Source organism: Agrococcus sp. SGAir0287 (assembly GCF_005484985.1).
Lineage (GTDB): Bacteria > Actinomycetota > Actinomycetes > Actinomycetales > Microbacteriaceae > Agrococcus.
This window is the reverse complement of record NZ_CP027942.1, coordinates 2,021,163-2,078,833: the sequence shown is the minus strand read 5'-3', so window position 1 is coordinate 2,078,833 and position 57,671 is coordinate 2,021,163. Positions and strand designations below refer to the sequence as shown.

At 73.1% G+C, this 57,671-nt stretch carries 50 protein-coding genes (2 of these 50 cut by a window edge); 39 read left to right on the top strand and 11 right to left on the bottom strand.

Annotated features, from left to right (window positions below; translation table 11 throughout):
- Positions 1–460, top strand: the 3' portion of a protein-coding gene (locus C1N71_RS09875; RefSeq protein WP_137756237.1) for an AAA family ATPase. The gene continues 8 nt to the left of window position 1, outside the view; 460 of the gene's 468 nt are visible here — the last part of the coding sequence; its start codon lies off the left edge, out of view; it ends in the stop codon at positions 458–460.
- A gap of 12 nt (positions 461–472) precedes the next feature.
- Here the strand turns inward: C1N71_RS09875 and epsC are convergent, their stop codons facing one another.
- The gene (epsC, locus tag C1N71_RS09870; protein WP_137757297.1) at positions 473–1,009 is read right to left on the bottom strand and encodes a serine O-acetyltransferase EpsC; all 537 of its coding nucleotides are present in this window, start codon (positions 1,007–1,009) and stop codon (positions 473–475) included.
- Positions 1,009–1,938, bottom strand: a complete 930-nt coding sequence (gene cysK, locus C1N71_RS09865) for a cysteine synthase A (protein ID WP_137756236.1) — start codon at positions 1,936–1,938, stop codon at positions 1,009–1,011. The genes epsC and cysK overlap by 1 nt, the downstream gene beginning before the upstream one ends.
- 69 nt (positions 1,939–2,007) lie before the next feature.
- On the opposite strand from cysK, the gene prmC reads away from it, so the two are divergent.
- The 15 genes from prmC (at position 2,008) to C1N71_RS09790 (ending at position 15,053) form a co-directional block, all read left to right on the top strand.
- Positions 2,008–2,892: a peptide chain release factor N(5)-glutamine methyltransferase gene (prmC, locus tag C1N71_RS09860; RefSeq protein ID WP_137756235.1), complete on the top strand. Its 885-nt coding sequence runs from the start codon at positions 2,008–2,010 to the stop codon at positions 2,890–2,892.
- 50 nt (positions 2,893–2,942) lie between these two features.
- Positions 2,943–3,620, top strand: a complete 678-nt coding sequence (locus tag C1N71_RS09855; RefSeq protein ID WP_137756234.1) for an L-threonylcarbamoyladenylate synthase — start codon at positions 2,943–2,945, stop codon at positions 3,618–3,620.
- A complete protein-coding gene (locus C1N71_RS09850) occupies positions 3,617–4,810 on the top strand; it encodes an MraY family glycosyltransferase (protein ID WP_137756233.1) in 1,194 nt (397 codons plus the stop codon). The genes C1N71_RS09855 and C1N71_RS09850 overlap by 4 nt, the downstream gene beginning before the upstream one ends.
- Complete coding sequence (locus tag C1N71_RS09845; protein WP_137756232.1) at positions 4,807–5,259, top strand: hypothetical protein; 453 nt, start codon at positions 4,807–4,809, stop codon at positions 5,257–5,259. Before C1N71_RS09850 ends, C1N71_RS09845 begins: the two co-directional genes overlap by 4 nt.
- A 274-nt stretch (positions 5,260–5,533) precedes the next feature.
- The gene (gene atpB, locus C1N71_RS09840) at positions 5,534–6,271 is read left to right on the top strand and encodes a F0F1 ATP synthase subunit A (protein ID WP_254677971.1); all 738 of its coding nucleotides are present in this window, start codon (positions 5,534–5,536) and stop codon (positions 6,269–6,271) included.
- A 52-nt stretch (positions 6,272–6,323) separates the two neighbouring features.
- Positions 6,324–6,548, top strand: coding sequence for an ATP synthase F0 subunit C (gene atpE / locus C1N71_RS09835; RefSeq protein ID WP_092502204.1), 225 nt, complete (start codon positions 6,324–6,326; stop codon positions 6,546–6,548).
- Between the two features lie 40 nt (positions 6,549–6,588).
- The gene (locus tag C1N71_RS09830) at positions 6,589–7,146 is read left to right on the top strand and encodes a F0F1 ATP synthase subunit B (RefSeq protein ID WP_217495986.1); all 558 of its coding nucleotides are present in this window, start codon (positions 6,589–6,591) and stop codon (positions 7,144–7,146) included.
- Positions 7,143–7,925, top strand: coding sequence for a F0F1 ATP synthase subunit delta (locus C1N71_RS09825; protein ID WP_137756230.1), 783 nt, complete (start codon positions 7,143–7,145; stop codon positions 7,923–7,925). The genes C1N71_RS09830 and C1N71_RS09825 overlap by 4 nt, the downstream gene beginning before the upstream one ends.
- An 18-nt stretch (positions 7,926–7,943) precedes the next feature.
- On the top strand, positions 7,944–9,581 hold the full coding sequence (atpA, locus tag C1N71_RS09820) for a F0F1 ATP synthase subunit alpha (RefSeq protein WP_137756229.1): 1,638 nt from the start codon (positions 7,944–7,946) through the stop codon (positions 9,579–9,581).
- Between the two features lie 5 nt (positions 9,582–9,586).
- Positions 9,587–10,486, top strand: a complete 900-nt coding sequence (locus tag C1N71_RS09815; RefSeq protein WP_137756228.1) for a F0F1 ATP synthase subunit gamma — start codon at positions 9,587–9,589, stop codon at positions 10,484–10,486.
- Between the two features lie 21 nt (positions 10,487–10,507).
- A complete protein-coding gene (gene atpD, locus C1N71_RS09810) occupies positions 10,508–11,962 on the top strand; it encodes a F0F1 ATP synthase subunit beta (RefSeq protein WP_137756227.1) in 1,455 nt (484 codons plus the stop codon).
- Positions 11,962–12,219, top strand: coding sequence for a F0F1 ATP synthase subunit epsilon (locus C1N71_RS09805; RefSeq protein WP_137756226.1), 258 nt, complete (start codon positions 11,962–11,964; stop codon positions 12,217–12,219). The genes atpD and C1N71_RS09805 overlap by 1 nt, the downstream gene beginning before the upstream one ends.
- Positions 12,216–12,929, top strand: a complete 714-nt coding sequence (locus C1N71_RS09800) for a YaaA family protein (RefSeq protein ID WP_137756225.1) — start codon at positions 12,216–12,218, stop codon at positions 12,927–12,929. The genes C1N71_RS09805 and C1N71_RS09800 overlap by 4 nt, the downstream gene beginning before the upstream one ends.
- A 55-nt stretch (positions 12,930–12,984) precedes the next feature.
- Positions 12,985–13,926 carry an aldo/keto reductase gene (locus tag C1N71_RS09795; protein ID WP_137756224.1) on the top strand — a complete coding sequence of 314 codons (942 nt, stop codon included), beginning with the start codon at positions 12,985–12,987 and terminating at the stop codon, positions 13,924–13,926.
- 104 nt (positions 13,927–14,030) lie between these two features.
- Positions 14,031–15,053: a DUF4192 family protein gene (locus C1N71_RS09790; protein ID WP_137756223.1), complete on the top strand. Its 1,023-nt coding sequence runs from the start codon at positions 14,031–14,033 to the stop codon at positions 15,051–15,053.
- A gap of 8 nt (positions 15,054–15,061) precedes the next feature.
- On the opposite strand, the gene C1N71_RS09785 is transcribed toward C1N71_RS09790, so the two are convergent.
- The 3 genes from C1N71_RS09785 to C1N71_RS09775 form a co-directional block, all read right to left on the bottom strand.
- Positions 15,062–16,708, bottom strand: coding sequence for a gamma-glutamyltransferase family protein (locus C1N71_RS09785; protein ID WP_137757295.1), 1,647 nt, complete (start codon positions 16,706–16,708; stop codon positions 15,062–15,064).
- 79 nt (positions 16,709–16,787) lie between these two features.
- The gene (locus C1N71_RS09780; RefSeq protein WP_137756222.1) at positions 16,788–18,164 is read right to left on the bottom strand and encodes an aspartate aminotransferase family protein; all 1,377 of its coding nucleotides are present in this window, start codon (positions 18,162–18,164) and stop codon (positions 16,788–16,790) included.
- Positions 18,165–18,173: 9 nt separating this feature from the next.
- On the bottom strand, positions 18,174–18,638 hold the full coding sequence (locus tag C1N71_RS09775; RefSeq protein ID WP_137756221.1) for an Lrp/AsnC family transcriptional regulator: 465 nt from the start codon (positions 18,636–18,638) through the stop codon (positions 18,174–18,176).
- Between the two features lie 140 nt (positions 18,639–18,778).
- Between C1N71_RS09775 and C1N71_RS09770 the strand changes: the two genes are divergently transcribed.
- The 8 genes from C1N71_RS09770 to C1N71_RS09735 all read left to right on the top strand — a co-directional run bounded on the left by C1N71_RS09770 (position 18,779) and on the right by C1N71_RS09735 (position 34,083).
- The gene (locus C1N71_RS09770) at positions 18,779–19,609 is read left to right on the top strand and encodes a PP2C family protein-serine/threonine phosphatase (RefSeq protein WP_137756220.1); all 831 of its coding nucleotides are present in this window, start codon (positions 18,779–18,781) and stop codon (positions 19,607–19,609) included.
- A gap of 2 nt (positions 19,610–19,611) precedes the next feature.
- Positions 19,612–20,970, top strand: coding sequence for a serine/threonine-protein kinase (locus tag C1N71_RS09765; RefSeq protein ID WP_137756219.1), 1,359 nt, complete (start codon positions 19,612–19,614; stop codon positions 20,968–20,970).
- Positions 20,967–26,696, top strand: a complete 5,730-nt coding sequence (locus tag C1N71_RS09760; protein ID WP_137756218.1) for an Ig-like domain-containing protein — start codon at positions 20,967–20,969, stop codon at positions 26,694–26,696. The genes C1N71_RS09765 and C1N71_RS09760 overlap by 4 nt, the downstream gene beginning before the upstream one ends.
- A gap of 9 nt (positions 26,697–26,705) precedes the next feature.
- A complete protein-coding gene (locus C1N71_RS09755) occupies positions 26,706–27,668 on the top strand; it encodes an AAA family ATPase (protein WP_137756217.1) in 963 nt (320 codons plus the stop codon).
- Positions 27,665–28,846: a DUF58 domain-containing protein gene (locus C1N71_RS09750; protein WP_137756216.1), complete on the top strand. Its 1,182-nt coding sequence runs from the start codon at positions 27,665–27,667 to the stop codon at positions 28,844–28,846. Before C1N71_RS09755 ends, C1N71_RS09750 begins: the two co-directional genes overlap by 4 nt.
- The gene (locus tag C1N71_RS09745) at positions 28,843–30,987 is read left to right on the top strand and encodes a transglutaminase-like domain-containing protein (protein ID WP_137756215.1); all 2,145 of its coding nucleotides are present in this window, start codon (positions 28,843–28,845) and stop codon (positions 30,985–30,987) included. Before C1N71_RS09750 ends, C1N71_RS09745 begins: the two co-directional genes overlap by 4 nt.
- 79 nt (positions 30,988–31,066) lie before the next feature.
- The gene (locus C1N71_RS09740) at positions 31,067–33,709 is read left to right on the top strand and encodes an FtsK/SpoIIIE domain-containing protein (RefSeq protein WP_137756214.1); all 2,643 of its coding nucleotides are present in this window, start codon (positions 31,067–31,069) and stop codon (positions 33,707–33,709) included.
- Positions 33,710–33,753: 44 nt separating this feature from the next.
- Positions 33,754–34,083 carry a hypothetical protein gene (locus tag C1N71_RS09735; RefSeq protein ID WP_137756213.1) on the top strand — a complete coding sequence of 110 codons (330 nt, stop codon included), beginning with the start codon at positions 33,754–33,756 and terminating at the stop codon, positions 34,081–34,083.
- Between the two features lie 29 nt (positions 34,084–34,112).
- Here C1N71_RS09735 and solA read toward each other — a convergent pair whose 3' ends face one another.
- Both solA and C1N71_RS09725 read right to left on the bottom strand, forming a co-directional pair.
- Complete coding sequence (gene solA / locus C1N71_RS09730; protein ID WP_137756212.1) at positions 34,113–35,237, bottom strand: N-methyl-L-tryptophan oxidase; 1,125 nt, start codon at positions 35,235–35,237, stop codon at positions 34,113–34,115.
- Complete coding sequence (locus C1N71_RS09725; protein ID WP_137756211.1) at positions 35,237–36,556, bottom strand: aminotransferase class III-fold pyridoxal phosphate-dependent enzyme; 1,320 nt, start codon at positions 36,554–36,556, stop codon at positions 35,237–35,239. Before C1N71_RS09725 ends, solA begins: the two co-directional genes overlap by 1 nt.
- Before the next feature lie 58 nt (positions 36,557–36,614).
- On the opposite strand from C1N71_RS09725, the gene C1N71_RS09720 reads away from it, so the two are divergent.
- Positions 36,615–37,121 (top strand): OsmC family protein, encoded by a 507-nt coding sequence (locus C1N71_RS09720; RefSeq protein WP_137756210.1) that lies wholly within the window; start codon positions 36,615–36,617, stop codon positions 37,119–37,121.
- Between the two features lie 446 nt (positions 37,122–37,567).
- On the opposite strand, the gene C1N71_RS09715 is transcribed toward C1N71_RS09720, so the two are convergent.
- Positions 37,568–38,236: a peptidase M23 gene (locus C1N71_RS09715; RefSeq protein WP_137756209.1), complete on the bottom strand. Its 669-nt coding sequence runs from the start codon at positions 38,234–38,236 to the stop codon at positions 37,568–37,570.
- 87 nt (positions 38,237–38,323) lie between these two features.
- On the opposite strand from C1N71_RS09715, the gene C1N71_RS09710 reads away from it, so the two are divergent.
- Positions 38,324–39,652 (top strand): M50 family metallopeptidase, encoded by a 1,329-nt coding sequence (locus C1N71_RS09710; RefSeq protein ID WP_137756208.1) that lies wholly within the window; start codon positions 38,324–38,326, stop codon positions 39,650–39,652.
- Between the two features lie 87 nt (positions 39,653–39,739).
- Here C1N71_RS09710 and C1N71_RS09705 read toward each other — a convergent pair whose 3' ends face one another.
- Positions 39,740–40,621: an endonuclease domain-containing protein gene (locus tag C1N71_RS09705; RefSeq protein ID WP_137756207.1), complete on the bottom strand. Its 882-nt coding sequence runs from the start codon at positions 40,619–40,621 to the stop codon at positions 39,740–39,742.
- Between the two features lie 411 nt (positions 40,622–41,032).
- Between C1N71_RS09705 and ispG the strand changes: the two genes are divergently transcribed.
- The 13 genes from ispG to rbfA all read left to right on the top strand — a co-directional run bounded on the left by ispG (position 41,033) and on the right by rbfA (position 55,174).
- Positions 41,033–42,178 carry a flavodoxin-dependent (E)-4-hydroxy-3-methylbut-2-enyl-diphosphate synthase gene (gene ispG, locus C1N71_RS09700; RefSeq protein WP_137756206.1) on the top strand — a complete coding sequence of 382 codons (1,146 nt, stop codon included), beginning with the start codon at positions 41,033–41,035 and terminating at the stop codon, positions 42,176–42,178.
- 1 nt (position 42,179) lies between these two features.
- Positions 42,180–43,550 (top strand): MFS transporter, encoded by a 1,371-nt coding sequence (locus C1N71_RS09695; protein WP_217495985.1) that lies wholly within the window; start codon positions 42,180–42,182, stop codon positions 43,548–43,550.
- Entirely contained in the window at positions 43,547–44,548 is a 1,002-nt protein-coding gene (locus C1N71_RS09690) for an AAA family ATPase (protein WP_137756205.1), read from the top strand. The genes C1N71_RS09695 and C1N71_RS09690 overlap by 4 nt, the downstream gene beginning before the upstream one ends.
- An 8-nt stretch (positions 44,549–44,556) precedes the next feature.
- Positions 44,557–45,444, top strand: coding sequence for a DUF58 domain-containing protein (locus tag C1N71_RS09685; RefSeq protein ID WP_137756204.1), 888 nt, complete (start codon positions 44,557–44,559; stop codon positions 45,442–45,444).
- The gene (locus C1N71_RS09680) at positions 45,431–45,904 is read left to right on the top strand and encodes a hypothetical protein (RefSeq protein WP_137756203.1); all 474 of its coding nucleotides are present in this window, start codon (positions 45,431–45,433) and stop codon (positions 45,902–45,904) included. The genes C1N71_RS09685 and C1N71_RS09680 overlap by 14 nt, the downstream gene beginning before the upstream one ends.
- Positions 45,895–46,884: a vWA domain-containing protein gene (locus C1N71_RS09675; protein ID WP_137756202.1), complete on the top strand. Its 990-nt coding sequence runs from the start codon at positions 45,895–45,897 to the stop codon at positions 46,882–46,884. The genes C1N71_RS09680 and C1N71_RS09675 overlap by 10 nt, the downstream gene beginning before the upstream one ends.
- The gene (locus C1N71_RS09670; RefSeq protein WP_137756201.1) at positions 46,881–47,870 is read left to right on the top strand and encodes a vWA domain-containing protein; all 990 of its coding nucleotides are present in this window, start codon (positions 46,881–46,883) and stop codon (positions 47,868–47,870) included. The genes C1N71_RS09675 and C1N71_RS09670 overlap by 4 nt, the downstream gene beginning before the upstream one ends.
- Complete coding sequence (locus C1N71_RS09665) at positions 47,867–48,709, top strand: hypothetical protein (protein ID WP_137756200.1); 843 nt, start codon at positions 47,867–47,869, stop codon at positions 48,707–48,709. The genes C1N71_RS09670 and C1N71_RS09665 overlap by 4 nt, the downstream gene beginning before the upstream one ends.
- Before the next feature lie 49 nt (positions 48,710–48,758).
- On the top strand, positions 48,759–50,516 hold the full coding sequence (locus tag C1N71_RS09660; RefSeq protein ID WP_137756199.1) for a proline--tRNA ligase: 1,758 nt from the start codon (positions 48,759–48,761) through the stop codon (positions 50,514–50,516).
- 101 nt (positions 50,517–50,617) lie between these two features.
- A complete protein-coding gene (nusA, locus tag C1N71_RS09655; RefSeq protein WP_137756198.1) occupies positions 50,618–51,607 on the top strand; it encodes a transcription termination factor NusA in 990 nt (329 codons plus the stop codon).
- Positions 51,608–51,644: 37 nt separating this feature from the next.
- On the top strand, positions 51,645–51,926 hold the full coding sequence (locus tag C1N71_RS15510) for a YlxR family protein (RefSeq protein ID WP_137756197.1): 282 nt from the start codon (positions 51,645–51,647) through the stop codon (positions 51,924–51,926).
- Between the two features lie 76 nt (positions 51,927–52,002).
- Positions 52,003–54,630 carry a translation initiation factor IF-2 gene (infB, locus tag C1N71_RS09645; protein ID WP_175414176.1) on the top strand — a complete coding sequence of 876 codons (2,628 nt, stop codon included), beginning with the start codon at positions 52,003–52,005 and terminating at the stop codon, positions 54,628–54,630.
- A 106-nt stretch (positions 54,631–54,736) separates the two neighbouring features.
- Positions 54,737–55,174 (top strand): 30S ribosome-binding factor RbfA, encoded by a 438-nt coding sequence (rbfA, locus tag C1N71_RS09640; RefSeq protein ID WP_137756196.1) that lies wholly within the window; start codon positions 54,737–54,739, stop codon positions 55,172–55,174.
- A gap of 73 nt (positions 55,175–55,247) precedes the next feature.
- On the opposite strand, the gene C1N71_RS09635 is transcribed toward rbfA, so the two are convergent.
- Both C1N71_RS09635 and C1N71_RS09630 read right to left on the bottom strand, forming a co-directional pair.
- Positions 55,248–56,660, bottom strand: a complete 1,413-nt coding sequence (locus C1N71_RS09635) for an RNB domain-containing ribonuclease (protein WP_137756195.1) — start codon at positions 56,658–56,660, stop codon at positions 55,248–55,250.
- Positions 56,661–57,359: 699 nt separating this feature from the next.
- Positions 57,360–57,671 carry the 3' portion of an A/G-specific adenine glycosylase gene (locus C1N71_RS09630; RefSeq protein WP_137756194.1) on the bottom strand. Its footprint extends 561 nt past the window's final position, so 312 of the gene's 873 nt are visible here — the last part of the coding sequence; its start codon lies off the right edge, out of view; the stop codon is at positions 57,360–57,362.

Here is a 57,671-nt window from a genome sequence, read left to right as displayed (position 1 = left end):
CGTCACCCTGCTCAGCGGCCCGACGGCCGTGGGCAAGACCACGATGGCGAGGGCGCTCGAGGCGGCGGGCGCCGTGCGGCTGTCGATGGACGAGGCGGAGTGGGATGCCGGCTACCGCGACGGCTTCGCGCCGCGCCCGGTGCTCGAGCGGCTCGAGGTGGGGCTGCAGCGCCGCATGGTCGATGCGGTCGCAGCCGGTCGCCCGGTCGTCGTCGATCTGTCGCTGACGACGCGGGCCGTGCGCGACGCCTGGCGCGCCGCCGCCGAGGCCGCCGGCGCGAGCGTCGACCTCGTCGCGCTGACGGCGCCGATCGAGGTGCTCTGGGCGCGCATGCAGGAACGCGTCGGGCGCCGCGACCCGAACGCTCGCACGCTCGACCGCGCCGCGCTCGAGGCGTACGTGGCGTCCATCGAGCCGCCGCATCCCGACGAGCGGGCCCGCATCGTCGTCACCGGCTGACGGACCGACGCGTCAGATCTGGTACTCGATCGAGCCCGACCGCGCGACCGACGCGGGGATGCCGACGAGCGTCACGCCCGCTGGGGCGTCGCGCACGACGACCGCGTTCGCGCCGACCTTGACGTCGTCGCCCAGCCGGATGGGGCCGAGCACCTTCGCACCGGCGCCGATCGTGACCCGATCGCCGATCGTCGGGTGGCGCCTGCCCGTGCCGCGGCCCGTGCCGCCGAGCGTCACCTGGTGGTAGATGAGGCAGTCGTCGCCGACGACCGCCGTCTCGCCGATGACGACGCCCATGCCGTGGTCGATGAGCAGCCGTCTGCCGATCGTCGCGCCGGGGTGGATCTCGACGCCCGTGACGAAGCGCATCCACTGGCTGCCGGCACGGGCCGCGAAGCGCAGCCCGTGCCGCCAGAGCCAGTGGTGCCATCGGTGGGCCCAGACGGCGTGCAGCGTCGAGTAGGTCAGCCACACCTCCAGGGCGCCGCGAGCCGCCGGATCGCGCAGCTGCGCGTTCCGGACGTCCTCGCGGATCCCCAGCACCGCGATCAGGCCAGGTCGGCGTAGATCGGGTTGGAGAGGTAGCGCTCGCCCGTGTCGCAGACGATGGCGACGACGGTCTTGCCCGCGTTCTCGGGACGGCGGGCGACCTCGAGCGCGGCCCACACGATCGCGCCCGTCGAGATGCCGGAGAAGATGCCCTCCTTCGCCGAGAGGTCGCGCGCGACGCGCACGGCATCGTCGAGGGCGACGTCGACGACCTCGTCGTACGCGTCACGATCGAGGATCGAGGGCACGAAGTTCGCGCCGATGCCCTGGATCTTGTGCGGGCCGGCGGTGCCCTGCGTCAGCAGCGGCGAGTCGATGGGCTCGACGGCGACGACGTGCACGTCGGGCTTCAGCTCCTTGAGTCGCGCGCCCGCACCCGTGATGGTGCCGCCCGTGCCGATGCCGGCGACGAAGATGTCGACCTCGCCGTCGGTGTCCGCCCAGATCTCCTCGGCGGTGGTCTCGCGGTGCACCGTGGGGTTCGCGGGGTTGTCGAACTGGCGGGCGAGGATCGCGCCGGGCGTCTCGGCGACGATCTGGCTCGCGCGCTCGACGGCGCCGCGCATGCCCTCGGAGCCGGGCGTGAGCACGAGCTCCGCGCCGAGCGCCTTGAGCACGGCGCGCCGCTCGACCGACATGGTCTCGGGCATCGAGAGGATGACGCGGTAGCCGCGAGCGGCGCCGACGAGCGCGAGCGCGATGCCCGTGTTGCCGCTCGTGCCCTCGACGATCGTCCCGCCGGGCTGCAGCTCGCCCGAGGCCTCGGCCGCGTCGATGATCGCCTTGCCGATGCGGTCCTTCACGCTGGCGCCCGGGTTGAAGTACTCGAGCTTGCCGAGGATCGTCGCGTGCGTGTCGTTCACGCGCTGGAGGCGCACGAGGGGCGTGCCGCCGATCGTCTCGGTCACGTCGTCGTAGATGCGAGCCATAGGTGGGCCTTTCACGGGGGAGAAGCAGTCGTGATGATGCTAGCCGTTCGCGACCGCCCGCGTGCACGGATGGGAGCGGCCCCAGGGTACGGTGCCGAGGTGCCCGACCTCCGCGCGACCGTGACCGCCGCACGCGACGCCCTCGCGCGCGTCGGCGTCGAGGGTCCGGACGCCGAGGTCCTCGCCGCGCACGTGCTGGGCACGACCCTCGGCGACCTGCGCATGCGGATGCTCCTCGGCGCCGACCTCGAGGAGGAGGACGCCAGGACGCTCGGCGCGCTCGTCGCGCGCCGCGGCGAGCGCGAGCCGCTGCAGCACCTCACGGGCGAGGCCCATTTCCGACACGCGACCCTCGCCGTCGGCCCGGGCGTCTTCACGCCGCGCCCGGAGACCGAGGTGCTCGTCGACCACGCGCTCGCGATGGCGGATGCGGCCGGTCGCGCCCCGATCGTCGTCGACGCCTGCGCAGGCTCGGGCGCCGTGGCGATCGCGATCGCGACGGAGCGGACGGACGCTCGCGTGCTCGCCGTCGAGCTCTCGGACGACGCGATCGCGTGGACGCGGCGCAACGTCGCCGCGCTCGCGCCCGCCATCGAGCTCGTGCAGGGCGACGTCGCCGAGCTCGACGCGCTGCTGCCCGCCGTCGTGGGCGCCGTCGACGTGCTCGTGTCCAATCCGCCCTACGTGCCGACGGCCGCGGTGCCCCGCGACGCGGAGGTGCGCCTGCACGATCCCGCCCTCGCGCTCTACTCGGGCGACGACGGCCTCGACGTCGTCCGGGCGCTCGCGAGCGTCGGCGCGCGGATGGTGCGCGACGGCGGAGGCATCGCGCTCGAGCACGGCGAGGAGCAGGGCGGCGCCGTGCGCGCCGTGCTCGCGGCCGCCGGCTGGCACGAGGCGACGACGCACCCCGACCTCACCGGTCGCGATCGCGTCACGACCGCGCGGCGCTGAGTCGACGTCCGCCCGCGCCCCGGGGAGCAGCGCGACCGTACGATGGGTGCGTGCCCGAGACCTTCGACTGCAGCGTGCCCGCATCCCTCCTCGCTGGCGTGCGCGCCGCGAGGCAGGCGCTGCGCGAGGGCGGTCTCGTGATCATGCCGACGGACACCGTCTACGGCATCGCCGCCGACGCGTTCAGCCCCGAGGCCGTCGCGGCGCTGCTCGCCGCGAAGGGCCGCGACCGGCAGTCGCCCCCGCCCGTGCTCGTGCCGGACCTCGCGACGCTCACCGCGCTCGCCGAGCAGGTCTCGAGCGACGTCACGGCGCTCGCCGAGGCGTTCTGGCCCGGGCCGCTCACGATCATCGTGCGCGCGCAGCCGAGCCTGTCGTGGGACCTCGGCGAGACGAAGGGCACGGTCGCGCTGCGGATGCCCGCGAACGACGTCGCGCTCGGGCTGCTCGCCGAGACCGGGCCGCTCGCCGTCTCGAGCGCCAACCGCCACGGCGAGCCGGCCTCCACGACCGCGGCTGCGCCCGCCGAGGCGCTCGCCGAGTCGGTCGCCGTCGTCCTCGACGGCGGCGAGGTCGGCGAGGGCTACGAGCCCCACGAGACCGACGGCCGCGCGCAGAACGGGTCGACGATCGTCGACGCGACGGGGGAGCGCATCCGCATCGTGCGGCAGGGCGTGCTGTCGCGCGAGCGCATCGCCGAGGTCGTGGGCGAGGCGCTCGCCCCATGATCCTGTTCGTCGCGATCGCGCTCGTCGCAGCCGTCGTCACGTGGCTCGTGAGCCTCGCGACGCTGCGGTTCGCCCTCGCGCACGGCATCCATCCGCCCGTGCGCGAGCGCGACGTGCACGCGACGCCGACCCCGCGGCTCGGCGGCGTCGCGATGTTCGGCGGCGTCGTCGCCGCGCTCACCGTCGGCGCCTTCGTGCCCCAGCTCCAGGCGGCCTACGCCGAGCCGCACAAGATGATCGCGCTGCTGTGCGCCACGGGGTTCATCGTGACGGTGGGCGTGCTCGACGACCTGCTCGACCTCGACTGGATGGTGAAGCTCGGCGCGCAGCTCGTCGCGGCCGGCGTCGTGGCGTTCTTCGTCGTGCGCCTCACGAGCACGCCGAACCCGTTCGGCGGCATCGCCGTCGGCTCGTCGCAGATGTCGATCGTGCTCACCGTCATCACGATCGTGCTCGTCATGAACGCCGTGAACTTCATCGACGGGCTCGACGCACTCGTGGCCGGCACGACGATCATCGGCTCCGCGGCCTTCTTCGCCTACATCTGGATCATCAGCCGGTCGCTCGGCCAGCAGGAGGCGTACTTCTCGGTCGCGAGCGTCATCACCGCCATCGTCGTGGGCGCGTGCGTCGGGTTCCTGCCGCTCAACTGGCACAAGGCGAAGATGTTCATGGGCGATGCGGGCGCGCTCATGGTCGGCCTCCTCACCGCCACGGCCGCCATCTCCGTCACGGGCCAGATCGACCTCACGGTGCTCGGCGGGCGCTCGCAGATCCTCCCGGCCTTCATCCCCGTGCTGCTGCCCTTCGCGATCCTCGCGCTGCCGCTGCTCGACTTCGTGCTCGCCGTCGTCCGCCGACTGCTCAACGGGCAGAGCCCGTTCGCCGCCGACCGCAAGCACCTCCACCATCGTCTGCTGGACATGGGCCACACCCACCTGGGCGCCGTCCTCATCTTCTACTCGTGGACCGTCGTCGTGTCGGTGGGGTGCCTCCTCTTCCTCTTCCTCGACGAGTGGGTCGCGACCGGTATCATCGCCGTGGGCTTCCTCGTCTGCGCGATCCTCACCGCGCTGCCGGTGAGCCGGCGGCTCTGGCACTCCGCGCTGCGCCTCGCGAGGCGTCGCGCGGCGGAGCGTCGGGATCGCAGGGGGAGCCGGGACACGGTCGAGGCAGGAGAGCGACGATGACCATCCAGGACGTCATGCGCCGTGTGCTCGCGTACGGCGGGCTGCTGGCCCTCGGCGTCGCGCTCGTCGGCGGGATCGTGGGATTCGTGGTCGCTGGGTGGACGGGCGTCGTCAGCGCCCTCGTCGGCACCGTCATCGCGATCGCCTTCCTCTCGCTCACGGCCGTCTCCGTGATCGTCGGCTTCAAGGTCTCCCGCGGCGAGCTGCTGCACGCCGGGTTCTTCGGCGTCCTGCTCGGCGGGATGCTGCTGAAGTTCATCCTCTTCCTCGTCATCATGCTCGCGCTGCAAGGCCAGTCGTGGCTCAGTGGTGGCGTCGTGTTCGGCACGATGCTGGCCGCCGTGCTCGGCTCGCTCGTCGTCGACGTGCTCGTGATCGGCCGCTCGCGGCAGCCCACGGTCGACGAGCCCGCCGAGGAGGAGACGCAGGGCCGTCCCGCTCGCCGCTGAGGCGCGCTCGTCTGCTAGGCTCTCCAGTGATCCCCCAGGTTGGTCCTCCATGCTCCGCGCCCTCGTGGCCGCGATGGCGGAGGGGGCCGATCCAGGCTCGGATCTGTACGACGACGACCTATGGCGCCGTGACGCGCCGTGACCGACGGAGACCCCGCTGAGCGCGCTTCCCCTGCTGGCCATTTCCGCCGCCGCTCCCGAGCCCGAGCCGTTCCACCCGCCGAGCCTGACGGAGTTCTTCCCCGAGGTCTTCCTCCTCACGGACCCGACGGCCGTGGGCCTCACGGGCGCCGAGGAGCCGATCTTCGGCCTCAACCGCATCATGCTCATCCGCTTCCTCGCGGTCGCGGTGATGATGCTCATCCTGTGGCTCGCGGTGCGCAACATGCGGATCGTGCCGACGCGCTTCCAGGCCGGTGCCGAGTTCATCCTCGGCTTCGTGCGCAAGAACGTCATCATCGACACGCTCGGCGAGCAGGACGGCCGCCGCTTCATGCCGGTGCTCATGGCGATGTTCTTCGGCATCCTCGCCATGAACATCACGGGCATCATCCCCGGCCTGAACATCGCCGGCACCTCCGTGATCGGCATGCCGCTCGTGCTCGCGCTCGTCGCGTACGTGCTCTTCATCTACGCGGGCCTCAAGAAGCACCCGGGCGCGTTCCTCAAGAACTCGCTCTTCCCCTCGGGCGTGCCGATCCCGATCTACATCATCGTGACGCCGATCGAGTTCCTCTCGACGTTCGTGCTCCGTCCGGTGACGCTCGCCCTGCGACTCCTCATGAACATGGTCGCCGGCCACCTGCTGCTCGTGCTCTGCTTCGCGGCCACGCACTTCTTCTTCCTCTCGATGCTCGCCTACGGCGACTTCCTCGGGCTCCTCGGCGTCGGCACGCTGGCCTTCGGTCTCGCGTTCACGCTGTTCGAGATCCTCGTGGCCGTCCTCCAGGCGTACGTCTTCACCTACCTCGCTGCCGTCTACATCCAGCTCGCGCTGGCGGACGAGCACTGATCGTCCGATCCGTCACGGGTCGTACAGCAACCCCCAGAAAGGAACCGCACCAATGAACATCGTCGGCTACCTCGCCCCGATCGCATTCGGCCTCGCCTCGATCGGCTCGGCCATCGGCGTGGGCATCATCGTCGGCAAGACGATCGAGTCGGTCGCTCGCCAGCCCGAGCTCCAGGGCCGCCTGACGGGCCTCATGTTCCTCGGCATCGCATTCACCGAGGCCCTGGCGTTCATCGCCATCGCGACGGGCTTCATCCCCTTCACCGCCCCGGCCTGATCGCCGACCGCCTAGCGGTCTCCAAGCAAAGGAGTCAGGGATGCAGCTCGCATTCCCCGTCGTGATGGCGGATGAGCACGGCGAGGGCAGCACGCCCAACCCGCTCATCCCGGCGATCTACGACATCGTCTGGAGCGCGGTCGTCTTCGCGATCGTCCTCGCGTTCTTCCTGTGGCTCGTGCCCAAGTTGAACAAGGCGCTCGACGAGCGCCGCGACGCGATCGAGGGTGCCCTCGAGCGCGCCGAGGCGGCCGAGGCGAAGGCGCAGGCATCGCTCGAGGAGAACGCCGCGATCCTCGCCGAGGCTCGTGCGGAGGCGGCGCAGATCCGCGAGAAGGCGCGCGCCGAGGGCGCCGAGATCCTCGCGGAGCTCAAGGCCGCCGCGCAGGAGGAGGCCGACCGCGTCGGCGCCACCGCCCGTGCGCAGATCGAGGCGGAGCGTCAGGCCGCCGTGCAGTCGCTGCGCCAGGAGGTCGGCGTGCTCGCGCTCGACCTCTCGGAGAAGGTCGTCGGCGAGTCGCTCGACGAGCAGCGCGCCGCCGGCATCGTGGACCGCTTCCTCGCGGACCTCGAGGCCGAGGGGGCTGGTCGCCGGTGAGGTCCGCCACGCGTGAGGCGCTCGGCGCCCTGACGAACGCCGTGCAGGCGTCGTCGGGCGCCGGCGTCGCGCACGCCCGCGAGCTCCTGCAGGCGGCGCGCGCGATCGAGCGCACGCCCCAGCTGCTCGCGGCGCTCGTCGACGCCAACGGCGCGGCAGCCGATCGTCAGGCCATCGTCGAGCGCGTCTTCGGCGCGCTCGGCGCCGACGCGCGCCGCCTGCTCGGCGTCGCGGTCGCGCAGCGCTGGTCGTCGGGGCAGGACCTGCTCGCGGGCCTCGAGGACGCCGGCATCCGGCTCGCGGCCATCGCGAGCGACGCCGACGTCGCGTCGGAGATCCACCAGTTCGAGGGCATCGTCGCGGGCGACGCCGACCTCGAGCTCGCGCTCGGCGGCCTGCTGGGCGAGGCGGACGACAAGGCCCGCGTCGTCGAGCGCCTGCTCGCCGGTCGTGCCTCCGAGTCGACGCTCGTGATCCTCGACCACCTCGTGCGCAGCCCCCGCGGCCGCCGGATCGGCGCGCTGCTGCGGCAGGCGGCCGAGACGGTCGCCGACGCGGCCGGCGCCGGCATCGCGACGGTCACGACGGCCGTCCCGCTGCCCGAGACCCAGCTGCGCAGGCTCGAGGCGAGCCTCGCGCAGCGCTACGGACGACGCCTGCAGGTCCAGCAGGTCGTCGACCCCACGATCATCGGCGGCCTCCGGGTCGCGGTCGCGGACGACGTCATCGACGGCACGATCCGCGCGAAGTTCACCGACCTCCGGCTGCGGCTGGCCTAGGTCACACGAGGAGAAGCAATGGCAGAGATCACCATCAGCCCCGATGACATCAAGGGTGCGCTGAGCGACTTCGTGGCCTCGTACGAGGCCAAGGCGTCGTCGACGAGCGAGGTCGGTCGCGTCACCGACGCCGCCGACGGCATCGCCCACGTCGAGGGCCTTCCGGGCGTCATGGCCAACGAGCTCGTCCGCTTCGCGGACGGCACGCTCGGCCTCGCCCAGAACCTCGACGAGACCGAGATCGGCGTCGTCGTGCTCGGCGAGTTCGGCGGCATCGAGGAGGGCATGGAGGTGACCCGCACGGGCGAGGTCCTCTCCGTCGGCGTCGGCGAGGGCTACCTCGGCCGCGTCGTCGACCCGCTCGGCAACCCGATCGACGGCCTCGGCGAGATCGAGACGGTCGGCCGCCGCGCCCTCGAGCTCCAGGCCGCGGGCGTCATGCAGCGCAAGTCGGTGCACGAGCCGATGCAGACGGGCATCAAGGCGATCGACGCCATGATCCCGATCGGTCGCGGTCAGCGACAGCTCATCATCGGCGACCGCCAGACGGGCAAGACGGCGATCGCGATCGACACGATCATCAACCAGCGCGCCAACTGGGAGTCGGGCGACCCGACCAAGCAGGTCCGCTGCATCTACGTCGCCATCGGCCAGAAGGGCTCGACGATCGCCTCCGTGAAGGGTGCGCTCGAGGAGGCCGGCGCCATGGAGTACACGACGATCGTCGCCGCTCCCGCCTCCGACCCCGCCGGCTTCAAGTACCTCGCGCCGTACACGGGCTCGGCCATCGGCCAGCACTGGATGTACGAGGGCAAGCACGTCCTCATCATCTTCGACGACCTGTCGAAGCAGGCCGAGGCCTACCGCGCCGTGTCGCTGCTGCTGCGCCGTCCGCCGGGCCGCGAGGCCTACCCGGGCGACGTCTTCTACCTGCACTCCCGCCTGCTGGAGCGTTGCGCCAAGCTCTCCGACGAGCTCGGCGCCGGCTCGATGACGGGTCTGCCCATCATCGAGACGAAGGCCAACGACGTTTCGGCGTACATCCCGACCAACGTGATCTCGATCACCGACGGCCAGATCTTCCTGCAGTCCGACCTCTTCAACGCCAACCAGCGTCCTGCGGTCGACGTCGGCATCTCGGTCTCGCGCGTCGGTGGCGACGCGCAGGTCAAGTCGATCAAGAAGGTCTCCGGCACGCTCAAGCTCGAGCTCGCCCAGTACCGCTCGCTCGAGGCGTTCGCGATGTTCGCATCCGACCTCGACGCCGCGTCGCGTCGTCAGCTCGCGCGAGGCGCTCGCCTCACCGAGCTGCTGAAGCAGCCGCAGTACTCGCCCTACCCGGTCGAGGACCAGGTCGTCTCGATCTGGGCCGGCACGAACGGCAAGATGGACGAGGTGCCCGTCGAGGACGTGCTGCGCTTCGAGGCGGAGCTGCTCGACCACCTGCGCCGCAACACGTCGGTGCTCGACACGCTGCGCGAGACGAACGTCCTCGACGACGAGACCCTCGCCACCCTCGAGCGCGAGGTCGACGCCTTCCGCGCCGGCTTCCAGCGCGGCGACGGCCACGCGATCGACGCTCCGGGCACGGAGCAGGTCGACGAGATGCCGCTCGACGACGTGAACCAGGCGCAGATCGTGAAGGGCAAGCGCTAAGCCTCATGGGAGCCCAGCTCAGGGAGTACACGCAGAAGATCAAGTCTGCGCAGACGACCAAGAAGATCACGAAGGCGATGGAGCTCATCGCCGCGTCGCGCATCCAGAAGGCGCTGGCGCGGGTCGAGGCCTCCTCGCCGTACGCACGCGCCATCACGCGTGCCGTGAGCGCGGTCGCGACGTACTCGAACGAGGTCCACGACCTCACGCTCGAGCGCGACGAGATCCGCCGCAGCGCGATCGTGGTCCTCACGAGCGACCGCGGCCTCGCGGGCGCGTTCAACTCGCAGATCCTGCGGGAGGCCGGCGAGCTGCGTGCGCAGCTCGAGGCGCAGGGCAAGGAGGTCGACCACTACCTGGTCGGTCGCAAGGCCGTGCAGTACTTCCAGTTCCGCCGCCGCCCGTCGGTGCGCGACTGGACCGGCGCGACCGAGACGCCCACGGCCGACCTCGCCAACGAGATCGCCGACGCCGTCATCGAGTCCTACGTCAAGGGCTCGGCGAACGGCGGCGTCGACGAGATCCACGTCGTCTACAACCGCTTCGTCAGCATGATGACGCAGGAGCCGCAGACCGTGCGTCTGCTGCCCCTCGAGATCGTCGACGCGGCCGAGGACGCGAGCGACGGCGAGCACTTCCCGCTCTACGAGTTCGAGCCGGAGCCGGGCCGCGTGCTCGACGCACTCCTGCCCGTCTACGTCGAGAGCCGCATCTTCAACGCGCTGCTGCAGTCGGCCGCCGCCAAGCAGGCCGCGACGCAGAAGGCGATGAAGTCGGCATCCGACAACGCGGACAAGCTCATCACCGACTACACGCGCCTCCGCAACAACGCGCGTCAGGCAGAGATCACGCAGCAGATCTCCGAGATCGTGGGCGGCGCGGACGCCCTCTCCTCGGCGAAGTAAGCCACGAAAGGCATGCCAGAAATGACCATCACGGAAGCAGCCGCCACGCAGGCAGCCGTCGGCCGCATCGCCCGCGTCACGGGCCCGGTCGTCGACATCGAGTTCCCGCACGACGCCATCCCGCCCGTGTACAACGCGCTGACGACCGAGGTGTCGTTCGGCGAGGGGACCGAGACGATGACGCTCACGCTCGAGGTCGCGCAGCACCTCGGCGACGACCTCGTGCGCGCCATCGCGCTCAAGCCGACGGACGGCCTCGTCCGCGGCCAGGAGGTGCGCGACACCGGCGAGGCCATCACGGTGCCCGTCGGCGACGTCACCAAGGGCAAGGTCTTCAACGTCATCGGCGAGCCGCTCAACCTCGCCGAGGGCGAGACCCTCGAGGTGAGCGAGCGCTGGCCGATCCACCGCAAGGCGCCCGCGTTCGACCAGCTCGAGTCGAAGACGCAGCTGTTCGAGACCGGCATCAAGTCGATCGACCTCCTCACGCCGTACGTGCAGGGTGGCAAGATCGGCCTGTTCGGCGGTGCCGGCGTCGGCAAGACCGTCCTCATCCAGGAGATGATCCAGCGCGTCGCGCAGGACCACGGCGGCGTCTCGGTGTTCGCCGGCGTCGGCGAGCGCACGCGTGAGGGCAACGACCTCATCCACGAGATGGAGGAGGCGGGCGTCTTCGACAAGACGGCCCTCGTCTTCGGCCAGATGGATGAGCCCCCGGGGACGCGTCTGCGCGTCGCGCTCTCGGCGCTCACGATGGCGGAGTACTTCCGCGACGTGCAGAAGCAGGACGTGCTGCTCTTCATCGACAACATCTTCCGCTTCACGCAGGCCGGCTCCGAGGTCTCCACGCTGCTGGGCCGCATGCCCTCGGCCGTGGGCTACCAGCCGAACCTCGCCGACGAGATGGGCCTCCTGCAGGAGCGCATCACCTCGACGCGCGGTCACTCCATCACGTCGCTGCAGGCGATCTACGTCCCCGCCGACGATTACACCGACCCGGCCCCGGCCACGACGTTCGCGCACCTCGACGCGACGACGGAGCTGAGCCGCGAGATCGCGTCGAAGGGCCTCTACCCGGCCATCGACCCGCTCACGTCGACCTCGCGCATCATGGACCCCCGCTACCTCGGCGAGGACCACTACCGCGTCGCCACGACCGTGAAGCAGATCCTGCAGAAGAACAAGGAGCTGCAGGAGATCATCGCGATCCTCGGCGTCGACGAGCTCTCCGAGGAGGACAAGATCGTCGTGTCGCGTGCACGCCGCATCCAGCAGTTCCTCTCGCAGAACACGTACATGGCGAAGAAGTTCACGGGCGTCGAGGGCTCCACCGTGCCGCTCAAGGACACGATCGAGTCGTTCGACGCGATCGCCAAGGGCGAGTTCGACCACGTCGCCGAGCAGGCCTTCTTCAACGTCGGCCCCATCACCGACGTCGAGGAGAAGTGGGCGCAGATCCAGAAGGAGAACGGCTGATGGCACTCGCCGTCAGCATCGTCTCCGCCGAGGCCGAGGTGTGGTCCGGCGAGGCGAGCCAGGTCATCGCTCGCACCGTCGAGGGCGAGATCGGCATCCTCGCGGGGCACGAGCCCGTGCTCGCGGTCCTCGGCTCCGGCCAGGTCCGCGTCACGCCCGTCGACGGCAGCGTCATCGCCGTCGAGGCGGCCGAGGGCTTCCTGTCGGTCGACCACGACCGGGTGGAGATCGTCGCCAGGCACGCGCAGCTCGCGTGATCGTCATCCTGCCCCCTTCGGAGACGAAGGCGGCGGGCGGTGCGCCGGGGTCCTCGCTGGACCTCGGCGCACTGGCGTTCCCGCCGCTGACCGCCATCCGCGAGCGCGTGCTCGACGCGACGATCGCGAAGGCGCTCGCCGCGCCGCCCGCACCGACGCCCGCGCGGCAGCGCTGGATCGACGACGACCGCGCGCTGCGGACGTCGCCGACGATGCCGGCGATCGAGCGCTACGAGGGCGTCCTGTACGACGCGCTCGAGGCGGCATCGCTCGACGCGTCCGCGCGCGCGTGGGTCGACGAGCACGTGCTCGTCGGCTCGGCGCTGTGGGGGTTCGTGGCCGCGTGCGACCGCATCCCGTCGTACCGCTGCTCGTCGAGCGACCTGAGGGGCGCGCTCCGCGGTGCGTGGGCGGATGCGGGCGCGGTGCTCGGTGGTCGGACGGTCGTCGACCTGCGGTCGAAGGCGTACGTCGACGTCGCACCCGTGCCCGGAGCGATCGCCGTCGACGTCGTGGGGGAGGACGGCGCGGCCCTGAACCACTGGAACAAGCACGCCAAGGGCGCGCTCGTGCGGCGCATGGCCGTCGACGTCGTCGCAGCGGTCGACGCGGCGGGTCTCGCCTCGTGGGCGCGGGACGCGGGCATCCGGCTGCGTCTGGTCGACGACGCGCGCCTGGAGCTCACGGCGACTGCTTCGGGCCTGCGCTGACGAGATTCGCTGAGAGCGCGACGATCGATCGCGGGGGCGCGCGTAGGCTGGATGGATGCGCCGAACCCTCGGAACCAGTGACATCGTCGTGAGCCAGGTGGGCCTCGGGCTCAACAACCTGGGTCGCCCCGGCACCGCGACCGAGGAGCAGGCGGGCACCGACCGCCTCATCCACGCGGCGATCGACCACGGCATCACGCTGCTCGACACCGCCGACATGTACGGCGTACCGCCGACGACGAGCGAGCGGCTGCTCGGCAACGCGCTCAAGGGCCGACGCGATCAGGTCGTGCTCGCCACGAAGTGGGGGCACCAGGACTTCCCGATCCCCGGCAGCGAGGACTGGGGTCCGAAGGGCGGTCGCCGGTACGTGCGCAACGCGGTCGACGCGTCGCTCACGCGCCTGCAGACCGACTGGATCGACCTGTACCAGCTGCACACGCCCGACCCGTCCACGCCGATCGCGACCACGATCGATGCGCTCGACGAGCTCGTCGAGGCCGGCAAGATCCGCGCCTACGGCCACTCGAACCTCTCGGGCGAGCAGATCCGCGAGGCGGCGGCGGTGCCGTCGCCGAACGGCTTCGCGACGGCGCAGGACGAGTACAGCCTCCTCGCCCGCGGCGTCGAGGCGGACGTGCTGCCCGCGGCGCGCGAGGCGGGCCTCGGGTTCCTGCCGTACTTCCCGCTGTACAACGGCCTGCTCTCGGGCAAGTACACGCGGAGCGAGCACCCGCACGACGGTCGGCTCACCCGCATCAAGCCGCAGCTGCTCGAGGGCGTCGACTGGACGCAGCTCGAGGAGTACGACCGCATCGCGCGCGACGCGGGGCTCACGATGCTCGAGGCGACGTTCGCGTGGCTGCTCGCGCAGGATCCGGTCGTGTCGGTGATCGCGGGCGCGACGAAGCCCGAGCAGATCGCGCAGAACGTCGCGGCGGGCGAGGCGCGGATGAGCGCCGACGTCGTCGCCGCGATCTCCGACCTCTTCTCCTAGCGCCGGGCGCACGCGCGTCTCGCGCGTCCCTGACAGCCGGACGGCATCCACAGGCGGAGCGCGGTCACGTGCAGGGCTCGGCGGTGCACGCGAACCTCCCGCGCATGCAGATCGTCCGCGCCTCGTCGCCCCAGCAGCTCCTGCTCGCCCTCCCGCATCTCGCGGGCTCCGCCATCGCACGTTCGATCCTCGTCGTGCCGTTCCACGGCTCGCGGACCGGCATGGCGGTGCGATGCGACATCCCCGTGCTGCCCCGTGGTGCGCTCGCTGCGTGGGCCGACGACGTCGTCGCCTCCGTGCTCGACGTCGGGCCCGACGCCGTCGCCGTCGCCGTCGTGACGGATCGCGTCGTCGGCGCGGGCGCCCTGCCGCACCGTGCGCTCGTGCGCGCCCTCGTCGCCGCGTGCCGCAGGGCGCACCTGCCTGTGCGGGCGCGGCTGTGCCAGGCCGCGGACGCCTGGGGCGACTACGCCCAGCCGCTCGCTGCGCGCGGCCCGATCGCCGAGCTCGAGGTGACGCCGGGGCTGCCGTTCCTGCCCCCGACGCCGGCGCCCCGCGTGCCCGAGCCGGCGTCGCCGGCCCGTCGCCGCGCCGTGGCGGACGCGCTCGAGACGATCGCCGACTCGGGCGCGATGCGCGCGGCGCTCGACGACCCGGTCGTGACGGTCGAGCTCGCGCTGCAGGCCGCCGTCCGCGACCCCGAGCGGGTCGCGACCGTGCTCGCCCTCGTGCAGCATCCCGCGATCCGCGACGCCACGACCTGCCAGCTGCTCGACGGCATCGCCGCCGGCATCGAGGCGCATGCGCTGCAGCGCGGCGAGGGCTCGGCGGCCGGGGCCGACCGGCTGCTCGGCATCGGCCCGGCGCCCGACCGGGATCGCGTCGAGCGCGGCGTTGGCCTGCTCGAGGACGTCGTGGCCGCGGCGCCGGACGGCATGCGAGCGGCGCCGCTCACGATGCTCGCCTCCCTGCACTGGCTCCTCGGCCGATCCGGCACCGCGGCGGCGTGCGTCGAGGCCGCGCTGCGCGACGACCCCGACCTGGGCATGGCGCTGCTCATGGCGACGGTGCTGCACGCGGGCATGCTGCCCGAATGGGTCGCGGCCGACCGCGCCGCCGTGTCGTGAGGCGGCGCTCAGCGCGCGACGGCGTAGCCCTGCTCGCCCCGCGGGTTCGCCGCGGCGCGCACGGTGCCGTCGGGCGCGTGGCTCGCGAGGCTCAGCCTGCCGAGGCTCCACGCGCCGACGTCGGTGACGCGGTGCCCGCGCCTGCGCAGCTCGTCGATGACGTCCGCGCCGAGGCGGGACTCGACGTGGAGGCCGCCCGGCTCCCAGACACGCGGATCGAACGACGAGACGAGGTGCGTCGTGTGCCACGCCGGGGCGTCGATCGCCGCCTGGGGTCCGAGGCCGAGCACCCCCATGCCGAGCAGCATCGACAGCTGCCACGAGTCCTGCTGGTCGCCGCCCGGCGTGCCGAACGCGGCGACGGTGCCGTCGTCGTGGACCGCCATCGAGGGCGAGAGGGTCGTGCGGGGGCGGATGCCCGGCGCCATCGAGGTCGTGAGCCCCTCCTCGAGCCACAGCATCTGCGCACGCGTGCCGAGGCAGAACCCGAGCCCGGCGATCGCGGGGCTCGACTGCAGCCAGCCGCCGCTCGGCGTGGCCGAGATCACCATGCCGTCCGCATCCACGACGTCGAGGTGGCAGGTGTCGCCGCGCGTCGGCTCGCCCGCGCCGGCGGCGCGCTCGACGCCCTCCGACCGGACGACGGGCATCCGCGGCGCGCCGCGGAGGGCGCCGGGGCGCAGCTCGAGCGATGCCGCGTCGCCGATCAGCGCGCGGCGGTCGGCGAGGTACGCCTCGTCGAGCAGGCCGGAGAGGTCCGCGCCGTCGCCGAACCATGCGTCGCGATCGGCGAACGCGAGCTTCGCAGCCTCCGTGGCGAGATGCACGACGTCGGCGTCGAAGCGCTGGGCGCGTGCGGGCAGCAGCGGCTCGAGGATGCCGAGCTGCGCGAGCAGCGCCGGGCCCTGCGTCCACGCGCCGCACTTCAGCACGCGCCGCCCGCGCCAGTCGAGCCCGAGCGGCTCCTCCCACGTCGGACGCCAGGCGGCCATGTCCTCGCCCCGCAGCAGTCCGGGATGCGGCTCGCCCGTCGCATCGACGACGGGCGTGCGGACGTGCGCGTCGACGGCCTCGGCGACGAATCCCTCGCTCCATGCCGCGATCGCGGCGTCGCACGACGCCTCGCGCGCGAGGCCCGCGCCCGCGTCGACGAGTCGTCGGTACGTGCGAGCGAGCGACGGATTGCGGATGCGCTGCCACGGCTCGGGCACGCCGTCGGCGAGCCACAGCTCGGCGGACGTGGGCCACTCGCTGCGGAAGCGATCCGCGCTCGCGCCGATCGTGGCCGCGACGCGTGGCAGCACGTGGTGGCCGCGGTCGGCGAGGTCGATCGCGAAGGCCAGGACGTCGGCCACCGTCCACGTGCCGTGGTCGCGCAGCAGGGTGAGCCACGCAGGCACGGCGCCGGGGACGACCGCCGCCAGCAGACCGGTGCCGGGCACGTGGTCGACGCCGAGCGCGCGATGCGCCGTGATCGTCGCGCCCGCACCCGTGACGCCCTGGCCGCACAGCACGCGCGGCTCGGAGCCCGGCACGCGCACGATGGCGGGCAGGTCGCCGCCTGGGCCGTTGAGGTGCGGCTCGACGACGTGCAGCACGAACCCGGCGGCGACGGCGGCGTCGGCCGCGTTGCCGCCGCGCTCGAGCACGGCCATGCCGGCGCTCGACGCGAGCCAATGGGTCGACGCCACCGCGCCGACGGTGCCGTGGAGCTCTGGCCTCGTGAGCACGGCGCTAGAGCTGCGCCTGGGCTCGCGTCAGCACGTCGCGCAGGATCTGGGTGATCTCCGCGAACTCGGGCTCGCCGATCGTGAGCGGCGGCGAGAGCTGGATGACGGGGTCGCCGCGATCGTCGGCGCGGCAGTACAGGCCTGCCTCCCACAGCTCCTTCGAGAGGAATCCGCGCAGCAGGCGCTCGGACTCGGGCCCGTCGAACGACTCCTTCGTGCCCTTGTCCTTCACGAGCTCGATGCCGAAGAAGTAGCCGTCGCCGCGCACGTCGCCGACGATGTCGAGGTCGAGGAGCGTCTCGAGCGACAAGCGGAACAGCGGCGAGTTCGTGCGGACGCGCTCGAGCAGCCCCTCGTCCTCGAAGAGGTCGAGGTTGGCGTTCGCGACCGCCGTCGAGACGGGGTGGCCGCCGAAGGTGTAGCCGTGGCTGAACATCGCGTCGGCGTGCCGGAACGGCTCGTAGACGCGATCGCTCACGACCGTGCCGCCGAGCGGCGAGTAGCCGCTCGTCACGGCCTTGGCGAAGGTGATCATGTCGGGCTCGTAGCCGTAGGCGTCGCAGGCGAACATGTGACCGATGCGGCCGAACGCGCAGATGACCTCGTCGCTCACGAGCAGCACGTCGTGGCGGTCGCAGATCTCGCGGACGCGCTGGAAGTAGCCGGGCGGCGGGGGGAAGCAGCCGCCCGCGTTCTGGACCGGCTCGAGGAACACGGCCGCGACGGTGTCGGCCCCCTCGAACATGATCATCTCCTCGATGCGATCGGCGGCCCAGATGCCGAACTCCTCGTCGGTCGTGCCCGTGAAGCCGGCCTCGTCGGCGCGGTAGCGGTTCGTGTTCGGCACGCGGAAGCCGCCGGGCACGAGGGGCTCGAACATCTGCTTCATCGAGGGGATGCCCGTGATGGCCAGCGCGCCCTGCGGCGTGCCGTGGTAGGCGACGGCGCGCGAGATGACCTTGTGCTTCATCGGCTTGCCCTGGATCTTCCAGAACTGCTTCGCGAGCTTGAAGGCCGACTCGACGGCCTCGCCGCCGCCGGAGGAGAAGAAGACGTGGTTCAGGCTGCCCGGCGCGTACGAGGCGATGCGGTCGGCGAGCTCGATGGCCGGCGGATGCGCGTACGACCACAGCGGGAAGAACGCGAGCTCCTTCGCCTGGCGCGCGGCCGCCTCGGCGAGCGACTCGCGTCCGTGGCCGGCCGCGACGACGAAGAGGCCCGCGAGGCCGTCGATGTACTCCTTGCCGGCGTCGTCGTAGATGTGGTGGCCGGATCCCTTGACGATGATGGGCGTCTGCCCGGCCTCGAGCGCCGACTGGCGCGCGAAGTGCATCCACAGGTGATCGGCGGCCTTGGCCTGCATGTCGGTGAGCTCGGTCATCGTCGCCTCCTAGCGGGTGCCCCAGTCGTAGCGCTGCTCGACGAGGCGCATGTACAGGAACGTCTCGGTGCCCGCGACGCCCTCGATGGTGCGGACCTTCGTGTTCAGCAGGTCGATGAGCGCGTCGTCGTCCTCGCAGACCACCTCGGCGATGACGTCGAACGACCCGGCGGTCAGCACGACGTAGTCGATCTGCGCCAGCGCCGCGAGCTCCTCGGCCACGGCGACCGTGTCGCCGTGGACGCGGATGCCGACGAGCGCCTGGCGGCGGAAGCCGAGCTGCAGCGGGTCGGTGACGGCCACGATCTGCATGACGCCGGACTCCGTCAGGCGCTGCACGCGCTGCCGCACGGCGGCCTCGCTGAGCCCCACCTCGCGCCCGATGTCCGCGTACGAGCGGCGACCGTCGCGCTGCAGTCGCTCGATGATGGCCTTCGACACGTCGTCGAGCGCAGCGTTCCGTCGGTCCGGCATGCCACCGATCCTGACCGATCCGATGCCGCATGGCAAGCGATTCCGTCGCCGAGCCCGGTCGAGCGGTGCGGATTCCATCGTCGAGGTGGTCCTCTCGCGGACGTGCACGACCGCCGCGCGCATCTGGGAGACTGGTGCGTGTGACGCACATCGGAGCGCCTGTCGGCGAGCACACGGGCCAGGGGCCGGCGAGCCAGACGTTCCAGGTGCGCTGGGCCGGCACGACCGACGTGGGTCTGCGCCGCGCCCACAACGAGGACAGCCTCGTGACGCAGCCGCCCGTCTTCGCGATCGCCGACGGCATGGGCGGCCACAGCCACGGCGACCTCGCGAGCCGCGTCGTCGTGGAGCGGCTCGGCGAGCTCGGTGGACGGGAGCGGGTCGAGCCGTCGGACGTCGTGGAGGCGCTGCGCGAGGCGACCGCCGACATCGCGCGCCTCGCGGGCGACGACGACGCCGGCACGGGCACGACCGTCACGGGATGCGCCTTCGCCGAGCACGACGGCGAGCCCTACTTCGCGATCTTCAACGTCGGCGACTCGCGCACGTACGCGATGCTCGGCGAGCGCCTCACCCGCATCACCGTCGACCACTCGGTCGTGCAGGAGCTCGTCGACGCGGGCCTGCTCGCCGAGGACGAGGCCGAGTCGCATCCCGAGGCGAACGTCGTGACGCGGGCCGTGGGCTTCAACGCCGACCCCGTGCCCGACTACTTCCTGCTGCCGATCATGCCCAGGCTGCGGCTGCTCGTGTGCTCGGACGGGCTCACGAAGGAGATCGGCGACGTCGAGATCGAGCGCATCCTCGCCGAGCACGAGGACCCGCACGCGGCGTGCGAGGCGCTCGTCGACGCCGCGCTCGACGCGGGCGGTCGCGACAACGTCACCGTCGTCGTCGTGGACGTCGTGCGCGCTCCCGAGGTCGAGGACGTCGATCGCACCGTGCCCCGGGCGACGCTGCGCGAGGACTGAGCATGGCCGCCAGGCTGCCGTCGACGCCACCGGTGCTGCCTGGGTTCACGCACGTCCACATCCTCGGCAAGGGCGGCTTCGCCGACGTCTTCCTGTACGAGCAGAACCTGCCGCGTCGACCCGTCGCCGTGAAGGTCATGCACGCCGACCTCGTCGACGATCGCGTGCGCAGCGCCTTCCGCTCCGAGGTGAACCTCATGGGCAGGCTCAGCGCGCATCCGTCGATCCTCACGGTGTACTCGGCGAGCGTCGCGGGCGACGGACGGCCCTACCTCGTGATGGAGCTGTGCTCGACGGAGATCGGCGACCGCTTCCGCGAACGACCGCTCGAGCTCGACGACGCGCTCGAGATCATGGTCCGCGTCGGCGGCGCCCTCGAGACGGCCCACCGCGCCGGCACGCTCCACCGCGACGTGAAGCCCGCGAACATCCTCACGACCGCGTTCGGGCATCCCGTCCTGTCGGACTTCGGCATCGCGGCGAACATGCACGTCGGCGACCACGAGACCGCGGGCGTCTCGGTGCCGTGGTCGGCGCCCGAGGTGCTGCGTGACGAGACGGCCGGCACCGTCGCCAGCGAGGTGTGGTCGTTCGGGGCGACGCTGTACTCGCTCGTCGCCGGTCGCAGCCCCGCCGAGGTGCGCGGCGGGCGCAACGGCACGGACGAGCTCTCGGCGCGCATCCTCGCCCACGACATCCAGCCCTTCGACGTCGACGCCCCGCGCACGCTGCTGCGCGTCGTGCAGAAGGCGCTCGCGAAGGATCCCGCCGACCGCTACCACGCCATCCTGCCGATGGTGGAGGACCTGCAGGCCGTGCAGGAGGAGATGGGCGTGCCGATCACGCCCATCGACCTGCAGGAGCGCGCGTGGGCGCGCGAGGTCGATGCGGCCGACGATGCGGATCGCGAGGAGGAGCTGCCGCTGCGCGTGCGGGCCGCGCGTCGGCGCGCGCCGATGCGCGGCGCGCAGCAGATCGACATCTCCTCGTCGACGCAGGCCGTCGCCCCGCCGAGGCGCAAGGGGCTCGTGTCGCTGGCCGTGGGCGCGGCGACGGCCGCCGTGCTCGGTGCGGTCGCGGTGGTCGCCGTGGCGGTGACGACGATCCAGGGTGCGATCCCGGTCGTCGAGGAGGTCGTCGCGGAGCCGGTCGACGGCGGCGTCGCGTTCTCGTGGGAGGACCCGGGGCTCGTCGACGCCGACTCCTACCTCGTCACGACGGCGTCAGGCGACGCGGTCATCCAGCGCGCGACGAGCTTCCGGCTGTCGGGCTCGAGCGGCGAGGAGCTGTGCATCACGGTCGCCGTGAACCGGGACGGTCGCTCGGGCGACGGCGCGGAGGCCTGCGGGGAGGTGCCGTGAGTCGCGCGACGCGGATCGGCGGGATCGCCCTCGGCGGCGTGCTCGCCGTGTCCGTCGCGACCGCGGCGGCCCTCTGGCCCGGCAACGCGGCGCTCGACCCTCGGCTCGATGCGTCGAGCGTGTGGGTCGCGAACGCCGCCGCCGACCTCGTGGGCGTCGTGAACACGCAGACCGACCAGCTCGAGTCGATCGTCGCTCCCGGCGGCGCCGCGAGCGAGGTCGTGCAGGGATCCGAGGGCGTGCTCGTCGTCGATCGCGCCGCGAGCGTCATGCGCGCGCTCGATCCCGCGACGCTCGAGCGCGGACCCGCCGTGCTGCTGCCCGCGGGATCCGACGTGCAGGTCGCCGGCGACGCCGTCTCGATCGTCGCGCCCTCGAGCGGCGACGTGTGGGTGACCGACGTCGCCGCCGTGCAGTCGGGCGAGGAGCTCGGCGACCCCGTGGTGCAGCTCGGCCGCGGAGCCGTCGCCGCACTCACCTCGTCGACGCTGTTCGCGGCCTCGCCGGGGCTCGGACGCGTGCTCGAGATCGACGTGGCCACGGGCGAGACGCTCGCGTCGTCGGACGCGCCGATGTCGCCGGAGGAGCCGAGCCTGCAGATCACCGCGGTCGGCGAGCGGTGGGTCCTGCTCGACACGACGTCGAACGTGCTCTCCAGCCGCGGCTGGGAGACCCGCCTCCAGGCGGAGTCGGCGGTCCTGCAGCTGCCCGGGCCCGCATCCGGGCGCGTGCTCGTCGCGACCGACACGGGGATCGAGGCGCGCGAGCTGGGCGTCGAGACGGTCGACGTCGTCGCATCCGGCCTCGACGGGGCGCCCTCGCGACCGCTCGTGCACGACGGCTGCGTCTTCGGCGCGTGGGCGTCGGGCGCCGTCTGGCGCGGCTGCGGTGCGGACGAGGCGCTCCTCGAGCTCGATGGCGTGGAGGCCGGCGCGCAGCTCGCGCTCGTCGCACGCGGCGACGCCGTCGTGCTCGCGGACGCGGGGTCGGGCGATGCGTGGACCGTGGCGCGCGACGGCGCGCTCGTCGACGACTGGTCGCTGCCCGCGCCGCCGGCCGTCGCGCCCGGCGGCGAGGAGCCCGAGGATCCGGGCGCCGGCGCGGACGACCCCGAGCAGCTGCCGCCGACCGCGAACGACGACGCGCTCGGTGCCAGGCCGGGTCGGGTCACGCTGCTGCCGGTGCTCGAGAACGACGTCGACCCGAACGGCGACGTCCTCACGGTCGTCGCGGTCGACGGCGACCCGAACGCCACGATCGCGCCCGACGGGCGATCCATCCGCCTCGCGCTGCCCGCCGACGCGTCGGGCCAGGTCGTGCTCGCGTACCGGATCTCGGACGGCGCCGGTGGCGAGGACACGGCGACCGCGACCGTCGAGGTGCGCGCGCCGGAGCAGGACGAGCCGCCCGTCGCGCAGCGGTCGGTGCAGCTCGAGATCGCTCCGGGCGAGGCCGTGGTCGCGAACGCCTTCGACCACTGGATCGATCCCGACGGCGACGCGCTCGTGCTCGTCGACGCGTCGAGCGACGCGGGCGACGTCGTGCGCTTCCGCGGCGACGGACGCATCGAGATCGTCGACGGCGGCGCCGGCACGGTGCGCGACCTCGCCATCGCGGTCTCCGACGGCACCACGATCGTGCGCGGCACCATCGGGCTCGTCCCCGTCGAGCAGCCGCCGCTCGTCGCGGGCACGGTCACCGCCACGACCCGGCTGGGGCAGACGACGATCCTCGAGCCGCTGCTGTCGGCGCGCGGCGGCGACGCGCTCTCGCTCCACAACGTCAACGGACCCGCGGGGGTCGTGCAGGCCAGCTACGTCGACGACACGATCGCCGTGACGCCCGACGCGGTCGGCACGACCGCGTTCACGTACGTCGTGAGCGACGGCGTCGAGACCGCGACGGGTCAGGTGCGGGTGCAGGTGCTGCCTGCCGTGGATCCCGCGACCCCGCCGCAGCCCGCGCCGCACGCCGTCGGGGTGCTCTCCGGCGGCGCCGTCGAGGTCCCGGTCGCCGACCTCGACGTGGATCCCGCGGGGGGCGTGCTCGTCGTGACCGGCGCGAGCGTCGACAGCGACGCCGTGCGGGTCGACGTCGTCGACCAGGAGCGCGTGCGCATCGAGCTCGGCGGCCCGCTCGGCGGCCCCGCGACCGTGCGCTACGGGCTCTCGAACGGCGCCTCGACCGCGGAGGGCACCATCGAGGTGGTCGAGCGCGACGCCGCGATGCAGGCGCCGATCGCGCGCGACGACGCCGTGCGCGTGCAGCCGGGCGGCGCCGTCGACGTGCCCGTCCTGGCGAACGACGAGCACCCCGACGGCGCAGCGGTCGAGCTCGTCCCGGACCTCCTCGAGCCCGCCGCGTCCGGTCTCGCCTTCGTCGACGGCGATCGCCTGCGCTACGTCGCCGCCGACGAGCCCGGCGAGGTCTCCGTCACCTACGAGATCCGCGGCCCCGACGGGCAGTCCGCGTTCGCCACGGTCCGCATCGTCGTCGCCGACTCCGACGCCGCCACGAACGTAGCCCCCTCGCCGCCCACCGTGGACGCGCGCGTCGTCGCCGGCGAGACCGTCGACATCCCGATCGACCTGACGACCGCCGACCCGAACGGCGACGGCGTCGCGCTCGTCGGGCTCGCGACGCCGGCGAGCCTCGGCAGCGCCACGATCGTCGACGGCGGCACGCTGCGGTACGAGGCGGGCGGCTACTCGGCGGGCACCGAGACCCTCGCCTACGTCGTCGCCGACGACCTCGGCGCGCAGGCCCAGGGCATCGTGCGCATCGGCGTCGCACCACCGGACGGCGCCGTCGCTCCGCCGATCGCCGAGCCCGACATGGTCGCGCTGCGCCCGGGCACGGCGCAGACCGTGGACGTCCTCGCCAACGACCTCGACCCCGCGGGGCTCGCCCTCGACGTCGTGAGCGCACTGCCGCAGGGTGACGTCGAGGCGGAGGTCGTCGACGGGGAGGTGCTCGTGACCGCGGGCGAGGAGCCCGGCGAGTACGGCGTCGTCGTGACGATCGAGTCCTCGCGCGGCGCGCAGGCCGTCGGCTGGCTGCGCGTCGTCGTCGACGAGGACGCCGAGCCCCCCGCCCCGCGTGCGCAGGACGTGCGCGTGCCCGTCGCCGCGATCCTCGACCGTGAGCAGGTCGTCGTCGATCCCATGGACGCCGTCACGGTGGCCGACGGCGCGATCGACGAGCTCGTCACGACCCTGCCGCTCGACGTCGCCGGGACGCGGATCGACGCCGACGGCACGATCCGGGTCGCCGTCGCCCCGCAGACGCGCGTCGTGCCCTACACCGTGACGCGCGAGGACACGGGGGAGTCCGCCTCGGCGCTCGTCGTCGTGCCGGGCACCGAGGACGCCCTGCCGCAGCTGCGTCCCGACGCGCCGCCCATCGTCGTCGCGTCGGGGGAGACGATCGAGATCGACGTCGACGACTACGTCGTGGCCGTCGATGGCGACCCCGTCCTCATCACCGACGCGTCGAGCGTGCGCGCCGAGCACTCCGACGGCGCGCAGCCCGTCGTCGACTCGCGCACGCTGCGCTTCACGTCCGCGCCCGGGTACTTCGGGTTCGCGAGCATCGCCTTCGAGGTGACCGACGGCGAGTCGCCCGGCGATCCCGACGGGCGCGTCGCCTCCATCGTGCTGCCCATCACCGTCGAGCCCGGCGAGGGCCTGCCGGGTCGAGTGCTCGGCACGACGCTGCAGCTCGAGCAGGGCGGCACGAGGGAGCTCGACCTCGCGCGCATCACGACGGCGCCGGATCCGGAGGCCGTCGCCGGCTTCTCGTGGTCCCTCGGCGACGTCCCGCCGGGCTTTTCGGCGACGATCGACGGCTCGCTGCTCACCGTGCGCACCGCGGGCGCGCAGGTCGGCACGACCGGCGAGCTCGAGGTCGCGGTGACGGGGCCCGACGGCGACGGCATCCCCGGCACCCTCCGTCTCGTGACCATCTCGTCGACCAGGCCGCTCGCGCAGCCGCAGCCCGACCGGATCGAGGTCGTGCGCGGCGGCGCCGCGAGCGTCGACCTCCTCGCCAACGACGAGGCCACGAACCCCTTCCCGGGCACGCCGCTCGTGCTCGCCGCCGTCGACCAGTCGACGGTGCCCCTCGGCGTCGCGTTGCGGCGCGCGGCAGGCTCGAGCGTCCTCTCGGTCGAGACGTCCGAGCTCGCGCGCGTGGGCACGACCACCGTGCGGTACCAGGTGCTCGACGCGACGGGCGATCCGCGGCGCGCGGTCTGGAGCACGCTGACGATCGTGGTCCACGACGTGCCGGACCGCCCCGCACCGCCCCAGCAGGCCGCCGATCAGCACATCGACGCGGGCCTCGTGGTGCGCATCACGCCGCCCGGCGACGGCAACAGCCCCATCCTCGGCTACACGCTGCTCGGCCCGAACGGGTACCGGCACGAGTGCGGGCCGTCCACGACGTGCACGCTCACCGACCTGCCGGTCGGGGTCGACGTGCGACTGCAGGTCGTCGCCCGCAACGCCGTCGGAGCGAGCGAGCCGTCGTCGCCGTCGGAGCCCATGCACGCCGACCGCCTGCCCGCGCCCGTGACGGGCGTGTCCTCCACGCCGACGTCGACCGCGGGCACGACGATCGTGCGCTGGCAGGCGGCGACGGTGCCGCAGGGGGCGACGGGCGTCACGGGATACCTCGTGCGGGTGCGGGAGGCGGGCATCCTGCTGCGCCTCGACGCCGCCGCGCGCGAGGTCGCCCTCTCCGGCCTGCAGCCCGGCCGGGCCTACGAGGTCGAGGTCGCCGCGACCAACGATGCGGGCGTCGCCGACGACGCCTGGCGCTGGTCGACGCCGCATCCGTTCACGGCGGTGGGGCCGCCGGGACAGACCTCGGTGGTGCTGTCGGGCTTCGACGAGGCGTCGAGCACCGCGAGCGTCGTCTGGGCGGCGCCGGCCTCCGGCGGAGCGGACCTGCGGTACCGGCTGCAGGCCGTCGCGGCAGGAGCGCCGACGCCGAGCTGCAGCTCGACGGGCGGCGGGACCCCGGCGGGTCAGTCGGGCACGTCGGGCACCGTGCGGCTGCCGTCCGGCGGACGCAGCCAGATCGTCGTCGTCGCCGACAACGGCTGGTTCTGCAGCGTGTCGGTGAGCGCGCCGGTGCTGCCGTCCGCCCCGGACGCCGGCGACCTGCGGATCGCGCTCGACGACGGCACCGAGCAGGCGCCGCGCGATGCGCTCGACATGCTCGTCACGGCCGTGACGCCGGACCAGGGCACGACGATGGAGGTGCGCGTGCAGGGCCCGAACGTGCAGGGCGCGTGGACGCCCGTCGCGGCGGGGGACCGGCTCGTGCCCGCCGGCCTCGTCTACGGTCGCGAGTACGTCGTCGACATCCGGCAGTGCTCGCCGGGGCAGACGCTCGTCGCGTGCAGCCAGCCGCAGCGCGTCGGCGCCTACACGCCGCTGAGCCTCGCCGCCGTGCTCTCCCTGCCGCTCGAGTGCCGGTGGAACGAGCCGCTGCGGGGCGCGGCGCCGCCGACGAACGCGAACGCGACGAACCGCGTCGTCGCGACGTTCACGATGGCCGACGGCAGCGAGGTCGAGCGGACGGGGGACGCCAACCAGCCGATCGTCGTGCCCGCGGGTGCTGCCTCGGTGCAGGTCGTCGGACAGGTAACGTCGGGGCTGCTCGACACCGTCACCGGCAGGAACCCGCTGCCATCGCCCGCCGCCGCGTGCAGCATGTAGAGGAGACCGATGACCGACGACGTGACCGCGATCCGCGAGCTGGGCGACCGCATGGCCGAGGCCATCGAGCCCGTGCTCGTCGGCAAGGCCCACGTCGTGCGCCTCGCGCTCACGGCGATGCTCTCGGGCGGCCACCTGCTCGTCGAGGACAACCCCGGCACCGGCAAGACGTCGCTCGCCCGCGCGCTCGCGGCGTGCATCGACGGATCCGCGTCGCGCATCCAGTTCACCCCCGACCTGCTGCCCGGCGACATCACGGGCGTGAGCATCTGGGACCAGTCCACCGGCCGCTTCCGCTTCCACGAGGGTCCGGTCTTCGCCAACGTCGTCCTCGCCGACGAGATCAACCGCGCGAGCCCGAAGACGCAGTCGGCGATGCTCGAGGTCATGCAGGAGGGCCGCGTGACGGTCGACGGGCGGCCGCATGCCGTGCCCGCGCCGTTCATGGTCGTCGCGACGCAGAACCCGATCGAGCAGTCGGGCACGTACCGTCTGCCCGAGGCGCAGCTCGATCGCTTCGCGCTGCGCACGTCCATCGGCTACCCCGACCACGCGTCGACGCTGCGCATCCTCGAGGGGTCCGCCGAGCCCGTCGATCCCGCGTCGCTCGCGCCCGTCGTCGACACGGCGCGGCTGCGGGAGCTCGCGGGCGTCGTCGCGACCGTGCACGTCGACGCGGCCGTCGCCGACTACGTCGCGCGGATCGTCGACGCGACGCGGCAGTCTGGCGAGGTGCGCCTGGGGGTGAGCGTGCGCGGCGCGCTCTCGCTCGTGCGGACGGCGCGCGCCTACGCGGCTCTCGACGGCCGCGACTACGTGACTCCCGACGACGTCAAGGCGCTCGTCATCCCCGTGCTCGCGCACCGCATCGTGCTCGAGCCCGAGGCCGAGCTCGACGGCATCACGCAGGAGACGATCCTGCAGCAGCTCATGCTCTCGACCCCGCCGCCGCGAGGCCGCGACCGATCGTGATCGAGCTGCTGCGGCGCTCGACGCGCGTCGTCACCGGCTGGGGATGGACGCTCGTGGGCGTCGCGATCGTCGGCGGTCCCGTCGGCGTCGCGCTCGGCTGGGTCGAGCTCGTCGTCGCCGCCTCCGGTGCGCTGCTGCTCGTGCTCGCGGCGCTGCCCTGGGTGCTCGGGCAGCGCGACGTCGACGTGCAGCTCGCGCTGTCCGCCGAGCGCGTGCCGGTCGGCCAGCCCGCGCACGCCACGCTCGTCGTGCGCAGGCCGGGGCGCTTCTTCGCGCCGCGCGCGATCGACGTGCTCGTGGGCGACGTCGTGTACCGCCTCGACCTGCCGCGCCTCGACACGGGAGAGGACTCGACGCAGCGCATCGTGCTCGACACGCGCCGCCGCGGCAGGGTCGTCGTCGGACCGGCGACCGTGCTGCGCACGGACCCCTTCGGCATCCTCGAGCGCACGCACGTGCTCACGGCGGCGAGCGAGCTCGTCGTGCATCCGCGGGTCGCGCGGATCCCGTCGGTCGCCGCGGGCCTCGTCCGCGACCTCGAGGGCGAGACCTCCGCCGAGCTCACCGCCGACGACGTCGCGTTCCACAGCCTGCGCGACTACCACCCCGGCGACGAGCCGCGGCACGTCCACTGGCGATCGACGGCGCGGACCGGGCAGCTGCTCGTGCGGCAGTTCGAGCCGTCGAAGCGCAGCGACACGCTCGTGTGCGTCTCGACGAGCGCGGAGGACTACGGCGCCGACGACTTCGAGCTCGCGCTCGAGGTCGTCGCCACGATCGCGTCGGCCGCCATCGCGCAGCGCCGCAGCGTGCGCGTCGTCGAGAGCCCCTCGAGCGGCCGCCTCGACCCGGCGACCGTCGATGCGCGCACGCGCGATCGCCTGCTCGACGCCCTGACGGACCTCGCCACGGATCGTCGGCTCGGGATCGTCGACGTCGTGCGCTCGATCGCGCTCGCCCCGCAGGCCTCCGTCGCCTGGATCGTCGTCGGCGGCACGGCAGCGCCGCGACGGCTGCGCGAGGCGACGGGTCTGCTGCCGCCGGACGTCGCCCCGATCGTGCTGCGCGCGGACGCGCTCGCTCCACCGTCCGTCGGTCGCCTCGGGCGCGTGCCCGTGCTGACGGTCGGCCTGCTCGAGGACCTGCCCCGCGGGCTCCGCTCGGAGGCGCTCGCATGACGCAGTGGCGCCTCGCCGCGCTCACGGCGAGCGTCCTCGCGATCCTCGCCGCGTGCCTGCCCATGGGTGCGCTCTTCGGGTCGACGCGCATCGTGCCCGTCGTCGCCACCGCGCTCCTCGCAGGCACGGGCATCGCGGTGCTCGGCTGGTGGCGGCGCTGGCCGGCGCTGTGGCTCATCCTCGTGGGCCTCGGCACGCTCGCGATCGTCGCGCCGCCGCTCGTCGCGCCCGAGCTCCTCGCGGGCATCCTGCCGACCCCCGAGGCCTACGCGGTCGTCGTCCCGGCCATCTGGCAGTCGTGGCGCGACATCCTCACCATCCAGACCCCCGTCGGCGTCGGCGGCGGCGTGCTCATGGCACCGCTGCTGCTCGTGCTCGGCGGCTCGGCGATCTCCGGATCGATCGTGCTGCGCGCGCACCGCGCCGAGCTCGCGGCGATCGTGCCGGTCGCGATCGCGATCTGGACGATCCTCTTCGGCCCTGCCAGGCCCTGGGCTCCCGTGCTGCACGCCGTGCTCGTCACGGGCCTCGTCGTCGTGCTCGTGTCGATCGTGCGACAGGCTCGACGCCGCCGCGCGGCACCGCGCACCCTCTCCACGCTCTGGCGGCGCTCGATCGCGTCGCTCACGGTCGCCGCCGCCGCGATCGGCTGCGGCATCGTCGGCGGTGCGGCGGTGCTCGGCGACCGCACCGTGCTGCGCTCCGATCCCGTCATGCTCGACACGAGCCAGCTCGACAGCCCGCTGTCGGCCTTCCGAGCCTCGCACGAGCCGCCCAGGCGCGACGAGACCGTGCTCGTCGCCACGGGCCTCGCGCCCGGCGATCGCCTCTCCGTCGCGGTGCTCGACGCCTACGACGGCGTCGTCGCAGGGGTGGGCGATGCGGCGTTCGTGCGCCAGCCAGCGATCCCGCCGTCGGGCGACGAGGTGCTGGGCGTGACGGTGCAGGCGCTCGACGGACCGTGGATCCCGCACGTCGGCACGCCCGAGAGCGTCGGGTTCGTGGGTGCTCGCGCACCGGCGCTGCAGGCCACGCTCCACGCGGACGCCGACACCGGCGACCTGCTCGCGACGGCCGGGATCCAGCCCGGGGACGCGTACGAGATCGCCTTCCATCGCGATGCCGCGGTCGACGACCTCTCGACGCTCACTCCCGCGGGTCGGCCGCGGCTGGGCGTCACGCCGCCCGCCGACGCCGTCTCCTGGCTGTCCGGCTGGACGCAGGATGCGACGACGCCCGGCGAGCGCCTCGCGGCGCTCGTCGACGGGCTCGCCGCCGACGGCTACCTGAGCCACGGGGTCGACGACGACGCACCGTCGCGCGCGGGCCACTCGCTCGCGCGCATCGCCGAGCTGTTCGACGGCGTCATGGTCGGCGATGGCGAGCAGTACGCCGTCGCCGCCGCCCTGCTCGCCGAGCAGCTGGGATTCCCGGCGCGCATCGTCGTCGGCTACGTGCCGGGCTCGATCGTCGACGGGCAGCCGACGACGGTGGTCGCAGGCGACCTCGACGCCTGGATCGAGGTGTCGACGCAGGAGTCCGGCTGGGTCGCCATCCCGGTGACGCCCGAGGAGCGGCCCATCCCCGAGGAGGAGGCGACGGCGCCGCAGCCCTCGACCCAGCCCCAGGCGCCGGCGGGCCCCGTGCTGCCCGAGGGCGGCATCGAGGGCGACCAGCAGCCCGCGGATCCCGTGCAGCCGCCCGCCCAGGCGGTCGACGACGGACTCCTGCTCGCCGTGCTCGGCGTCGTCGCGACCGCGCTCGGCGGCGTGCTGCTCGTCGCGTCGCCCGCGCTCGCGGTGCTCGGCGCGAAGCTGCTGCGGCGTCGCAGGCGACGCATCGCGCCGACTGCCGCGGCGCGCGTGGACGGCGCCTGGCGCGAGTTCGTCGATGCCGCCGTCGACCGCGGACGCTCCCGGCAGACGGCGGCGACGCGGCTCGAGTACGCGCGCGGCGCGCAGGAGGCCGCCTTCGCGCGCGCCGTCGACGCGACGCTCTTCGGCCGCACCGACCCCGACGATGCGAGCGTCGACGAGGCGTGGTCGCACCGTCAGCGCCTCGTCGACGCGCTCGACGAGGGACGCCCCTGGCATCGCCGTCTGCGCGCCCGGCTCTCGCTGCGCTCGCTCGTCCACCGCTGAGGCTCCACAGCCGTGCGTCGTCCACACCCCGCGTCGACCACCGCCGTCCGGGTCCCCGGATCGCGGCACTCTGCCGGACGTGTCCGACCGCCTGCAGCTGCCCTCGCCTCCCGCCGAGCCCGCGCCGGCATCCTTCCCGCTGCTCGCGAGCCTCGCGCCCGTCGTGGGCGCGGCGGCGCTCTGGCTCGTGACGCAGACGACCACGGTGCTGCTGTTCGCGCTGCTCGGCCCGATCATCGCGATCGCGAGCCTCGGCGACGGTCGGCTCCAGCGACGGCGCTCGCGCCGGCGCGAGGCGGAGCGCTTCGCGCGCGAGTGCGACGTGCTGGGCGAGCGGATCGACGCGGCGCGCGACGAGGAGGCGCGTGCGCTCGCGTCGGCGCATCCCGACGCGCGCGCGTGCGGCTCGGCGCCCGTCAACCATCCGCATCGCTGGCGGCACGAGCCGGGCGAGCCGGTGCCCGTGTCGCTCGGCGTCGGAGCCGTGCCGTCGACCCTCGAGCTCGACGGCTACGCCCAGCCGCAGGAGGAGGACGTGGATCGTCGTGCGCGAGCGCTGCGCGCGCGGGCCGCGGAGGTCGAGGGGCCCCTCGTCGTCGACGCGCGGCTCGGCGTCGGAGTCGTCGCGGCGCGCGGCGTCGGCGACGCGCACGTGCGGAGCATGGCCGTGCAGGTGCTCGCGCAGCTCGCGCCCGACCGGGTCTCGCTCGTCGTGGAGGCGGACGCGTCGTGGGCCTGGATCGACGCGCTGCCGCACCACGTCGACCGTCGTGTCGTCGACGATCGGACCCTCGTGCGCATCCTCGGCGACGACGTCGAGGTCACGCTCGCGAGCGCGGCGGACGCGGCGGCGCTGCCGCGCGACTGCCGCGTCGTCGCCCAGGCCGCGCTCGACGCCGTGCGCGTCGGCGATCGGCGCTGCACTCCGAGCCTGCTCGCCGCGCGCGAGGCCGCCGCCGCCGCGACGCGGCTGGCGGAGGCGGCGGTCGAGGCCGGGCTGGGCGGCGCCCGAGCGCTGCCGTCGCTCGTGCCGCTGGCCGACCTCGCCCAGGATGCGCCCGGGGTGCTGCCCGCGACCTTCCTCGTCGGCGATCGACCGTTCGCGATCGACCTCGCCGTCGACGGGCCGCACGCCGTCGTCGGCGGCACGACGGGATCGGGCAAGAGCGAGCTGCTGATCGCCTGGATCGCGGCGCTCGCGCGTCGTCACGATCCCGACGCGCTCGCGGTGCTCCTCGTCGACTTCAAGGGCGGCGCCTCGTTCGCCGCGCTGCGCGACCTGCGCCACTGCGTCGGCCTCGTCACGGACCTCGACGAGCAGGGCGCGACCCGTGCGATCGAGAGCCTGCGCGCCGAGATGCGTCATCGCGAGCGGGCGCTGCACGAGCAGGGTGCCCGCTCGATCGACGAGGCGACCGGCCTCGGCCGCCTCGTCATCGTCGTCGACGAGCTCGCCGCGATGCTCCACGACCAGCCCGAGCTGCTGCGCCTCTTCACCGACGTCGCCGCGCGCGGGCGCAGCCTCGGCATGCACCTCATCCTCTGCACGCAACGACCGGCGGAGGCGGTGCGCGACGGCGTGCTGGCGAACTGCGGCGTGCGGATCTCGCTGCGCGTGCCCGACGAGGCCGATGCCGTCGCCGTCACGGGCGTGCCCGACGCCGCACGGCTGCGCCTCGACGAGCGCGGGCGCTGCGTCGTACGCATCGCCGGGCAGTCGACCGTGCACGCGCAGTCGGCGCTCGCCGATCCCGCGCTGCTCGAGCGGCTGGTCGCCGACTCGCGGGCGCATGCGGCGCCACGGCGCCCGTGGTGCGACCCGCTGCCCGACCGGTTGCCGGTGACGGAGCTGCCCGCGACCGACGAGCCGGGCGCCGTGGTGCTCGGACTCGTCGACCGACCCGCGCAGCAGCGCATCGACGCCGTGCGCTGGCGCCCCGCCGTCGACGGACCGCTCCTCGCGCTCGGCGCCGCCGCGAGCGGCAAGAGCGCGCTCGTCGACCTGCTGGGGGCCGCGGGCGCCACGGTCGTGCGCGACGAGGAGTCGCTGTGGGACGTCGTGCACGAGCGGATCGAGCCCGGCATGCTCGCGATCGACGACGTCGACGCGCTCCTGGCGCGCATGGACGACGAGCATGCGCACGAGGTGTCCGCCCTCCTCGCACGGCGGATGCGCGAGGGCGCCGGCGTCGGTCACGGCGTCGCGCTCACCGCGCGGCGCACGACCTCGGCCATGGGGCAGCTCGCATCGCTCGCCGACACGCGCCTGCTCCTGCGGCTCGCGTCGCGTCAGGAGCATCTCCTCGCCGGTGGTGCCTCCGACCGCTACGACCCCGCGATGCCACCCGGCGGCGCGTGGCTCGACGGCGAGCGCGTGCAGCTCGCGCTCGCGGCGACCCCTGCCGTGGCGCGACGGCCGCTTCGGGTGGCGGTGCCCGACGGGCCCGTCGCGATCGTCGCCGCCGCGCCCGCGGACGTGCCGAGAGGCCTCGGCGCCACGGGCACGCCGCAGGCGCCTTCCGACGTCACGATCGGCCTCGTGGGGGAGTGGGAGGCGGCGTGGGGCTCGCTCGACCGGCTGCGCGTCGACCGACCGGTCGTCGTCCTCGGGGCCGAGGATCGTGCCGTCCGGCAGGTGCTGCGCGGCGCGCCCCTCTCGCCCGTCCTCCGCGGGGAGCGTCGGTGGATGCTCGCCGACGGCCTCGCGCATCGGCTCGCGTAGCGCGTCCCTCGGCGCGGCGGGCGCCGGAGGCGTAGCGTCGGCGCATGCCGCACCGCGCTGCACCGAAGGTCGTCGTGCCTGACGTCGTCGGACTGCCCTTCCACGTCGGGCGGGACGTCGCGACCGATGCGCGCGTCGCGCTCGCGAACCCGGACCCGGACGGCCCGCCGATCGCGAGCATCGCGTGGCCGGGCGCGTTCGTCATCGTCCGCCAGCATCCGGCGGCCGGCGCGCTCGTGCACGAGTGGGACTCCGTCGCGATCGAGGTCCAGCGCGACGACGCGGGCGCCGACCCGACGCCCGCGCGCTCGCCCGCGGCGCCGCGACCCACCGCGCCGCTCATCGCCGACGCTCGCGAGGACGCCGACGGCTGACCGCACGATGCGCGCGGCGCATCCTCGCGTCAGGCGTCGACGACGCTCGCGACGCGGCGCGGATCGGCGAACGGCATCGGGACGGTCGGCACCTCGCCGAGCGCGAGCTCGGCGAGGTGCTCGCCGATCGCCGCGGCGTGCTTGAAGCCGTGCCCGTTGCAGCCGCCCGCGACGAGCAGCCGCGGGCCGACGCGACCGACGACGAACTGATGGTCGGCGGTGCGGCCGTACATGCAGGGGCGCACGTGGGCCGGAGTCGAGTCGACGCCCGGCAGGGCCGCCGCTGCCAGGCGCGAGACGAGCGCGCCGTCGCGCGCATCGACGCTGCCCACGAGGTCGTCGGGCCGGATGGGCACGAAGGCTGGGTCGTCGGCGGGGCCGAGCTTCACGAGGCCGCCCGGCAGCGCGCCGTGGCCCCACATCCACGCGTCGCCGACGGCGGCGACGACGACGCCGAGCCGCTGGGCCGACAGCTCCTGCTCGTGCCCGCGCCGCGGCGCGAACCACGTGACGAGCGTCCGCGTCGGCGTGACCCCCAGGCCGGGCACGAGCTCGCCCGTCCACGCACCGGCCGCGATCACGACCTGATCGAAGCGCTCCCTGCGCCCCGCGACGTGCAGGACGCCCTCAGCAGCATCCCGCGCGTCCACCCGCGTGCCCTCGCGCAGCGTCGCGCCCGCGGCGCGTGCCGCGGCCGCCGCCGCGAGCACGGACGGCTCCGCCGCGAGGATGCCAGCGGCCGGGTCCACGACGCCGACCGCGTCGTCGGCGACGCGCAGCATCGGCCACCGCTCGCGCACGCGCGTCGCGTCGAGCACCTCGTGCGACACGCCCGCCGCGGTCGCGACGGCCAGGGAGTCGCGCACGAGCACGGAGTCGGCGGGACCGACCGAGACGCCGCCCGTCACGGTCAGCAGCCGCTCCCCGGCACGCTCCTCGAGGTCGCGCCAGAGAGCGGCGGAGCGCTCTGCGAGCGGCACGAGCCCCGCGTGCTCGACGCACAGCCTGCGGTAGAGCCGCGTCGCACCGTGCGACGACCCGCGATCGTGGCCGATCGCGTGCGCCTCGAAGCCCACGACGTCGGCGCCGGCGGCAGCGAGCCGCCACGCCGTCATCGACCCCCAGGCGCCGAGGCCGACGACGGCGACGCGCATCAGAGCGCCGAGAACGCCTCGTCGATGACCGCGATGGCGTCCTCGAGCTGCGCATCGGTGATCGCGAGGCTCGGCAGGAAGCGCAGCACGTTGTAGTCGGTGCCGGCGGTGAGCACGAGCACGCCCTGCTCGCCCGCCGCCTTCGAGATGGGGGCCGACGGCACGGGATCGCCCGTCGCGGGGTCGACGAGCTCGATCGCGAGCATCGCGCCGCGACCGCGCACCTCGGCGATCACGTCGTGCTTCGCCTGCAGGCCCTCGAGCAGCGGCCGCAGCACCGACTCGATGCGCTGCGCCTTGCCGTTGAGGTCCGCCGACTCGATCTGCTCGAGCACCGCGACAGCTGCGGCGCACGAGACGGGGTTGCCGCCGAAGGTGCCGCCGATGCCGCCCGTGTGCACCGCATCCATGATCTCGGCGCGACCCGTGACGCCCGCGAGCGGCATGCCGCCCGCGATGCCCTTGGCCGACAGCACGAGGTCGGGCACCCAGCCGAAGTGCTCGGAGGCGAACGTGCGGCCCGTGCGGCACACGCCCGACTGCACCTCGTCGGCGATCATCACGACGCCGTTCGCGGTGCACCACTCCTGCATGGCGGGAAGGTAGCCGTCGGCGGGCACGATGAAGCCGCCCTCGCCCTGGATGGGCTCGACGACGAGGCACGCGAGGTCCTCGACGCCCACGTGCTTCTCGAGGTACCAGATGGTGCGCTTCGCCGCGGCGGCGCCGTCGAGGCCGTCGCGCAGCGGGTAGGAGCCGGGCGCGTGGAAGATGTCGGACGCGAGCGGGCCCATGCCCGTCGCGTACGGCGCCGGCTTGAAGTTCATCGTCATGGTGAGGTTCGTGCGGCCGTGGTAGCCGTGCTCGAGCACCGCGACGGCGCGGCGGCGCGTGTACCGGCGCGCGATCTTGACGCCGTTCTCGACGGCCTCCGAGCCCGAGTTCACGAAGAACGACCGCTTCTCGAAGTCGCCGGGCGTGAGCTCCGCGAGCAGCTCGGCGACGCGCACGTACGACTCGTACGGCGTCGTGCCGAACAGCGAGTGCGTGAGGCGCGCGACCTGCTCCTGCACGGCCGCGACGACCTGGTCGTTCGTGTGGCCGACCGTCGTGACGCCGATGCCGCAGCCGAGGTCGATGAACCGGTTGCCGTCGACGTCGGTGATGATCGCGTCGTGCGCCGAGGCGATGAAGACGGGCAGCTGGTGCGGCACGCCCTGCGGCACCACCTTCGCCTTGCGTGCGAGCAGCTCCTGGCTGCGCGGACCCGGGATGGGGGTCGTGACGGAGCGGGACTGGGGCGCGAGCACGTCGGTCATGCACCGATCCTACGCTCGCGCGCCGCCGCAGCCCGCGGGCCTGGCTAGCCTGGGTGGCATGCGCCATGAGTACCGCGTCGGGGTCGAGTGGACGGGCGCCGGCGACGTCGGCACCGAGGGCTACCGGTCGTACGCGCGCGACCACGTCGTGCGGGTCGCGAGCCTGCCCGACATCCTCGGCTCCGCCGATCCGACCTTCCGCGGCGACCGCACGCGCCACAACCCGGAGCAGCTGCTCGTCGCGGCGCTCGCGCAGTGCCACATGCTGTCGTACCTGCACCAGGCGGTGACGCGCGGCATCGTCGTGACCGCGTACGAGGACGAGGCGCTCGGCGTCATGACGACCCAGGGGACGGGCGGCGCGTTCGACCGCGTGCTGCTGCGGCCGCGCGTCACGGTGCGGGACGCCGACATGGCCGCCGTGGCGCTCGAGGCGCACGTGCAGGCGTCGAAGGACTGCTTCATCGCGTCGTCGGTCGCCTTCCCCGTCGACCACGCTCCCAGCATCTGGCACGACGGGATGCTCGTCGCCGGCGAGGCACCAGGGGCCGACGCGCGGGCGTGAGGCCGTCCTGCCCCTCGGCTCGACGGGGTCGATCGGCACGAACCGCGTCGCGCTCGCCGCGGCGCATCCCGACCGGTGGCCCCGCTGCCGTGTCCCCTCCTTCCCACGAGGAGTGGCCACGATTGGTCGAGCACTGGCCACGAACGGCGAGCACTGGCCACGAACGGGCGAGCACTGGCCACGGACGGTCGGACGCTGGCCACGAAGGGCGAGCACTGGCCATGAAGGGCAGCCCTTCGTGGCCACTCGCCGTCGCTCGGGTTGCCGGCCGACCGGCGAGGCGGGACAGACGGGCCGAACCCGAGATCGGCTACCAGGCGCGAGCACTGGCCCCGAGCGGTCGGGCGCTGGCCACGAACGGCGAGCATGGGCCATGAATGGCAGCCCTTCGTGGCCACTCCTACTCGTCGCCCGCGCCGAGTTCGCCGAGCCGCGCCGAGCCCGCGTCAGGCCGGCTCCACCACCACGTCGATCGGCGCTGCGTCGAGCGCGGCGACGACGGCGACCGCGTCGTCCCAGTACGGCTCGTAGTGGTAGGGATCCTGGTTCACCTGCACCGTGTGCGCCACGAGCGTCGGCGGCATGCCGTCCCGCTCCGCGACGTCGTCGAGCGCCTGGTAGAAGAGCACGGCCGAGCCGTACGCATCCATCCGCACCTCGTACGGCCCCCAGCCGGTGCGCTGCTGGAACAGCCCTCGCGAGTCGGGGCCGGCCTGATCGCCGAAGTCGACGACGGTGAGGCTCGACTCGCCCATCGCCGCCATCACCGCGATGGTGCGGTCGCGATCGGACAGCCCGAGGTCCGAGCCCGCCTGCAGGATGATGGCGGCGTTCGTGAGCTGCTCGCGGTCCCACCCGGCGACGCTCGAGGGCACGGCGCCCGAGACCGTCGCGGTCTGCTCCCACGGCTCGATGCGCGGCTGCAGCACCCACGCGAGCACGGCGATCGCGACCGTCGCCGCTGCCACGATGCCCGTCGCGATGCCGACGCGACGCCGCTCCTGTGCCGCGAGCCGCGCGCGTGCGGCGGCGGAGCGGGATGCCGGACGACGTCGGGCGCCGGACCCACGACCGCGCGCCGACGCGCGGCTGCGAGCTCGGGACGCGGTGGGCATGCGGCAAGGCTACGAGCGCTCCCCATGGGCGAGCCATGCCCGTCACGTGCCGAGACCCACAGCATCCCCGCGTAGCATCGGTCGGCGATGGACTCGGTCCTGCTCTACATCCTCGGCGTCGTCATCCTCGTGATCGGCCTCGCCGTGTCGATCGCGCTCCACGAGGTGGGCCACCTCGTGCCGGCGAAGCGCTTCGGCGTGCGCGTCGGGCAGTACATGATCGGCTTCGGGCCGACGCTCTTCTCGCGCCGCAGGGGCGAGACCGAGTACGGCGTGAAGGCCATCCCGCTCGGCGGCTACATCTCGATGGCCGGCATGTTCCCGCCGCGGCGTGCGGGCGAGGCCGGGCGCACCGCATCCACGGGCTTCTTCGACACGCTCGTGCAGGATGCGCGCGACGTGTCGGCGGAGACGGTCGAGGAGGCGGGGGAGGAGCGCACCTTCTACCGCCTGCCGGTGTGGAAGCGCATCGTCATCATGCTCGGCGGGCCGTTCATGAACCTCGTGCTCGCGTTCGTGCTCTACGCGATCGTGCTGTGCGGGTTCGGCGTCGCGCAGCCGGGCACGACCATCGCGTCGCTGTCGGAGTGCGTGATCCCGGCGAGCCAGGAGCGCAGCGACTGCACGGCATCCGACCCGGCGGCGCCGGCCGTCGCCGCGGGCATCGAGCCCGGCGACGTCATCGTCGCGATCGACGGACGACCGGTCGACTCGTGGGCGGACGTGCAGGCCGGCATCCGCGACGACGCCGGGCAGCAGCTCACGTTCACGGTCGAGCGCGACGGCGCCGACGTCGACCTGCAGGTGACGCCGATCGCGACCGAGCGCTACGTCACGGACGCCGACGGGGAGGTCGTGGAGGTCGACGGGCAGCCGCAGGTCGAGACGGTCGGCTTCATCGGCATCGGGCCGCAGTACGAGATCGTGCAGCAGCCGATCACGGAGGTGCCGGTCGCCGTCGCGGACAACGTCGCACGCGTCGCGCAGGTGATCGTGACGCTGCCGGTTCGGCTGGTGGAGGTGGCGCAGGCGGCGTTCGGCGGCGGCGAGCGCGACCCCGAGGGCCCGATCTCCGTCGTGGGCGTCGGTCGCATCGCCGGCGAGATCGCCTCGCTCGACCAGGTGCCGATCGCCGAGCGCGCGTCGTCGATGCTCGGCATCCTCGCGTCGCTCAACGTCGCGCTGTTCGTCTTCAACCTCGTGCCGCTCATGCCGCTCGACGGCGGCCACGTGCTCGGCGCGGTGCTCGAGGCGATCCGGCGCGGGTTCGCGCGGATGCGCGGCCGACCGGATCCCGGACCGATCGACACGGCCCGCTGGGTCCCGGTGACGCTCGCGGTCACGGTGGTGCTCGGTCTCATGAGCGCCCTGCTCATCTACGCCGACATCATCAACCCGATCTCGATCCTCCCCTGAGCAGGGACTGGCCACGAGAGGTCGATCGGTGGCCACGAAGGGTGACCATCGGCCGCGAATGGCTGCCCTTCGTGGCCACTCCCGCGCTCACACGGCAGGGATGACGACCCCGCGTCGCGCGAAGGCCTCGCGTACGCGCGGAAGCACGTCGGACATCGGCCGTCGCAGGTGCTCCTTCGTGACTCGGACCACGATCCACCCGACGCGCTCGAGGTCGGCGAGTCGGTCGATGTCGCGGGCGAACTGCCTTGCATCGACTCGGTGCTGCTCTCCGTCGTACTCCACGGCGATGCGCAGATCGGGCCAGGCCATGTCGACGCGGGCGACGAAGACCCCCGCGTCGTCGCGCACGTCGAGGTTCAAGTGGGGCTCAGGGAGCCCGTGACGCACCAGGAGGAGCCGCAGCTCGCTCTCGCGCGGCGACTCGGCGCCGACGCGCGCGAGCGCGATCGCCGCGCGGAGCCGACCGAGGCCGCGTGCGCCCCGGAAGTGCTCGAGGCGCTCGACCAACGCGGCCTTCGAGACCGACATCCGGTTCGCGGGATGGAGCAGCCAGTCGATCGCGACGACGAGCTCCGGCACGCTCAGCATCGTCGCGAGATGGATGACGGTGTCGAGCGGGCATTCGACGGGGACCCCGTCCACCTCGACGACCTCGGCCTTCACGCGGTGCCCGACGACCTCCGGGCGACGCATGCGATTGACGCCGCTGGGTGACGAGACATGGATGCGACCACCGCGCAGTCGTGCAGGCAGCGGAATGCCGTGGATGGCCGCAGCGGTGACGTGCGAGAGGAACTGGTCCGTCCGTGCGAGCTCGAGGAGTGCCGTGACGAGGACACCGTGGTCGATCGCGAGCGACGCGGCGATGCGGGTGCCGCGCACCGGCGTCGAGAAGGCTGGGCCACGCATGGATCCGCGCGTGAGGCCGCGGTCGTAGCCGGATCGGACCGAGAAGGGCTCGTGCATGCGCGGAGCATGTCCGGCGCCTCGACGCAGCGGGGAGCCTCGCGTCGAGCGTGGTGGAGACGTTCCCCTTGTGAGGGAGCCGTCGACCGCGTCCCTCCAGGCGTGGGTGATGACCTCATGTCCTCATCGTTCGTCGGCGTCGGGGTGGATGCACCAGTGGCCACGAAGGGCTGCCCTTCGTGGCCGATGGTCGCCCAACGTGGCCGACGTCGGACCGTTCGTGGCCAATCGGTGCCGTTCGTGGCCAGTCGGTGCCGTTCGTGGCCAGTCGGTGCCGTTCGTGGCCAGTCGGTGCCGTTCGTGGCCAGTCGGTGCCGTTCGTGGCCGACGCGCCCCGAGCGGTCCGTCGGGACGTGGACGCCACCGGTCGGCGGCGGCGAGCCGCGCCGGAGCCGGGCCTAGGGTGGGGACATGGCCGCCATCAACCTCGGCACGCCGGAGGTGCGCACGCTCGCGCCCCGCCGCCGCACCCGGCAGATCCGCGTCGGCAGCGTCCTCGTCGGTGGCGACGCGCCCGTGTCGGTGCAGTCGATGACGACCACGCGCACGACCGACGTCGACGGCACGCTGCAGCAGATCGCGGAGCTCACGGCGACGGGCTGCGACATCGTGCGCGTCGCGGTGCCGACGCAGGAGGACGCCGACGTCCTCCACGTCATCGCGGCGAAGAGCCAGATCCCGGTCATCGCCGACATCCACTTCCAGCCGAGGTACGTCTTCGCCGCCATCGACGCCGGATGCGCCGCCGTGCGCGTGAATCCCGGCAACATCCGCAGGTTCGACGACCAGGTCGGCGAGATCGCCAGGCGTGCGGCGGCGGCGGGAGTGAGCCTGCGCATCGGCGTCAACGCGGGCAGCCTCGAGCCGAGCCTGCTCGCCAAGCACGGCAGGGCGACGCCCGAGGCGCTCGTCGAGTCGGCGGTGTGGGAGGCGAGCCTGTTCGAGGAGCACGACTTCCACGACTTCAAGATCTCGGTGAAGCACAACGACCCCGTGACGATGGTGCAGGCGTATCGGCTGCTCGCGCAGGCGGGCGACTGGCCGCTGCACCTGGGCGTCACGGAGGCCGGCCCCGCCTTCCAGGGCACGATCAAGTCGGCGACGGCGTTCGGCATCCTGCTCGCCGAGGGCATCGGCGACACCATCCGCGTCTCGCTGTCGGCGCCGCCGGCCGAGGAGGTCAAGGTCGGCCTGCAGATCCTGCAGTCGCTCGGCCTGCGCGAGCGCCGCCTCGAGATCGTCTCGTGCCCGTCGTGCGGCCGTGCGCAGGTCGACGTCTACACGCTCGCCGACGAGGTCACCGAGGGCCTCAAGGACGTGACGGTGCCGCTGCGCGTCGCGGTTATGGGATGCGTCGTGAACGGCCCGGGGGAGGCGCGCGAGGCCGACCTCGGCGTCGCGAGCGGCAACGGCAAGGGGCAGATCTTCGTGAAGGGCGAGGTCGTGAGGACGGTGCCGGAGTCCGAGATCGTCGCGACCCTCATCGAGGAGGCGCGCCGCATCGCCGCCGAGCAGCCCGACCTGCCGTCGGGGTCGCCGACGGTCGTCGCCTCCTGACGTGCCCGGCATCCGCGTCCTCCAGCACCCCGCGCAGCGCCGCACCCTCGTGGTGCTCTCGATCGGGCAGGCGCTCGGCGGCGTCGGCAACGGCGTCGCGCTGGGCGTCGGCAGCCTGCTCGTCGAGCAGGTGACGGGCGATCCGGCGTTCGCGGGCCTCGCCGCGACGCTGCTGACGCTCGGCGGCGCGATCCTCGCCGTGCCGCTCGCGCGCCTCGCCGCCCGGCGCGGTCGTCGCGCGGCCCTCACGACGGGTGCGCTCGTCGGTCTCACGGGCACGTCGACGATCGTCGTCGGCGGCACGATCGACGCGTGGCCGATCGCGCTCGCGGGCTTCCTGCTGCTGGGCGCCGCCGCTGCCGTGAACCTGCAGTCGCGCTTCGCGGCGACCGACCTCTCGGTGCGCTCGCACCGCGGCCGCGACCTGTCGCTCGTCGTGTGGATGACGACGATCGGCGTCGTCGTCGGCCCGCAGCTCGTGCCGCCCGGCGACGCGCTCGGCCTCGCGCTCGGCCTGCCGCACCTCGTGGGCGCCTACGTCATCGTCGGCGTCATGCAGGCGCTCACGGCGCTCGCGCTCGCCGTCGGCCTGCGTCCGGATCCGCTGCTCGCGGCGCAGGCGATGCGCGGCGACGAGCCCGGCGCCGCCTCGGCGACGACGCCGGCCCACGCGCGGCTCGTCGACCATCCGCGCGCGCTGCTCGCGATCGTCGTCGTGGCGAGCGCGCACGCGACGATGGTCGGCATCATGGCGCTCACGCCCGTGCACCTCGAGCACGCCGGCCACTCGCTCGCGGGCATCGCCATCACGATGAGCGCCCACACGGCGGGCATGTACGCGCTCTCGCCCGTCTTCGGCATCCTCGCCGACCGCGTCGGCAGGCTGCAGACCGTGCTGCTCGGGCAGGCGCTGCTCGTCGGATCGATCGTCGTGAACGTCGTCCTGTCGGACGACCTCGCGCCGCTGTCGCTCGCGCTGCTCGGCCTCGGCTGGAGCGCAGCGACCATCGCGGGCTCGACCCTCGTGAGCGAGGCGTCGCCCGACCGCGTCCGCCCGCGCATCCAGGGTCGATCGGACCTCGTGCAGGGCCTCACGGGCGCCGCGGCCGGCGCGGTGGCCGGGCCGATCCTCGGCCTCGCGGGGTACGCGGGGCTCTCGCTCGCGATGGCCGCGTTCGTCGTCGTCGGATGCGTCGCCGCGATCGCGGCGGCACGCCCGGCGCGCGCCGACGCACCGGATGCGCGCGCCGACGCCGACGCGCCCGACGCGCCGCCGAGGTCAGCCGCCGTGCAGGCGCCACCCAGCGGGACGCTGCGCGATGGCACTACCGTCGATGACGCACCACGCCGACCCCTGGAGGACCATCCGTGAACGCTGTGCCGGGCCGCGCGCCCATCACGAAGGACGAGCTCGCACGCGGCGGGCAGGTGATCCGGGCGGTCCAGCAGTCGTTCGCGTCGAAGGTCGTCGGCCAGGCCGACCTCCTGCAGTCGCTGCTCGTGGCGGTGCTCGCGAACGGCCACGTGCTCATGGAGTCGGTGCCGGGTCTGGCGAAGACGACGGCGGCGGCGACGCTCGCGCGCGCGGTCGACGCGACGTTCCACCGCATCCAGTGCACCCCCGACCTCCTGCCCTCGGACATCGTCGGCACGCAGATCTACGACCAGCACGAGGGCACGTTCCGCACGCAGCTCGGCCCCGTGCACGCGAACTTCGTGCTGCTCGACGAGATCAACCGCTCGAGCGCGAAGACGCAGTCGGCGATGCTCGAGGCGATGCAGGAGCGGCAGACGTCGATCGGCGGCGAGTCGCACCCGCTGCCGCGCCCGTTCCTCGTGCTCGCGACGCAGAACCCCATCGAGCAGGAGGGCACGTACACGCTGCCCGAGGCGCAGCTCGACCGCTTCCTGCTCAAGGAGATCCTCACCTACCCGTCGCCGACGGAGGAGGCGGAGATCGTGCGCCGCATCGAGTCGGGCGTGTTCGAGACGGATGCCTCGCCCGTCGCGTCGGTGCAGGACGTGCAGTTCCTGCAGGAGCTCACGAAGCGCGTCTACGTCGACCAGGCGATCACGAACTACGTCGTGCAGCTCATGTACGTCACGCGCCACGCGAAGGACTACATCGGCGCGCAGCTCGCCGGCTACATCGAGTACGGCGCGAGTCCCCGCGGCTCGATCGCGTTCACGCAGGCGACGCGCGCGCTCGCGCTCGTGCGAGGCCGCGACTACGTCATCCCCGAGGACGTCAAGACGCTGCGCCACTCGATCCTGCGCCACCGCATCATCCTCGGCTACGAGGCGGAGGCGGACGGCGTGACGAGCGAGCAGATCGTCGACGCCATCTTCGACGCCGTGCGCACGCCGTAGGGGCTCCCATGCAGCGCAGGCTCCAGAAGGTGAAGACGAAGATGGCGATCCACGCCCATCGGCGCACCTTCGAGCTGCTCGACGGCAACTACCAGTCGATCCATCACGGCCGCAGCCACGACTTCGACGATCTGCGCGAGTACGCGCCGGGCGACGAGGTGAAGGACATCGACTGGAAGGCGACGGCCCGCTCGACGACGCCGCTCGTCAAGCGGTACATCGCGTCGCGGCAGCACAACGTCGTCGTGGTCGTCGACACGGGTCGGAACATGGCGGCGACGGCCGAGAGCGGGGAGTCGAAGGAGGACGTCGCGATCCAGACGATCGGCATCCTCTCGTACCTCGCGATCAAGCACGGGGATCGCGTCGCGATGTACGCCGGGAACGCCGAGCACACGGGCTTCACGCCCGAGGGGGGCTCGGAGGCGCACCTCGAGCGGATGCTGCGGATGCTCGACGAGCAGATCTCCCTCGACGCGCCGGACAGCGACCTGCAGCACGTGCTCGAGCAGGTGGCGCGCAGCGTGCGTCGCCGTGCGCTCGTCGTCATCGTCGCCGACGACCTCGCGTACACGCGCGAGCTCGACCAGGTGCTCGGCAGGCTGCACGTGCGTCACGAGGTGCTGTGGATCTCGATCGGCGACGCGGACCTCATGGCGCGCGACGCGAGGGCTCCGGCCATCTTCGGCGTCGCGCACGACGCACCCCTGCCCGACTACGTGCGGCGCGACAAGGCGCTCATGCGCGCGTTCGACGAGGGCATCGAGCGCCGTCGCCGCACGCTGCAGCAGGAGCTGCTCTCGCTCGGCATCGCCGCCGAGCGCATCCCGTCGTCCGACGAGGTCATCCCCGCGCTCTTCCGACTGCTCGAGAGGCACCGTCGTGTCCGCCGTTGACGCTCCCGACCTGTACGGGCCGTTCCAGTACCACCCGTGGTGGGTGCTGGGCGTGCTGCTCGTCGTCGCGCTCGGCATGGCGTACTACGTCGTCTGGCTCGCGACGCGGCCGCGCGGCATCCTCGTGCCGCCGCCTCCGCCGCCGCGCAAGGTCGACGTGCGCTCCCTCAAGCAGAAGTACCTCGCGATGATCGACGAGGTCGCCGAGGAGCACGAGGCGGGCGAGCTCGACGCGCGCCGGCTCTCGCAGCGCCTCAGCCTCGTGCTGCGCTTCTTCGCGCACGAGTCGACGGGCGTCGTCGCCGAGGTCATGACCCTCGAGGACCTCGCCGAGGCCGACCTGCCCGCCGTGCACGGCGCCGTCGCGCAGTACTACCCGTCGTCCTTCCGCCGCACGGCGAAGCACGACCCCGAGGGTGCGATCGACCTGGCCAGGAAGGTGGTGTCGACGTGGATGTAGGGCTGCTGCTGTGGTGGTGGATGCTGCCGCTGCTGCTCGTCGTCGGCGGCGCCGTCGGCGTCCTCGCCATCGTGCGCAGGCGGCGCGCCGAGCGCGGCAAGCCCGTCGCGCACATGGATCGCCTCACGGCGCTGCCGCGCTACCGGGCGGCGTTCGCGCGGTATCGGGCCTGGACGGCGCTCGGCCTCGTGCTGCTCGTGCTCGCGGGCATCGGCACGGCCTTCGTCGCGGCGCGCCCCGCGGCGGTGAACGCGAACCAGAACGACGACTACAAGCGCGACATCCTGCTGTGCCTCGACGTGTCGGGCTCGATGGTCGACGTCGACGCCGAGATCCTCGGCGTCTTCCAGCAGATCGCGACGGGGCTCGACGGCGAGCGCATCGGCATGCGCATCTTCGACGCGTCGAGCGTCATGGCCTTCCCGCTCACGAGCGACTACGACTACATCATCGAGCAGCTCGGTCGGTACCAGCGGGCGCTCGAGGGCAGCCTCGGCCCGGACGAGCAGTTCAACTACGCCGCCGGAACCTCGAACGGCAACGGCGCCTCCCTCGTCGGCGACGGCCTCGCCTCGTGCGCGCTCGACTTCGCGAGCACGGACGACACCGATCGGCCGCGCTCGATCATCCTCGCGACCGACAACATGGTGAACGGCCAGCAGATCTTCTCCCTCGAGCAGGCGGGGCAGCTCGCGATCGACAACGACGTGCGCGTCTACGCGATCAACCCGTTCGACTTCGGTGGCGATCCCGTCTCCGCCCAGCTGCAGAACGTCGCGGAGACGACCGGCGGCGCGTACTTCGCGCTCGACTTCGCCGACACGGTCTCGAGCATCGTCGAGCGGGTGAACGCGATCGAGGCGGGCTACATCGAGACGCCGCCCGAGGTGCAGATCGTCGACCGCCCGGGGCCGCTGCTGCCCATCCTCATGATGCTCGTCGTCGGCATCTGCATCGTGGCGTGGAGGGTGCGACTGTGACCTTCCTGCCCGACATCCCCGTCGGCGTCCTCGCGATCGTGGGCCTCGTGCTCGTCGCCCTGTGCGCGTGGCGCCTCGTCGCCGAGCGCGGCCGACGCATCCACTGGATCCGCCGCACGCTCATGGCGCTCGTCGTGATCGCGATGGTCGCGCGTCCCGGCGTGCCCGGCGGAGAGGTGCCGACGGGCTCGATCAACGTCAACGTGTTCCTCGTCATCGACACCTCGCAGTCGATCGCCGCGGAGGACTGGGGCCAGGGCCAGCCGCGCATCCAGGGCATCCGCGACGACGTGCGCGACGTCGCGTACGCGTTCGCGGGGTCGAACATCTCGGTCATCACGTTCGACTCGGAGCCCGAGCTGCGCGTGCCGCTCACGGACGACGGCTCGGCCGTCATCGAGCTCGTGAACGCGCTGCGGCCCGAGATCGGCTTCTTCTCGCAGGGCTCGTCGATCTCGGCCGCGCGCGACATGCTGCAGCAGGAGATCGAGCGCGCGGACGCCTCGCACCCCGGCGCGCCCACGATCGTCTTCTACATGGGCGACGGCGAGCAGACCGCCGAAGCACCGCCGCAGTCGTTCGACACCGTCGCGCCGCTCGTCGACGCCGGCTTCGTGCTCGGCTACGGCACCGAGCAGGGCGGACGGATGCAGGAGTCGTCGTTCGAGACGCCGCAGCAGCCGGTCTACGTGCAGGATCCCGCGGGCGGCGACGCCATCAGCCGCATCGACGAGGGCGCGCTCGAGGAGATCGCCTCGCAGCTCGGCATCAGCTACCTGCACCGCTCGGCCGACGTCGACCTCGCGCCGTCGCTCGAGTCGATGACGTCGCAGCAGGGCGAGGTCGACCTGTCGCAGTACGAGGAGGCGAGGCTCGACCTGTACTGGGTGCTCGCCGTGCCGCTCTTCCTGCTGCTGGCGTGGGAGCTGTGGGTGTTCGCGTCGGCGCTGCGGCTGCGCTCGGGCGCCACGAGGAGGCGATCATGACCGACACGATGACGAGGGATGCGGCGCCCGCCGCGAGCACGTCGCCGCCGCACGTGCCCCCGCCGCGCCGCCGTCGGCGCTGGACCGACGACGCACGTCGCCGCCTGCGCCGCATCCTCATGCTCGTGCTCGTGCCCATCACGATCGCGGGACTCGTGCTCGCCGGCAAGCTCATGAGCGTCAACGCCTTCGCGGACGCCTCCCAGAACGCCTACGAGCGACGCGCCTACCAGGAGGCGGAGCTGCAGGCTCGCGGCCTGCAGTGGTGGAACGTCCTCGAGCCGTGGAAGGCGCCGTACGACGTCGGCGTCGCGCTCGGCATGCAGGGCAGCCCCGAGCAGCTCGTCGAGGCGCGTGCGCTGCTCGAGGAGGCGCTGAGCCTCAACGGCGAGGAGGGGTCGAACGAGTACTGCGTCATCCTCGTCTCGATCGTCTACGTCGTGGAGAAGCAGGGCGACCAGGCGCGCGAGGCGGCCGACACGCAGACCGCGAATGGCCTCTACCAGGAGGCGCTCGGCATCATCGACGCCGCACCCGAGGGATGCTTCGCCGAGCCCACCCCGATCCAGGCGGACACGGGGGAGCAGCTCGAGCAGTCGGTGCCGCGCATCGAGGAGAAGATCGAGGACGAGTCCGGCGGCGGGGGCGACTCCGACCAGGAGTCGGAGGGCGGCGAGTCGTCCGAGGACCCGAGCGAGGGTGACGGCGAGCCGCAGACGCAGCAGGAGCAGCTCGAGGAGCAGAACCAGCAGGCGCAGGAGCAGCAGCAGCAGCAGGACGAGTACAACCAGCAGCAGGGCGAGGAGCCGGGCGGCGGGGGCGTCGACCAGCCTTGGTGACGCCTCCGGCGCGTGCGGCCCGGCACGCCCCGGCTCGTAGGATCGTGGGGTGATCCGGCTCTCCCAGCTCTTCCTGACCACGCTGCGCGACGACCCCGCCGAGGCGGATGCGGTCAGCCACCGCCTGCTGCTGCGCGCCGGCTACATCCGCCGCGCCGGCTCCGGGCTCTTCGCCTGGCTGCCGCTCGGCCTGCGGGTGCGCCGCCGCATCGAGGACGTCGTCCGCGAGGAGATGACGGCCGCAGGCGCGCAGGAGGTGCTCTTCCCCGGCCTGCTGCCGCGGGAGCCGTACGAGCGCACGGGTCGTTGGACGGAGTACGGCGACGGCATCTTCCGCCTGCAGGACCGCAAGGGCGCCGACCACCTGCTCGCGCCGACGCACGAGGAGGTCTTCACGCTGCTCGTGCAGGACGTCGTGTCGTCGTACAAGCAGCTGCCGCTGACGATCTACCAGATCCAGGACAAGTACCGCGACGAGACGCGGCCGCGGGCGGGCCTGCTGCGCGCGCGAGAGTTCACGATGAAGGACGCCTACTCGTTCGACGTCGACGACGCGGGCCTCGCGGCGAGCTACCAGGCGCAGCGCGACGCCTACGAGCGCATCTTCGCCAGGCTCGGGCTCGAGTACGTCATCGTCGCCGCCGACGCGGGCGCGATGGGCGGCTCGCGATCGGAGGAGTTCCTCACCCCGACGGCGATCGGCGAGGACGCCTTCGTGCGATCGGCGGGCGGCTACGCCGCGAACGTCGAGGCGTTCACGACGCTCGTGCCCGAGCCGGTGCCGTTCGACGACGCGCCTGCGGCCGTCGTGCACGACACGCCCGCGACGCCCACGATCGAGACGCTCGTCGCGCACGCGAACGCGCATCAGCCGCGCACCACGCCGTGGACGGCCGCCGACACGCTGAAGAACGTCGTGCTGCGGCTCACGCACCTCGACGGCACGCGCGAGATCGTCGTCGTCGGCATCCCCGGCGACCGCGAGGTCGACGAGAAGCGCGCCGAGGTCGCCTTCCAGCCCGCGACGGTCGAGGCGGCGACGGAGGCCGACTTCGCCGCCAACCCGGGCCTCGTGAAGGGCTACATCGGGCCGTGGTCGCCCGCGGGACCGGTGCTCGGCGAGGCGTCGACGACCGGCATCCGCTACCTCCTCGACCCCCGGATCGTCGACGGCACGACGTGGCTCACGGGCGCGAACGAGGAGGGCAGGCACGTCTTCGGCCTCGTCGCCGGCCGCGACTTCGTCGGCGACGGATGGGTCGAGGTCGCCTCGGTGCGCGAGGGCGACCCCGCGCCGGACGGCTCCGGGCCCGTCACGATCGAGCGCGGCATGGAGATCGGCCATGTCTTCCAGCTCGGCCGCAAGTACGCCGAGGCGCTCGGCCTGCAGGTGCTCGACGAGGCAGGCCGCCTCCAGACCGTGACGATGGGCTCGTACGGCATCGGCGTCACGCGCAACCTCGCGGCGATCGTGGAGGCGCACCACGACGACAGGGGCATCGTGTGGCCGCGCGAGATCGCGCCGTTCGACGTCCACGTCGTCGCCACGGGCCGCGACGCCGCGGTCTTCGAGATCGCCGAGCGCCTCGTCGGCGAGATCGAGGCGACGGGCCTCGAGGTGCTCTACGACGACCGCCCCAAGGTGAGCCCGGGCGTGAAGTTCGGCGACGCGGAGCTCATCGGCGTGCCACGGGTCGTCGTCGTCGGCAGGAACGCCGCGGAGGGCCTCGGCGAGCTCTGGGACCGCGAGACGGGCGAGCGCGCCGAGGTGCGTCTCGACGAGGTCGTGGCGCGCCTGCGCGACTGACGCGGGAGGGACGACGAGGGCCGGGCGCAGCGCGCCCGGCCCTCGCCGCATCCGGTATCCTCGAAGGTCTGCCCGACCACAACTGCATACCTGGAGGCGCCATGGAGATCGACCTGAGCGTGCTGAAGCACCTCGAGCGCGAGCGCGAGGTCCCGTTCGACGAGCTCGTCCGCATCACGGAGCAGGCGATCCTGCAGGCGTACCTGCGATCGCAGGAGCACCGCGGCGCCGACGCCCCTCGCGTGCGCGTCACGATCGACCGCAAGAGCGGCCTCGTGCAGGTGTTCGAGACGGAGACGGACGAGGACGGCAACGTCATCGGCGAGTCGCCCGTCGGCCAGGAGGACTTCGGCCGCATCGCCGCCTCCGCGGCGAAGTCCGTCATCTTCGAGCGGCTGCGCGCGCACTCCGACGAGTCGATCCTCGGCGAGTTCAAGAGCCGCGAGGGCGAGATCGTCGCCGGCGTCGTGCAGCAGGGGCCGAACCCGCGCATGGTCTACGTGCAGATCGGCGAGGTCGAGGCGATCCTGCCGCCGGAGGAGCGCGTGCCGGGCGCGGAGTACCGGCACGGCCAGCGCCTGCGCGTGCTCGTCACGAAGGTCGAGCGCGGCCGCACGGGCCCCCAGGTGACCGTGTCGCGCACGCACCCCGCGCTCGTCCGCAAGCTCTTCGCGCACGAGGTGCCGGAGATCGCGAACGGCCAGGTCGAGATCGTCGCGATCGCGCGCGAGGCCGGCCACCGCTCGAAGATCGCCGTCGTCGCGAAGGCGCCGGGCATCAACGCGAAGGGCGCCGCGATCGGCGAGCTCGGCGCGCGCGTGCGCGCGGTCCAGGCCGAGCTCGGCGAGGAGAAGATCGACATCGTCGACTACTCCGACGACCTCGCGACGTTCGTCGCGAACGCCCTGAGCCCCGCGAAGGTGACGGACGCGTTCGTGCTCGACGCGAAGCTCAAGGCCGTCCGTGCGCTCGTGCCCGACTTCCAGCTCTCGCTCGCCATCGGCAAGGAGGGCCAGAACGCCCGCCTCGCCGCGAAGCTCACGGGCACGAAGATCGACATCCAGCCCGACTCCGTCATGGACGAGGACTAGGGAAGCGTGGAGGGCGTTCGGGCGTTGGGATAGACTGATGCCCATCCGCATGTGCCTCGGCTGCCGCATGCGCTGCGAGCAGGACGCCCTGGTGCGTCTCGTCGCGGCGAGCGGCCAGGTGATCGTCGACGAGGGTCGACGCGCACCGGGCAGGGGCGCGTGGGTGCACGAGGACGCAGCGTGCGTCCAGCGAGCGATCCGCTCGCTGGGGCACGCGCTGCGATCGCGTGGACTCGACGCGACGCCCATCGCAGCGTGGGCGGCACGACTGGCCGGAGACGGCCACGACAGGAAGACAGAAACCACCATGGACAACTGATGAGCGGCTCGAGATGAGACCCGTCAGCTAGAACGTCCGTCCCCTGATCCGGGGTCGGACCCGGACAGGAGAACCAGTGGCAAACCCACGTGTGCATGAGATCGCCGCCGAGCTCGGCGTCGAGAGCAAGGTCGCGCTCGCGAAGCTGAAGGAGATGGGGGAGTTCGTCAAGGGCCCCGCATCCGCCGTCGCTCCGCCGGTCGCGCGCAAGCTCAAGGCCGCCCTCGAGGAGGCCGGTCTCGCGAAGCAGCCCGAGGCTGCGCCGGCGCAGGCGAAGCCCGCGTCGAAGCCCGCAGCCAAGCCAGCTGCGAAGCCCGCCGCGGCGGCGCCGGAGGCGGCGAAGCCCGCAGCCGAGCCTGCCGCGCCCGCAGCCGAGGCGCAGCCGGCCCCCGCGGCCGAGAAGCCGGCGACGCCGACGCCCGGCGCGCCGACCCCGAACGCCATCCCGCGCCCCATGGCGCGTCCCGGCGCACCGCGCCCCGGCAACAACCCCTTCGCCTCGTCGCAGGGCATGGGTCGTCCGCGCGGCGGCAACAACCCGTTCACCGCGCGTCCGACGCGCGACTCGCCTCGTCCCGGCGCCCCGCGGCCCGGCGCACCCCGTCCGGGTGCCCCGCGTCCCGGCTCGCCGCGTCCCGGCGCGCCCCGCGGCGGCCAGGGCGGCCCCGGCGGCGGCCTCGGCTTCCAGCGCCCCGGCGCCGGCCAGCCCGGTCGTGGCGCCCCCGGTCGTGGCGGTCCCGCATTCGCGGGTCGTCGCGGGCGCGGTCCCGGCGGCACCGCAGGCGCGTTCGGCAAGGGCGGCGGCAAGGCGAAGTCGCGCAAGTCGAAGCGCACGAAGCGGCTCGAGTTCGAGATGCGCGAGGCGCCGTCGCTCGGCGGCGTGCGCGTCCGTCGCGGCGAGGGCCAGGTCGTCCGCATGCGCCGCGGCGCATCCATCTCGGACTTCGCCGAGAAGATCGACGTGAGCCCCGGCGACCTCGTCACCGTGCTCTTCCACCTCGGCGAGATGGCCACGGCCACCGAGTCGCTCGACGAGTCGACGTTCGAGATCCTCGGCGAGGAGCTGGGCTACAAGATCCAGATCGTCAGCCCCGAGGACGAGGACAAGGAGCTCCTCGAAGGCTTCGGCCTCGACCTCGAGCAGGAGCTCGAGGACGAGGACGAGGACGACCTCGAGTTCCGCGCCCCCGTCGTCACCGTCATGGGTCACGTCGACCACGGCAAGACGCGCCTGCTCGACGCGATCCGCAAGTCGAACGTCATCGAGGGCGAGGCCGGCGGCATCACGCAGCACATCGGCGCGTACCAGGTGTACCGCGAGCACGAGGGCATCGACCGTGCGGTGACGTTCATCGACACCCCCGGTCACGAGGCCTTCACGGCCATGCGTGCCCGTGGTGCCCGCGTCACCGACCTCGCGATCCTCGTGGTCGCGGCCGACGACGGCATCATGCCCCAGACGGTCGAGGCGCTGAACCACGCGCAGGCCGCCGGCGTGCCGATCGTCGTCGCGGTCAACAAGGTCGACAAGGAGGGGGCGAACCCCGCCAAGGTGCGTCAGCAGCTCACCGAGTACGGCCTCGTGGCCGAGGAGTACGGCGGCGACGTCATGTTCGTCGACGTGTCCGCGCTCACCGGCAAGGGCGTCGACGACCTCATCGAGGCCGTCCTGCTCACCGCCGACGCCGGCCTCGACCTGCGTGCGAACCCGAACAAGGAGGCGCGCGGCGTCGCGATCGAGGCTCGCCTCGACAAGGGTCGCGGTGCGGTCACGACCGTCCTCATCCAGTCGGGCACGCTCCGCGTCGGCGATGCGATCGTCGCGGGCACGGCCTACGGCCGCGTGCGCGCCATGACGCTCGACGACGGCACCCCCGTCGACGAGGCGTGGCCGTCGATGCCCGTCCAGGTGCAGGGCCTCTCGTCGGTCCCGCGCGCAGGCGACACCTTCCTCGTCACCGAGGAGGACCGCACCGCGCGGCAGATCGCCGAGAAGCGCGAGGCCGTCGAGCGCAACGCGCTGCTCGCCAAGGCCCGCAAGCGCCTGTCGCTCGAGGACTTCAAGCTCGCGCTCGAGCAGGGCAAGGTCGAGACCCTCAACCTCATCATCAAGGGTGACGTGTCCGGTGCGGTCGAGGCGCTCGAGGAGTCGCTGCTCAAGATCGACATCGACGACTCGGTCGACCTCCGCATCATCCACCGCGGCGTCGGTGCGATCACGGAGTCCGACGTGAACCTCGCGACGGTCGACGACGCCGTGATCATCGGCTTCAACGTGCGACCCGACACGAAGGCGCGCGAGCGGGCTGCCCGCGAGGGCGTCGACGTGCGCTTCTACAACGTCATCTACGCGGCGATCGACGACATCGAGAGCTCGCTGAAGGGCATGCTGAAGCCGGAGTACGAGGAGGTCCAGTCGGGCGTCGCGGAGATCCGGGAGGTGTTCCGCTCGTCGAAGTGGGGCAACATCGCCGGCGTCATCGTGCGCTCCGGCACGATCACCCGCAACGCGAAGGCTCGCGTCATCCGCGACGGCGTCGTGCTGGCCGATGGCCTCGCCATCGAGTCGCTGCGCCGCTTCAAGGACGACGTCACCGAGGTCAAGACCGACTTCGAGTGCGGCATCGGCCTGGGCAAGTTCAACGACATCCAGATCGGCGACGAGATCGAGACCATCGAGATGGTCGAGAAGCCGCGCGACTGAGTCGCACGGCGCGAGGATGGGGTGGCTGCGGCCACCCCATCCGTGCATCCGGATCGATCCGGACGCGAGGGAGGGCGCCGCAGGCGCCAGGACGAGAGGAGGAGCCGTGGCCGAGAACCCCAGGGCCCGCAAGATCGCGGACCGCATCCAGGAGATCACGGCGAAGACGCTCGAGCGCGAGGTCCGCGACCCGCGACTCGGCTTCGTGACGATCACGGACGTGCGCGTCACGGGCGACCTGCAGCACGCGTCGATCTTCTACACGGTGTACGGCACCGACGAGGAGCGCGACGACTCGGCGGCGGCGCTGCAGTCGGCGAAGGGCGTCGTGCGCCGCGAGATCGGCAAGGGGCTCTCGCTGCGCCTCACGCCGTCGATCGAGTTCATCCTCGACGCGCTGCCCGAGAGCGCGGCGTCGATCGACCACCTGCTCGACGAGGCGCGCTCGCGCGACGCCGCGACGGCGCAGCAGCAGTCGACCGCGACGTACGCGGGCGAGGCCGACCCCTATCGCAAGCCGCGCGAGGCCGACGAGGAGGACTGAGCCCCGCCACCCCGACGGGCCCGGCACGCACGACGCGTGCCGGGCCCGTCGTCGTGTCGATCGGCGTCGGCGCTCAGGCCTCGTCGAGCACGATGGAGCGGTCGGCGACCGACGCGGCGCGCACGCGCACGCGGATGCGGGTCGCGGGCTCGGCCGCGGTCGCGACCCGCACCTCGACGGGCGGGTCGACGAGCAGCACGACGGCCTCGTCGTCGCGACGCTCGACGACGAGCGCGTCGATGGTCTCGCCCACGCGGTCGGCGAGGATCCAGGCGGCGACGGCCTGCAGCGACTCGCGCTCGAGCTGCGCGGCGCGCGATCCGGACGACCGCATGGCCTCCGGCACGTCGCGCGCCGCCGCCGTCGCCCACGCAGGCACGTCGCGACCGTTCGCGATCGCCTCGCAATGGGCCAGCACGACACGGTCGACGAGGCGTCGCAGCGGGGCGGTCGCGTGCGCGTAGGGCGCACCGATCGCGGCCTGCACGACGGCGTCGGCGCCGGGCGTGCGACCGTCGAGCACGAGGTAGTCGGCGCCGCGGAACAGGCGACGCGCGGCGGCGAGGATCACGACGGTGGTCGGCAGGGCGCGGTCGAGGCGACGCAGGAACGCGCCGTAGTGCTCGCTGGGACGCCAGGGCACGCCGAGGGCCTCGGTCGCGCGTCGGAAGTCGGCGATCGCCGCCTTCGGCGGGCGCGGCATGGTACGCAGGACCCCCTCGCCGGCCGCGAGCTGCAGCCGAGCCGCCTCCATGCCGGTCATGAGGCTGATCTGCGCGTTCCACTGCTCGACCGGCAGGGGAGCGCGACGCTCGATGCGCCAGCCGCGCTCGTCGTGCACGACCTCCTCGTCCGGCGTGTCGAGGCTCGCGCCGTCGCGGGCGGCCTCGAGGGCGATGCGTCGCTCGCCGACGACGCGCAGCATCCCGAGCGTCGTGTCGCCCGCCTCGATGCGCGCCTGCGCCTCGGGGTAGGAGAGCTGCTCGCGGCTGCGGACGCGCGCGCGCTCGAGGCTCGTGTCGCGCACGGCGCCGTCGGCGTCGAGCACGAACGTCCACACGAGGGCCTGCCGCTCGCGATCGGGCAGCAGGCTCGCCGCGTCCTCGCTGAGGACCGTCGGATGCAGCGGCACGCGCGCGTCGGGCGCGTAGAGCGTCTGCCCGCGTCGGCGCGCCTCGGCGTCGACCGCGCCGCCGGGCTCCACGAACGCCGGCACGTCGGCGATGGCGTAGCGCACGACGTGCCCTGCGCCGTCCGCCTCGATCGCGAGCGCCTGATCGAGATCGGTCGACCCCTCCGGGTCGATCGTGACGAACGGCACGTCGGTGCGGTCGGCGCCCTCGAGCGCGCGGTGCGCGGCGCGTGCCGCCTCCGCCTCGACCGGGGCCGGGAAGGCCTCCTCGGCGCCGAGGTCGGCGCGGATGGCGGCGAGCGCCGCGGTGAGCTCGGGAGCGTCGGCGCGGAGCCGTTGCTGTCGCAGGGGCACGGCTCGACCCTAGCCAGGTGCGGGAGCGGCGGTCGCGCCAACACCCGGCCCTCGGGGTGCGAGCGCAGCGGGCCTCGAACGGGCGCCGCCCATCGATGCGCCGCCCGCAGCTGGTCGAGGAGGCCGCAGCCGCAGGCTGCAGCCGTCGCGAGACCACGTGACGTGCCTGCCCGACGCGACCGTGCGCGTGGCTGGGTGGGAGCGGCGGTCGCGTGGTCTCGTGACGCGTGCTCGCCTGGCGGCTCGCGCGCTCCTCGACCGGCTGATCGGGGTGGCTCCAAGATCCGGCCCTTGAGGTGCGAGCGAAGCGAGCCTCGAAAGGGTCACGCGCATCGTCCTGCACCCACCAGCTGGTCGAGGAGGCCGCAGCCGAAGGCTGCAGCCGTCGCGAGACCTCGCGACGTGCCTGCTCGGCGCGACCGCACGCATGGCTGGGCGGGAGGTGCCGTCGCGCGGTCTCGTGACGCGTGCTCGCCTGGCGGCTCGCGCGCTCCTCGACCGGCTGATCGGGGTGGCTCCAAGATCCGGCCCTTGAGGTGCGAGCGAAGCGAGCCTCGAAAGGGTCACGCGCATCGTCGTGCACCCATCAGCTGGTCGAGGAGGCCGCGGCCGCAGGCTGCAGCCGTCGCGAGACCTCGCGACGTGCCCGCCGACGGGACCACTCGCGCGCCCGCATGGCGCGCCCACCTCGACCCCGGGTCAGTGCGGCAGGCGCACCGCGTCGCCCTCGACGACCACGAGGCCGTCATCGGCGAGGGACATGATCGCCCGATCGAGCTGCGCGGCATCCGTCCACAGCGGCTCGAGCTCGGCGCGGGAGAGCGGCACGTCGACGCCGCGCAGCGCGCGCAGCACCGTGCCGCGCGCCTGACGGTCGCTGCCCGCGAACGATGCCTGCCGCGGCGCACGACGCCCCTCGTAGGGCGGCCGCCCCGCGGCGACCCATGCGCAGTCCGCCACGAGCGGACAGTCGTCGCAGCGCGGGGCGCGCGCCGTGCACACGAGCGCACC

Coding starts and splice junctions, on each gene's coding strand:
- cysK (WP_137756236.1), bottom strand. CDS start 1,938: ATGGCTCGCATCTACGACGACGTGACCGAGACGATCGGCGGCACGCCC.
- prmC (WP_137756235.1), top strand. CDS start 2,008: ATGGGAGCGGCCCCAGGGTACGGTGCCGAGGTGCCCGACCTCCGCGCG.
- C1N71_RS09850 (WP_137756233.1), top strand. CDS start 3,617: ATGATCCTGTTCGTCGCGATCGCGCTCGTCGCAGCCGTCGTCACGTGG.
- C1N71_RS09845 (WP_137756232.1), top strand. CDS start 4,807: ATGACCATCCAGGACGTCATGCGCCGTGTGCTCGCGTACGGCGGGCTG.
- atpE (WP_092502204.1), top strand. CDS start 6,324: ATGAACATCGTCGGCTACCTCGCCCCGATCGCATTCGGCCTCGCCTCG.
- C1N71_RS09830 (WP_217495986.1), top strand. CDS start 6,589: ATGCAGCTCGCATTCCCCGTCGTGATGGCGGATGAGCACGGCGAGGGC.
- atpA (WP_137756229.1), top strand. CDS start 7,944: ATGGCAGAGATCACCATCAGCCCCGATGACATCAAGGGTGCGCTGAGC.
- C1N71_RS09815 (WP_137756228.1), top strand. CDS start 9,587: ATGGGAGCCCAGCTCAGGGAGTACACGCAGAAGATCAAGTCTGCGCAG.
- atpD (WP_137756227.1), top strand. CDS start 10,508: ATGACCATCACGGAAGCAGCCGCCACGCAGGCAGCCGTCGGCCGCATC.
- C1N71_RS09805 (WP_137756226.1), top strand. CDS start 11,962: ATGGCACTCGCCGTCAGCATCGTCTCCGCCGAGGCCGAGGTGTGGTCC.
- C1N71_RS09795 (WP_137756224.1), top strand. CDS start 12,985: ATGCGCCGAACCCTCGGAACCAGTGACATCGTCGTGAGCCAGGTGGGC.
- C1N71_RS09790 (WP_137756223.1), top strand. CDS start 14,031: ATGCAGATCGTCCGCGCCTCGTCGCCCCAGCAGCTCCTGCTCGCCCTC.
- C1N71_RS09785 (WP_137757295.1), bottom strand. CDS start 16,708: ATGGCCGTGCTCGAGCGCGGCGGCAACGCGGCCGACGCCGCCGTCGCC.
- C1N71_RS09780 (WP_137756222.1), bottom strand. CDS start 18,164: ATGACCGAGCTCACCGACATGCAGGCCAAGGCCGCCGATCACCTGTGG.
- C1N71_RS09775 (WP_137756221.1), bottom strand. CDS start 18,638: ATGCCGGACCGACGGAACGCTGCGCTCGACGACGTGTCGAAGGCCATC.
- C1N71_RS09765 (WP_137756219.1), top strand. CDS start 19,612: ATGGCCGCCAGGCTGCCGTCGACGCCACCGGTGCTGCCTGGGTTCACG.
- C1N71_RS09755 (WP_137756217.1), top strand. CDS start 26,706: ATGACCGACGACGTGACCGCGATCCGCGAGCTGGGCGACCGCATGGCC.
- C1N71_RS09745 (WP_137756215.1), top strand. CDS start 28,843: ATGACGCAGTGGCGCCTCGCCGCGCTCACGGCGAGCGTCCTCGCGATC.
- C1N71_RS09735 (WP_137756213.1), top strand. CDS start 33,754: ATGCCGCACCGCGCTGCACCGAAGGTCGTCGTGCCTGACGTCGTCGGA.
- solA (WP_137756212.1), bottom strand. CDS start 35,237: ATGCGCGTCGCCGTCGTCGGCCTCGGCGCCTGGGGGTCGATGACGGCG.
- C1N71_RS09725 (WP_137756211.1), bottom strand. CDS start 36,556: ATGACCGACGTGCTCGCGCCCCAGTCCCGCTCCGTCACGACCCCCATC.
- C1N71_RS09720 (WP_137756210.1), top strand. CDS start 36,615: ATGCGCCATGAGTACCGCGTCGGGGTCGAGTGGACGGGCGCCGGCGAC.
- C1N71_RS09715 (WP_137756209.1), bottom strand. CDS start 38,236: ATGCCCACCGCGTCCCGAGCTCGCAGCCGCGCGTCGGCGCGCGGTCGT.
- C1N71_RS09710 (WP_137756208.1), top strand. CDS start 38,324: ATGGACTCGGTCCTGCTCTACATCCTCGGCGTCGTCATCCTCGTGATC.
- C1N71_RS09705 (WP_137756207.1), bottom strand. CDS start 40,621: ATGCACGAGCCCTTCTCGGTCCGATCCGGCTACGACCGCGGCCTCACG.
- ispG (WP_137756206.1), top strand. CDS start 41,033: ATGGCCGCCATCAACCTCGGCACGCCGGAGGTGCGCACGCTCGCGCCC.
- C1N71_RS09685 (WP_137756204.1), top strand. CDS start 44,557: ATGCAGCGCAGGCTCCAGAAGGTGAAGACGAAGATGGCGATCCACGCC.
- C1N71_RS09665 (WP_137756200.1), top strand. CDS start 47,867: ATGACCGACACGATGACGAGGGATGCGGCGCCCGCCGCGAGCACGTCG.
- nusA (WP_137756198.1), top strand. CDS start 50,618: ATGGAGATCGACCTGAGCGTGCTGAAGCACCTCGAGCGCGAGCGCGAG.
- C1N71_RS15510 (WP_137756197.1), top strand. CDS start 51,645: ATGCCCATCCGCATGTGCCTCGGCTGCCGCATGCGCTGCGAGCAGGAC.